Genomic DNA, 57,671 nt, shown 5'->3' with positions numbered 1-57,671 from the left:
CAGATAAAGTACAATTAGGTCCCTTATCTTATTCTTCAAAATTCTTTATACCATTAGTTAACCAATCATAGTATTCATCGGCATCTGGAGTATAACCAACTGGTTTTATCAGATTTTCTTCATTATGATTCATCAGCACATAAAAGGGTTGCGTATTCGTTTTATATTTAATGGTTTGTAATTCGCTCCATTTTTGGCCAATATATTTGAGTTTCTTACCAGGACGTAATTTAGAATCGGTAACCTCGCCTTCAGGCAACTTTCGTTTATCGTCCACATACAACGAAATCAGTACAACATCATTTTTAAGCGTAGACAATACATTAGGTTTCACCCAAACATTCTGTTCCATTTTTCGACAATTTACACAGGCCCAACCTGTAAAATCAATCATTATAGGTTTTCCAACTTCCTTTGCATATGCCAAGCCTTTATCATAATCATTAAACGCCAAAATATCATGAGGAGCTAATAGATGCCCTCCGTCGGGTAAATCTGAATGATCAGCAGAAGTCGTTCCTGTTCCTCCTTTCGAATTTCCTACACCATAAGGTGATTCGCTATAATCTAGAGGCGGAGGAAACGCACTAATTATATTTAATGGTGCTCCCCAAAGTCCAGGAATCATATAAATGGTGAACGACAACGTCAATAAACCTAATAGTAACCTTCCTACGGAAATGTGCTTTAAAGGTGAATCGTGTGGTAATTGTATTTTACCAAGAAGATATAAAGACAACGTACCAAAAATTGCAATCCAAATCGCAATAAATACTTCTCTCTCTAATAAATGTAACTGTAATACCAAATCGGCTTGTGATAAAAATTTGAATGCTAAGGCCAATTCTAAAAATCCTAACACCACTTTTACAGTATTAAGCCATCCTCCCGATTTCGGAAGTGAATTTAACCAACCTGGAAACGCAGCGAACAGGGTAAATGGTAGTGCAATTGCTAAAGAAAAACCTAACATTCCTATTACAGGAGCAATCCCTCCTTTTGAAGCGGCTTCAACTAATATGGTTCCTACAATCGGACCTGTACATGAAAACGACACTATGGCCAAAGCCAATGCCATAAAGAAAATCCCTACGAGTCCTCCTCTATCGGCTTGCTTATCTGCTTTATTCGCCCAAGAATTAGGCAATACAATTTCAAAAGCACCTAAAAAGGATATGGCAAATACCACCAAGAGTGCAAAGAATATAAGGTTAAACCAAACATTTGTTGCCAAGGCATTTAGTGCATCTGCTCCAAAAATTGCAGTAATAATTGTTCCTAGTAACACATAAATAACAACAATTGACAATCCATAAATAATAGCATTTCTAATGCCTTTGGCTTTAGATTGACTTTGTTTAATGAAGAAACTTACTGTCATTGGTATCATTGGAAATACGCATGGCGTCAATAATGCCACGAACCCCGAAAGAAATGCTACTATAAAAATAGACCATAATCCTCTATTTTCACCTTCATCATCAGAGGTTCCTTTATCTGTACCTTTTACTGCTTTCGCTAAATCATAATCCAAATCTATAAAAGTAGGTGTTAAGCATTGTTTATCATCACAGGCCATAAACCCTACTTCGGCTTTCACTGTTTTGATATCAGCATTGGCTACTTTTATTTTTTGTCTAAACTCGGCTTCATTTTCAAAGTATTTCACTTTTATGCCAAAGACTTTGTCTTCTACTGTTTTCCCTTTGTCTTCAGATGTTTTACCTATTAGCTCAACACCTTCTCCTACTTCATATTCAAATGTTGTTGGTATTGGACCAGCTTCTTTCGGAGGTACCTGAGAGTAAAGGTGCCAGTTCTGATTAATAGTAGCTTTTGATACTAAAACATATTCGTTGTCTGAAAGTTTTTCTACAGAAGACGACCATTTTACAGGTTCAAGAATTTGCGATGTGTCATCGGTAACTCCAAATGGAGATAAGCTTACCCCTTCTTTAGAAGCATCATTTTTTTTTATAGTGAAATTTAAATCAACATAATCTGGTGGTAAACATTTTTCGTCATCACAAACCATGAATTCTACCTCGCCTTCAACGATAGACAGTTCTTCATTTAACACTTTAATTCGTTGTCTAAACTCGGCCTTATCCTCGAAAAATTTAATCATCATTTGAAATACAGGATCGTCAATGGTGTGTCCTTCTTCTTCAATGGTTTTACCAATTAATTCGAAATTAGCGTTAGTTTTATACTTAAATGTTGTTGGTATTGGGCCATCTTCAGGAACACTTTGAGAATACAAATGCCAACCAGAATCAATAGTTGCAGTGGCAATTAAATCGTATTCATCATCTGAAATTTTCTCAATAGACGTTTCCCATGATACGGGTTCGAATATCTGCGCATGGCTTGTCATTGAAAAGATGATTGCAGCACAAAGCGTAATAATTAAATTCTTCATTAGAAATAATTAGGTTTTTGAAAGACGCTAATTTATAAAAAACCAAGGGATTAATTGCTAGGATTAAGATATTATTAAACGGCAGTCTTGAACATAAAAAAACCGAACATTAAGTTCGGTTTAAATTATTTACTGATAGGTTTCAATGGGGTTGCCACCAAATTTCCATTTTTCGAAGCCACCTTCCAAATCATATATTTTTACAAAACCTTTCTCTTTTAATTCTTTCGAACATTTAGAACTTCGAGTTCCAGATTTACAATATACAATAACTGGTTTTGTTTTATCTAACTTAGCAATGTCTTCGTCAAACGTTGACGATCTAAAATCTATATTTTGTGATTGTTCTATAAAACCTTCTTTATGTTCTTCGGGAGTTCTTACATCTACTAATTGAATGTCCTCCAGTTCTAGGCGCGATTGCATTTCTTCCGCAGAAATCATTTTAACTTCACTCTGTGGCTCTTCTGTGCAACTAAATGCTAAAGTAAAAACTGCAAAAAAGTAAATAAGTACCTTGTTTTTCATCTTGATTGATTTTTAAATTGAAGCAACTTCACCTGTCCATTCGCTGAAGCCTCCAATGAGATTATATGTGTTTTTAAATCCTAACTGATTCATGACACTACAAGCTTGAGCACTACGACCGCCTGCTTTACAATACACATAATAGTTTTTAGATTTATCAAGTTCTTCAACTTCGTAAATAAATCCTTGACCTTTATAAATATCAATAGCAATAGCATTAGGTATAATTCCTTGTGCTACTTCTTCTGGTGTCCTAACATCTAATACTACGGCATTATCATCTGCATGTAGTTTAGAAGTCCATTCTTGTTGTGTTAAATCAGCCATATTTTTATACATCAATAATCGTGCAAATTTAACGTTTCCTTATGATAAAGACGAAAAAAAATCCGAAGTGTTACACTTCGGATTCTAAAATCTTAAAATAAAATTGAATTTATACCTTAATGGAGCAGCCAATAGCTCTTGTTTTTGCCTCTGGTACTTCTTTTCCTGCTAACAGCGCATCAACAGCATCTTCAACATAAGTTTTTGTTACTGCACTTGCATCTTTATAGTTATCATCTATGGCTCCAATGTATTTTACTTGAGGCCCCTTTTTTGTTTTCTCCAATATATAAACATGTGGTGTCTTTGTTGCTCCATACTGCGGATAAATTTTCTGACCTTTATCCATTAAATATGGAAATGTAAACCCTTTTGCCTTAGCTCTTGCCTTCATAGCAGACATGTTATCTCCTGGTTTTACATCTGTATTATTAGGCATAATAGCAATAACAGGATAACCTTTATCTGCATATTTTTTGTTTAGTGCTTCTACGCGATCTTCATAAGCCACGGCATACGGACACGTATTACAAGTGAATACAACAATAAATCCCTTAGCATCTTTAAAATCTGCCATTGAGACCATGTTACCATCTATGTTTTCTAGTTTAAAATCTGTAGCGATATCTCCTATATCATACCCAGACCCAACTGGTGTAAACGCCGATGTTGCAATTAATACAACTAAGGCTAAAAGTGTTTTAAGTGTGTTTTTCATGGTTATTCTATTTAATAAATTGTTTTAATTCGTTTTCTAATTCTTGGTAATTAAAAGAGCGTTCGTAAAATGCTTTTTTATTTTTATTATATATAAGTGTCGCAGGAATCGCCCCTGACCAATCTTTATTCACTTTTGGAATCCATGTATTGGCATCTACATCATCTAAGACTACCACTTCGCTTTTAAGGGCCTTCTTTTTAAGAAATGGTTTTAATTTGGTCTCTATTTGCCTCGGAAAATCTAAACTAACTAAAATGACTTCAACATTTTTATTAGAATAATTGGTATTCAATGTTTCAAAATAAGGAAGTTCTTTCACACAAGGTGCACACCAAGTGGCCCAAAAATTAATGACGTAGGTTTTATTGGCATCCTTAGCACTTAAATACGTTTGAAGTTCATTAAAATCAAAAACCTTCAAACTATCATCACTTTTTCTTATCGTCTCTTTATCGGACGAATGAGCCTCGTAGCGTCCATTTCCGTAAGACATCAAAAGCAAAGTTATAATTAGCGCAACCTGTTTCATTCTATAAATTTATGAATCAAATAACGGACATTGATAAATTTAACAAAATATTAAAAGCACTGTTCAATTTTTGTATTACATTTGTACACACAACAATTGTATATACAAATGTCAATAGAAAGTGAAATAAAAAGTACGATTAAGCTAGATATAAAAAGTAAAACCGTTATTAATTTAATATATACTACAAACTGGCTTAAAGAAAAAACACAGGCATTTTTTAAAGATTATGATTTATCGTCTGAACAATATAATGTGCTTAGAATTTTAAGAGGTCAAAAAGGACATCCTGCAAATCTAAGTACCATTCAAGAACGTATGCTTAACAAAATGAGTAATACGACCCGTTTAATTGATAAACTATTAAAAAAAGAATTAGTAACCCGACAAACATGTCCGTCTAACAGACGAAAAATAGAAATACTAATCACACAAAAGGGCTTAGACTTATTAACCGAATTAGACGTTATAGTGACTTCGAGTAATTTAGAAATCACAAAAAGTTTAAACCACAAAGAACTAACAACACTCAACGAATTGTTAGATAAATTAAGAACTCATTAAATAACAACAATAACCCAAACACAAATTTTAATAACAAAAACAATGAAAAACAACACTTTAAAATTAGCAGCAATACTAGTATTAGCTTTATCGTTTGCATCCTTTACCAGCATTATTAAAAAAGAAATAAAAGTTAAAGAATCAACAATTACTTGGAAAGGTCATAAAGTTACTGGGTCTCATGCTGGTAGCATAACTTTGAGTGATGGCACACTTATGTTTGAAGGAAAAAAACTAACTGGTGGACATTTCACGATAGACATGTCTAGTATTTCGGTAACAGATTTAGAAGCAGGAAAAGGAAAAGAGAAACTTGAAGGTCACTTAAAATCTGATGACTTTTTTGGAACTAGTACTTTTCCAAAGGCAACATTTACCATTACCAAAGTAAAAGGAAAAGATGGTAATTATAAAGTTACAGGTGATTTAACGATTAAATCAAAAACAAACACGATAACATTCGACATGAATGTTAATAAAAACACGGCAACGGCCAACTTAAAAGTTGATAGGTCTAAATTTGATGTACGATATGGTTCACCTAGCTTTTTTAATAATTTAAAGGACAAAGCTATCTATGATGAATTTGATCTAAATGTCACATTGAAGTTTTAAATAAATTTTGATTAATAGCAACATTTAGTGATTAAGGTTCCCATTAACGTGGGAATCTTTTCTTTTTTATAGAATTAAATTTGAAAACTAAATTTTGATTTCTATATTTGAACTTTAATACAACAATGAACACAAATTTAAATCATACTTGGTGGTGGATGTCTCGAAACGAAAAAGTCGTGAACTAAACCTGTAGGTATATTTAAAATAACATATACAAAAGGCTTGTCAATCACGACAAGCCTTTTTTAATATCAAAAAATGAAAACATTTAGTTTATATACACATTACAAGAAGATTTTAGCAGATACCATAACTCCTGTTAGTATCTATTTGAAGATTAGAGACAAATTTCCTAATAGTATTCTATTAGAGAGTAGTGACTATCATGCAAACGATAACAGTTTTTCCTACATCTGCTTTAACCCTATTGCCTCGATTACAGTAGATGAATATGTGATTAAGCAACAATATCCAGATGGAAGCACCAAAACAAATAAGGCGAAAAACATTTCGGTAACAGAAGAAATTCACAAGTTTACCAAACGCTTTAAAGTAAACTCTGATGAAAACTTTAAGTTTATAAACAACGGAATTTTTGGCTATACGGCTTATGATGCAGTCAAGTATTTTGAAGATGTCGACATTAGTAAAAAACCAAATTCATTAGATATTCCAGATATTTACTATGCTGTATATCAAAATATCATTGCCATAAATCACTTCAAAAATGAAGCCTATATTTTTGCACATTGCTTTGAAGCCGAAAACAATATAGACGAAGTTTTACAACTTATTAACTCTAAAAATTTTGCTACCTATAATTTTAAAAGAGACTCTGAAATCTCTTCAAATCTAACCGACGAAGACTATAAAAGTCATGTGGAACTTGCCAAAAAGCATTGTGCCAGAGGAGATGTATTTCAATTAGTACTTTCTAAAAAATTCGAACAGGCTTTTAAGGGTGACGAATTCAATGTATATCGCGCTCTTAGAAGTATCAATCCATCTCCATATTTATTCTATTTTGACTACGGAAATTTTAAAATCTTTGGGAGTTCGCCCGAAGCTCAATTGGTTATTCATAATGGTCAAGCCGAAATTCATCCCATTGCTGGAACTTTTAAAAGAACAGGAAATGATGAAGAAGATCAAAAATTGGCAAAACAACTCGCTGTTGACGATAAGGAAAATGCAGAGCATGTTATGTTAGTTGACCTCGCAAGAAACGACTTAAGTAGACATGGAAGTAGTGTTAAAGTAGAAACCTATAGAGAAGCGCAATTTTTCTCTCATGTAATCCACCTCGTAAGCAAAGTCACAGGGAAAATACACAAAAACACAACAACCATGGAAGTGGTTGCCGACACTTTTCCTGCTGGAACATTAAGTGGAGCGCCTAAACATCGTGCAATGCAACTTATTGAGCAATATGAAAAAACGAGCAGAACATTTTATGGTGGCGCTATAGGTTTTATGGATTTTAACGGCAACTATAATCACGCCATAATGATAAGAACTTTTATGAGTCAAAATCATAAATTACATTGGCAAGCTGGAGCAGGATTAGTATCAAAATCTAATCCAGAACACGAATTACAAGAAGTATATAACAAACTTGGCGCTTTAACAAAAGCTATAGAATTAGCAGAAGATATATGAAAGTATTAGTAATAGATAACTACGATAGTTTTACGTATAATTTAGTTCATTATTTGGAAGATTTAAATTGTGACGTTACAGTAAAACGAAATGACAAACTCACCATTGAGGAAGTAGATGCTTTTCAAAAAATAGTGCTCTCGCCTGGACCAGGAATTCCTGATGAAGCCGGACTACTAAAGGCCATTATAAAAACGTATGCACCAACTAAAAGCATCTTAGGTGTATGTTTAGGGCAACAAGCTATTGGCGAAGTTTTTGGTGGTTCACTCATAAATTTGGATACTGTACATCATGGTGTCTCAACGCAAATTAATATTAGCGTAACCGATGAATCTCTTTTCAAGAATTTAAATAATTCTATCCAAGTTGGCCGCTACCACTCTTGGGTTGTTAATCCCGATTTGCCTGAAGTATTAGAAGCAACATCTTTTGATGATAACGGACAAGTAATGTCTTTAAGACATAGAATTTATGATGTTAAAGGTGTACAATACCATCCAGAATCGGTTCTAACGCCAGATGGAAAACAAATTTTAGAAAATTGGATTAATAGTTAACATGAAACATATATTAAATAGATTAATTAACCAAGAGAGTATCTCTAGTGAGGAAGCAAAAAATGTTCTAGTGAATATTTCCGAAGGCAAATACAACCAAAGTCAAATTGCCTCCTTTCTAACCATATACATGATGCGCAGTATTACCATAGAAGAACTGCAAGGCTTTCGAGATGCTTTATTAGAACTATGCATCCCTGTGGACTTATCAGATTTTAATGCCATTGATTTATGTGGAACTGGCGGTGATGGTAAGGACACTTTCAATATTTCCACATTAGCATCATTTATTACAGCTGGAGCTGGTGTGAAAGTTGCAAAACACGGTAATTATGGTGTATCGTCTGCATCTGGATCCTCAAATGTAATGGAAGCACTTGGTGTTAAATTCACCAACGATGTCAATCAATTAAAACGCAATATTGATCAGGCAGGAATTTGTGTTATGCATGCACCTTTGTTTCATCCTGCCATGAAAAATGTAGCTCCAATTAGAAAAGAACTTGGCGTAAAGACGTTTTTTAATATGCTCGGCCCAATGGTAAATCCGGCATTTCCTAAAAACCAAATGGTAGGCGTTTTTAATTTAGAATTACAACGCATTTATGGTTATTTATACCAAGCCACAGACAAAAACTACAGCATTGTACATGCTTTAGATGGTTATGATGAAATTTCTTTAACCGGTAATGCTAAAATCATTTCTAATACGTCTGAAGTAATGCTAAGTCCATCAGACTTAGGCTTAAAACAAATAGAGGCTTCTGAAATTTTCGGAGGAACCAACGTTAAACAAGCAGCTAAAATTTTCAAGACCATTATAAATGGAAAAGGAACAGAGGCTCAAAACAATGTGGTTTGCGCTAATGCCGGATTAGCAATTGCCACCGTGAACCAAATATCACATGTAGAAGGGTTTCAACATGCCAAGGACAGTCTAGAAAGTGGACGAGCGAAAGCAAGTTTAGAAAAACTCGTTGAATTAAGTAACTAATGGATATTTTAACTAAAATAATAACAGACAAACGTATTGAAGTTAATCTTCGAAAACAGTTAATTCCTATTAAACAACTAGAGCAATCTGTACTGTTTGAGCGCGAGACCATTTCGTTGGCCAAAACACTTCAAAAAAGTAATACAGGCATTATTGCAGAACATAAGCGTCGCTCACCTTCCAAACAGACTATTAATAATAGTTTAAATGTATTTGACGTTGCCAAAGGTTATGAAAATGCTGGTGTTTGCGGAATGTCTGTCTTGACAGATGGTAAATACTTTGGTGGTAGTTTAGACGATTTATTAACCGCACGTTCTTGTAGTAATTTACCATTACTCCGTAAAGAGTTTATAATTGATACGTACCAAATTATAGAAGCTAAAGCTCATGGTGCCGATGTTATTTTATTGATTGCATCTATTCTATCTAAAGCAGAAATCAAACTGCTTTCAGAACTCGCCAAACAACTACATCTAGACGTACTTCTCGAAGTTCATAATGAAGAAGAATTACAGAAATCAATCATGCCTAGCCTTGATATGTTAGGCGTAAATAATAGAAATCTTAAAACTTTTGAAGTCAGTTTAGATACAAGTATGGAGTTAAGTGAATTAATTCCTAATGATTTTGTAAAAGTATCTGAAAGTGGAATTAGCAACATCGAAGCTATTAGAACTTTACGCCCTTGTGGATATAAAGGTTTTCTCATTGGCGAAAATTTTATGAAAACGAAAAATGCTGGTGAAAGTGCTGCTCAATTTATAAAAGACCTCCAACAATGAAACTGAAAGTCTGCGGCATGAACTATAAAAATAATATTCAGGAGGTTGCTCTATTGCGGCCCGATTATTTAGGGTTTATATTCTACGAAAAGTCTAGTCGGTTTTTTAATGGGGAAATTCCCACATTGCCAGATTCAATAAAAAAAGTTGGTGTTTTTGTAAACTCTTCTTTAGAAAGTATTGCAGAAAAAGTCATGACCCACAATTTACAAGCCGTCCAATTACATGGTAAGGAATCGCCAGAATTCATTAAAGAACTCATACGAATGTTTGCAGACTCTAACTTTAGTTTGGTTGAAATCATAAAAGTTTTTAGTATTAAAGATGATTTCGATTTTTCGGTATTACAACCCTATGAGTCGCTTTGCAATTATTTTTTATTCGATACCAAAGGAAAATTACCAGGCGGAAATGGGTACGCATTTAATTGGGATATCTTAAGCAAATACCCTTCAAGCAAGCCTTACTTTTTAAGTGGTGGTATTGGTAATAGCGAAATAGAAAACCTAAAACAATTTAAAGCCACTCAGGCTTCTAAATATTGTTATGCCATTGATGTAAACAGTAAATTTGAAATCAAACCTGGACTAAAAAACATATTTGAATTAGAACAATTCAGAACAAACGTTGCTTCAATTAATTTTCGAGGAACAAAAAAATAAAACATGAGTTATAACATTAACGATAAAGGATATTACGGTAAATTTGGAGGTGCATATATTCCAGAAATGCTCTATCCTAATGTAGAAGAGTTGCGGCAAAATTATCTTAAAATCATGTCAGAGCCTTCATTTAAAAGTGAATTTAATCAATTACTCAAGGATTATGTTGGTAGACCATCTCCTCTTTATTTTGCAAAGCGATTAAGCGAAAAATACAACACAAAAATCTATCTTAAACGTGAAGACTTAAATCATACAGGAGCGCATAAAGTCAATAATACGATTGGGCAAATTCTAATGGCACAACGTTTAGGTAAATCAAGAATTATTGCCGAAACTGGAGCTGGTCAGCATGGTGTGGCGACGGCAACTGTTTGTGCTTTAATGGGATTGACCTGCATTGTATATATGGGAGAAGTTGATATTGCTCGTCAAGCGCCAAATGTAGCAAGAATGAAAATGTTAGGTGCCGAAGTGAGACCTGCATTGTCAGGAAGCCGGACGCTTAAAGATGCTACAAACGAGGCAATTAGAGACTGGATTAACAACCCCATAGACACGCATTATATTATTGGTAGCGTGGTTGGCCCTCATCCCTATCCAGATATGGTGGCTCGTTTTCAAGCTGTAGTTTCAGAAGAAATTCAATGGCAACTTCAAGAAAAAGAAGGAACAACCAAACCAAACTATGTATTAGCTTGCGTTGGTGGCGGCAGTAATGCTGCTGGTGCTTTTTATCATTATTTAGACGATATTGACGTTAAACTTATTGCTGTAGAAGCAGCTGGCAAAGGCATTCACTCTGGTGAAAGCGCTGCTACCTCAGCCTTAGGTCGTGAAGGTATTATTCATGGAAGTAAAACCTTATTAATGCAAACCCATGATGGGCAAATTACAGAGCCTTATTCTATTTCTGCCGGATTGGATTATCCAGGTGTTGGACCAATGCATGCACACCTCTATACTTCTGGTCGTGCCGAGTTCATATCCATTACAGATGACCAAGCCATGACTGCTGGATTAGAGTTAAGTCAGTTGGAAGGTATTATTCCTGCCATAGAAAGTTCGCATGCATTTGCTGTTCTTGAACAAAAAACATTTGAACCAGATGACATTGTAATTATCAACCTTTCTGGACGCGGTGATAAAGATTTACAGAATTATATTGATTATTTTAGTTATTAATGAAATATTATATATACATCATTTTATGCGCTTGCATTTGTTCCTGTAATGAAAAACAGCAGATAGAACCATTACAGGTTTCTGTTATTGATGACATCGTGAAGCCAAAGCATTATATTGTTTCAAAATCTATAAATCCAATAACTATAGATGGAAATGCTAATGAAGAAAGTTGGAAACAATCTAGTTTTACCGATAAATTCATTGATATCGAAGGGATTAAAACGCCTAAATTTGATACAAAAGTTAAAATGCTTTGGGACAATACTTTTCTCTATGTTTACGCCCAATTAAATGAACCACATATTTGGGGAACCTTAAAACAACGCGATACCATCATATATTACAATAATGATTTTGAAGTGTTTCTAGATCCAACAGGTGATGGTATAGGATATGGTGAAATTGAAATGAATGCTTTAAATACGGTTTGGGATTTGTATTTAAACAAGCCCTATAGAATTGGTGGCAAAGCGAATTTTCAATGGAATCTCGATAATTTAAAAACAGCCGTCAAAATTCATGGGACATTAAATAACCCTAGTGATAAGGACTCTATTTGGACGGTTGAAATGGCCATTCCCTTAAAGCCTTTTATTGGTTTAAAAAACAGACCACAAACCTTACCAACCGAAGGAGAGCAATGGCGAATTAATTTTTCAAGAGTACAATGGGATCATGATATAATTGATGATCAATATCATCGTAAGAAGGAGAAGGATAAATTTCTAAGAGAATACAATTGGGTATGGAGTAATCAAAAGGTCATTAACATGCATGAACCCGAAAAATGGGGTTACCTACAGTTTACAGAAGCCTCCTCATCTCGCGACATTGTATTTATCCAAGACGAAGATCTAGATATTAAACAAACAGCTTATGCCTTGTTTCGAAAAACAAGATATGGAGCACTTAAGTTTTTATTAGAAGACATAAACAGCAACTCGAAACCACTATTAGTAACTTATGACGAAAACAAAAGCCTAAACGCTGTATTTTATAAAACACTTTTTGGTTTTGAATACAAAATTAAAAGCCCTAATTCTGATAAAGTCTATATTATTAATCAAGAGGGAACACTAAAATCGATATGAAATATCTAACACTAATTCTCACTGTATTTTTCGTCATGTCTTGCAAAGAAAAGCAAGAAGTTCCAAAACCTACTGAAATGGTTAAGGACAAATTTATTTTTGCAACTTGGACCAACCCAGGAGGCGTGTTTAATAAAGAAAAGTGGGAAACTAAATTAGCTTCTTATGATACTTTAGGAATCTCTGAAGTCCTCGTTGGCGGTAGTCCTGATTTCTATAGACAACTCATTCCGATCGCTGAAAAAAGAAACATCAAAATCCATGCATGGATGTGGACTTTAAATAGACCAAATGATACAACAGCAAATAAACATCCCGAATGGTACGCCGTTAATCGAAAAGGTAAAAACTCATTAGAATATAGGGCTTACGTAGATTACTATCAATGGCTTAGCCCTTTTCATCCTGAAGCCAGAGACTATATCAAAAATAATGTAAAAGAACTTGCGAAAATTAAAGGGCTTGCCTCGATTCATTTAGATTATGTGCGTTATGTCGATGTTATTTTAGGTGCAGATTTACAACCAAAGTATGGGCTAGTTCAAAATACCGAAATGCCAGAATATGACTATGGCTATCATCCCATTGCACGCGAAGGATTTAAAGCAATTTTCGGAAAAGACCCTCTAGATTTAGCACATCCAGAACTCAGTACAGAATGGCGTCAGTATCGCTTAAATGCGATTACATCTTTAGTTAATGAACTTGTAGATATTGCGCATAAGCATGAGCAAAAAATGAGTGCAGCAGTTTTTCCTTTTCCTGAAATGTCGCGTCAAATGGTAAGACAAGCATGGAACGATTGGAACTTAGATTCAGCCTTCCCAATGGTTTATAATAATTTTTATAGAGAAAATGTGAATTGGATTGGTTTTGCTATTGAACAAGGGGTCAAGGATGTGGAGTTTCCAATTTATGCTGGCCTCTATAGTCCTGCCCTAACTAATCCTAAAGATTTAGAGAAAGCTATTCGGCTCGTTAAAGAAAAAGGAGCAAAAGGGTTTTCATTTTTTACAGCCGATAATTTAAGTGACGAACAAAAGTCCGTATTTATAAAGTTAAAAGAAGAGTTTAAAAATGAATAGAATACAGAAAAAACTTCAAGAGAATCACAAACTCTTATCTATATATTTCACTGCTGGTTATCCTAGTCTGGAAGATACCGCGTCTATTATCCAAAGTCTCGAAAAAAATGGTGCAGATATGATTGAGATCGGATTGCCATTTAGCGATCCATTAGCCGATGGACCAACAATACAAGCGAGTTCAACTCAAGCCTTAGAAAATGGAATGACCACAAATGTACTCTTTAACCAATTAAAAGACATTCGCAAAACGGTTTCTATCCCGTTAATTCTTATGGGATATTTTAACCCTATGTTGCAATATGGCGTTGAGGCTTTTTGTGCTAAATGTCAAGAGATTGGTATTGATGGTCTTATCATTCCTGATTTGCCTGTTGATGTATTCAATGAACACTATAAAGCTATTTTTGATAGACATGGCTTAATTAATGTCTTCTTAATTACACCGCAAACCTCAATAGATCGTATCAAATTTATAGATTCTATATCGAAAGGATTTATATATATGGTAAGTACAGCGAGTGTCACAGGAAGTAATTCTGGGTTTGGAACTGAGCAAACAACATACTTTAAACGCATCGCAGACATGAAACTAAAAAATCCACAAATTGTAGGTTTTGGCATCTCAAATAACGAAACATTTACCCAAGCAACGCAATACGCAAAAGGCGCTATTATTGGTAGTGCATTTATAAAGCACTTAAAACATGCTGGCACTAATAAAATAGGAGAATTTACAGCGTCTATTCTGAATAAATAAAAGAACATATAAACAACATTACATTATGCCATTAAATATTGTTCTTATAGAACCCGAAATTCCAAACAATACAGGTAACATAGGAAGGTTGGCCCTAGCCTCTGGCTCTAAGTTACATCTGGTAAAACCCTTTGGTTTCGAATTGAGTGACAGCCGACTTAAAAGAGCTGGATTGGATTATTGGCAACATTTAGATGTACATATATACGAATCTATTGAGGGTTTTTTCAATGTACATAAAAATGCAAAATTTGTGTTTCTATCAAGTCATGGTTCTTCACCACACTGGGATATACCGTTTCAAAATGATTTGTTTATGGTCTTTGGAAAAGAATCTGTTGGCCTACCTAAACCTTTAATTGAACAACAGCAACAACAGTTATATAAAATACCCATAAACAATGAACATGTTAGAAGTTTAAATCTAGCCAATGCCGTGAGTATTGTGGTCTTTGAGGGTTTGAGACAATTAGGTAATATTTATGATTATTAGATTATATATTCGTTATATTTGAATATGCAACCGTTGAAAAAATTAAGCCTTTTATGTTTTGGGCTAACACTGCTAGTCGGTTTAGGCTCTTTTTCTGGCGTAGAATTACAACCGCAAATTGAGGGGGTAAAAACGACTTTAGTTGTTGGTCAATCTAGTAATAATTCGCGCTTTTCCATATCATTTCAGAAAGCCTCAGAGTCCCTTATAAGCTGTTTAAATAATCAGGTAAACTTTTCTTTTTATGCGATTAGACTTTTCCATAGTCATAATCAAGTTACCGCTTTTAAATCTTATACAAATAAAGCATTTAATATAAAGTTTAAGAAACTTCACTCCGAAGTGTACGCCTTGTATCACAACAAAACTTTTTACCACAACCACATAGTATAATAGAGTTCACTAACTCCATTGGAGTTTACTTTTTGCTAATAGCGTCAAACAACCGTTTGACTGCTCTTTCATTCAATATACTATGAAGATAAAAAAAACCTTAAGGCTAATGGCCTTGATTTTTATGATTTTTTTAGCTTGTATTGTCCCATTCCCAATACAATTTAATCAAAAAGACAATTTACCAAAACATCTAATAGAACAAGTAGAAAAACGAGAAGACGAAGAAGATGAAGACACTCTTAAAGAGGTCTTTTAGATGGGTTTTTCTGTAACATATCCAAATACAAACGTTCAACTTTGGCTCTAGCCCAAGGCGTACGTCTTAAGAACTTTAAGCTAGATTTTACGGATGGATCGTGAGTAAAACATCTAATATTAATTTGATGTCCCATATACTCCCATCCGTAATGCGCTTCTAGTTCGGTTACAATTTGTTCTAAATTCACACCATGTAATGGGTTGTTTTTTTGAGTTGCCATTAGCTCTTTAATACAAGATTTTTGATTTTTATTGCTTTTTCGAAATGGTCTAATTGATGTGTTTCAATCCACCATGTTGCAGCTTCCATCAAAAGTTCTGGAGTGTCATTCTTATTCTTGAAAAAAGCATAAAATGAGACACCTACGCTAGTTCCTTTTTTAGCGATTTTTTCATCACAAATCTTAATTATTTTCGCTTTTAAAACAGGTGTCATTTTAATTACGTTTATCGTTATGCCTCCTTGAATTCGTGTTTTTATTTCGTCTATTTCTATTTTGATTTCTTCCAGAATTATGAGACTTAGATTTTCTAGAATTATTACTCCCTTGTCTATTTTGTCCAGGTTTAATAGGCTCGGTAGATGCATTTGGATCGGGTTCAAAGCCTTCAATAATTTCTACTTCAATACGTTCTCCTATTAGTTTTTCAATATTTTTAAGGTATAACGTCTCATCGGCACTCACTAAAGATAATGCCTGACCATTGGCCCCAGCTCTACCCGTTCTTCCTATTCTATGCACATAATCTTCAGAAATATTAGGTAATTCAAAGTTTACAACATGAGGTAACAATGGAATATCTAATCCGCGAGCTGCAATATCTGTTGCTACCAATACTCTAACCGTTCCTTTTTTAAAACCAGCCAAAGCCTTGGTTCGTGCACCTTGACTTTTATTGCCATGAATCGCAGCAGCACTAATACCTGCAGAGATCATCTTTTTTGTTAATCGATTAGCGCCATGCTTGGTTCGTGTAAAAACTAATGCTTGTTTCCAATTGCCATCGGAAATTAGTTTAATAATAAGGTCTGTTTTTTTGTTTTTAGCCACGCGATATACTTTTTGCGAAATCGCTTCTACTGTAGAATTTTCTGGCGTCGCTTCAACTTGCACTGGCTGATTAAGAATACTGTTTGCTAATTTCCTAATATCTTTTGAAAAGGTTGCCGAGAACATTAAGTTTTGACGCTTATTTGGCATTAAGTTCATAACACGTTCAATATCTCGTAAAAAACCCATGTCTAACATTCTATCGGCTTCATCTAATACAAAGACTTCAACACGCTTAATAGATAATAGATTCTGATTCTGTAAATCCAGCAAACGTCCTGGTGTCGCCACTAACACATCAACACCTCTGCGAAGTGTTGCAACCTGAGGTTTCTGATTGACACCTCCGAAGATAACTGCGCTTTTAATATTTAAAAACTCGCTATAATCTTTAACGCTTTCATAAACTTGAGCCGCCAGCTCTCTTGTTGGCGTTAAAATTAGAGCACGAATTGGTCTAAACTTATCTTTAGGGTTTTCTGATAAATAATGTAATAGTGGCAATGTAAAGCCTGCAGTTTTACCAGTTCCTGTTTGAGCCGAAGCTAACACGTCTCGACCTTCCAAAATTGGAGGAATTGCTTTTTCTTGTATTGGACTAGGTGTCGTGTATCCTTTTTTGCTAATTGCTTTTAACAAGGCGTCAGATAAGCCTAAAGATTGAAATGACATAAAAATTAATTGGGCCTATTATTGGCATTTAAGATGACTCTTAATTATAACATCATCTCTCTTATTTTAAACAAAGGTACTGCTTATTTGCTTGTTAACTCTACATATTTCATTTAGTTAAAAAAATAATCTGTTTTAATTTTTGTCTGCATGTCTATTGGTTAACTTTGTAATACAGGATTGCTGTAAGTTTCGATATGAGATTAATTACATTAGACGATTTTAAAGACACCTTATTAAAAGGTAAGCAAAGAGGTTGGGATTTTATTCTTTCCAAATTTACCTTTCAAAATAATGCGCGTACAAAAAGTGCTTTTAATAGTTCTGCTGTAATTAGTGCCAATTGGTGGGAAATTCCATATGTAAAAAAGCGTTGGAATAAAATGATGACCAATGATGAACATCAAAACTATAAGCAATATCTCATGGAGACTGTCCTAAAAGATCATTCAAATTTAAAGCTCTTATCCCTAGGAAGTGGTACTTGCAGTCATGAACTTGAGTTGGCACAATATAAGCAATTTGAAGCCATTACTTGTGTTGACTTATCTGAATATAGAATTTCACAAGCCGAGAAAAAGGCCGCACAAAACAATCTACAAAACATCTCATTTGTATGTTCTAATATTGACAATTTCAGTTTTAAAGAGGATCACTATGATGTTGTACTTTTTAATGCTTCACTTCATCATTTTAGACACGTGGATACCTTATTGTCAGAAAAAATAGTTCCCTGCTTAACGAGTTCTGGTTTACTTGTTATTAACGAGTACGTTGGACCAAATCGTTTGCAATTTCCAAAGGCACAAATACAGAAGATTAACAAGGGTATTCAATTGCTTCCTAAAAAATTCAGAAGACGGTATAAATCCTCACTATACAAAAACAGCTTTTCGGGATCAGGACTACTAAGAATGATTATTGCAGATCCTTCAGAATGTGTCGATTCATCTAGCATCATGCCTTCAATCAATAAGCACTTTAAGGTGATTATAGAAAAGCCCTATGGTGGGAATATTTTAATGAATGCTCTTAAAGATATTTCTCATCATTTTATCGATCTAGATGACGAAAAGACAAAAGCTCTTGATGCTATTTTTGAATTTGAAGATGAGTATTTAAAACACAACCCTTCAGATTTTGTTTTTGGTGTTTATAGAAAACCTGAGCACTAAATTACTTTAAAAAAACTCGCGATATTGAAGTACTCTAAAATCGAAGGTATTAAACTTAGGGTTCTTAGCTTTAAGTTGTTTGTACAGCGGAAGTCTACTTATTGAGATATTTGCCGCACCAGAGCCAGAGGTTAATGATACCGTTTTTATAGTTCTTCCATCTAGGTTAAATTTATGGATTCTGGGAACCTCATTAGATATTAATTCTAGTTTCTTATTATAGTTTTTGAGATGTCTCCTAAAGAAATATTCTGGTCCGTTTTTACTGTTGCCACCTGTAAACAGCAGTGTGTCAATTTTAGGGTATTGCTTTAAGTAGTTTACGACATCACGTAATTTGATATTTTTCATACCCAAATCTGAGGCATCAATTTTCTCACGTTCTGCACTTTCAACGATATCACAAACGCCAATATTATGCTGAATTAAAAACGCTTTGCGTTCTTGGATTGCTTCTTGAGAATTATCATATCTCAAACCCAATTTATGAATTTCGTCTATAAATAACCAGAGTGAATTGTAGTAACTTCCGTAGCAAAAATCAACATCTTTTTCAAGCAATTCTCCAGTACTAAACCTTGGAGGTGGTAACGTGCCTACAATGAGTTTGGTGGTTTCTTTTTTAATAAATGGCGTATAAGGATGCTTATGAAAAAACATTATCTTGTAAATACAAGTTCGGTTGCACTAGATAATTCATCTGAGAATCGATAATTTTCATAATTAAACCCTTTTACATCATCTATACTTTTTGCATTAGAATCAATAATATAGCGTGTCATATAGCCTCGTGCTAGTTTGGCAAAGGTCATTATTGTTTTATACTCTCCGTTCTTAAAATCTTTAAAATTTGCAGTAATTACTGGCACTTTTAAGGCTTTCGTATCTATGGCCTTAAAGTATTCGTTGCTAGCAAGGTTTAAAAATAATTCATCTTCTTCAAGTTCTTCATTTAAGGCTTGAGTTACTTTCTTTCGCCAAAACTCGTAGAGGTTTTTATTCTTTCCAACGGGAAATTTTGTTCCCATTTCCAATCGATAAGGCTGAATTAAATCTAAAGGTTTTAAAACACCATACAATCCTGAAATGACCCTTACTGTATCTTGGAGTTTGTCTATTTTTTTTGAATCAATAGTATAAGCATCTAGTCCTCTATAAACATCTCCGCTAAATGCATAAATGGCCTGTCTTGCGTTGTCTTGTGTAAAAGGTAAGCTCCAATCCTGATTACGTTGGTAATTTTGTTGACCCAAATTATCAGATATTTTCATCAATTTAGACAAACTTTTTGCAGATTTCTTCTTTAATAACTTGTTTAGACGTACGGCTTCATTTAAAAAACAGCCTTCAGTTGTTTTTGTAGTAGGTAACTTGCTTTCGAAGTCTAATGATTTTGCTGGAGAGAGTACGAGTTTCATAAACGATATTTTTCGTTAACTAAATTACAATATTTCTTTGTTTTTTTCAGGTTAAAGATACAACCATAAACTCATACATTTGAACAGTTACAAATGCAATATTAAATACTATAATAATAAAAATTAATGATGATTACTTCTGTACTTCTTCTGAAACCACTTCCCATTCAAAATTAAGATATAACTCACTTCTAGCATCTAATGGATTTTTGGATGTTGCAATAATTTCTAATTTATCTGCAATGAGTTTTTCGTTAATCTCAGCATCTCTTATTAAACTATTATGTTGAGTTGCTTCGGAATCTTTATGTTCTTTATGAACTATATTAGAATAACTATACAAATAAAACTTTGTTCCAATTGCTTTTTGTTGATGATAAAAGAATATATCTTCATAACCATAATTACCACAGAATTCTTCGTCGACGCCATTAGTTTTCATATAAATAGATTTCGTCATAAAAAACACATTCACGTGAGGTCTTACCGTTTGCAAGTTGGAAATAGTATTAAATTTAAATATCGAATTATTAGGCAATTTATAATCTGTTAATCTACCCAATAAGTTTTCTGGAAACAGAATATCTAAATCTGTAACAATGATATTTTCAGATTTTGCGTATTTCACGCCAAGATTTCTGGCGCCTCCTTGATTCCATTTTATGTCTGTTTTAACTCTTAGCAACGTATAATTTAAAACGATATCCTCTGGGATATGAATTGGAACGTTAGAATGGTCATCAACAAACACGAAATGAATTTTTTTTAAAATATCTCGGCTATAGCTACTGTAGACTCTTATTAGTTCTTCTAAGGGGTTTGATTTATTATCTTCAAGATAAAACTGTACGACGTAACTCAATTTTAGATCATTAGCATCAGGCCCTTGGTTTTGAATTTTATCAATAAATAATTGCTGCGCCTTAGTATTAATAAACTTGTTACTATCCCAAAGTGAAATATCTGCATTATGAAATCCAAACTGTCCATTCCATGCATTATTTTCTACGCTAAATTTATGAGCTATTTCTTCTGGTGCAAATTGAATGCCTTTAGATTCTAAAGAAGATCTATATGTTTTACATATTCTTAAATCTTCAGGGTGGAATTCTTCAATATCATTAGTTTCGCTAAGAATACTGAGTAATTTTTTAGACCTAAGGCTAAATCCGCCATTTCCCATACCCCAAAAAGCTGGAGCTCCGATATAGTCATATTCTAAAAAGGTTTCAGACCAACGATTAGGGTTAAGTACAAATCCGTCATATTGAAAAATTAGTACAAACTCAGTATCTACATACTTTTCGAGTTCTTTAATCATAAACTTACTATACCCTTCAATAGAATCGATTTGTGGGATTCTAACAATTCTTTTGTCGCTAGACTCTAGATGTGTAAGTAACTTTACCGATTTGAAACTTACAAATTTTTGTGATATATCTGCAGCTTGTATCAATCTATTAATATCAATACAATCAACACCAAGTAAGGTCACATTATCTAAGTTAAGCATTGGCCGAAGTGTTATGATTAATATTAGGATAAGGATAAAACACATCTAATTGCTCTAAAGCCTTAAAAGTTTCGAGAAACTGTGTTGGCATATATTCAATATCAATGTCTTTATCAGAAAGATTATTGGCTAAAAACTTTCGGCTTTCAAAATCTTTAATTTCAAGTAAGAACTCTTTGTCATTACTTTTAAATATATAACTATCATCCTCTATTATAATCCTAAAATCTTGATTTAAAATATACAATTGGGAGGTAGATTTATAAATCTTATTGAGTAGCTTTAATAACTGAAAGAGCATTTTTTTAGGTAAAACTTTGTTTAAACAAACCTTATCTTCACAATTAATAATAACTTCATAATTGCATCTCAAATTACAATTCCCACGTTTTCCCCATATAAGCTCGACTTTCTCAGAGAATGCTCCCCATGATCCAGGACCTGTAGGTCCGTAGATGGTGAGTATAGGGATATTAAATGCACCTGCCAAATGTGTTATTCCAGCATCATTTCCTATGTGAAACTGAGCGCCAGAAACGACATGCCCAACTTCATCTATATCTCCAGTAACTAATTCGTAGTTAAGTGCTTTACTTTTAAAATAAGGTTCTGGATTTGGGTCGTTAGGACCAATAATTATCTTCGCTTTTAATTGAGGATAGTGCTCATAAATTAACTCAATTAAACTAGCATAATAGTCAATTGGCCAAGCTTTTAAAATAAAACCTGCTCCTGGGTGCACTGTATAATAGATCTCGGAGGCTTTTCTTTTTTTAAAATATGGATACGCTGTTTTTGTCTTAACAATATCTGGAAATTCTGAAACTATACCATCCTTATAATGCTCAATGGAATGCTGTTTTACTTTTTTATGCGTATGATAAACTATTTGAGGTTTCTTCTCTAGGTCATTATTAAATCGAGGATAATTGCCTAATTCTATAATAGTATCATAATGAGATTCATCTACAGTAGTTTCGTCTATAACCAGAATCCCTTCCAAATGGGTTTTAAAAAGATTAACTAGTCTTGGTTGCGTTGCATAAGTTACCTCATTAAACTTTTGCTTTAGCATGTATAATGATGGAACCGTAAAAAAGATATCTCCTATACCTCCATAACTTTTATAGACTAAAATAGATTCTTTTGCAGCACTTTTGAGAGCTCCCATTCTTAAAGTTTTTGATTTGTTAAAAGCGAAGTAATATTAATAAATATGTTTATTAACTAAAAGTGTTTTCCAAATTATACCAAATTGTATAACTCAAAAAACACCATATCTAGAATCTAAATTCTATTTTTTATAAGATCATTTGAATGGATTAATACCCCCCATCGTAATAACCGTCATCATAGTAACCATCGTCATAATATCCATCATCGTAATAACCGTCATCATAGTAACCATCGTCATAATAGCCATCATCATAATAGCCATCATCAAACATTCCATTATCGTCATCAGAATCGGACGAACATGAAACCGCCGAAAGCCCAACAATACTGGCTACTGAAGTTATTACTAATGTTTGTCCCGATTTCTTTATAAAGTCTCTTCTTTTCATCTGTTTGAACTAAATTTCTTACACAAAAATAGTATTTTTTTTGAATTATAAAACTAAATTTTCAATTTGTATCTTGATGTCTTGCATAATGTCTCCATTTATCAATGCACTGCTGCATATCATCAGGAATTGGAGAATCAAAACTCATATGTTCACCCGTTCTGGGATGTTCAAAACCTAAAGTTTTAGCATGCAATGCTTGTCTTGGTAACACTTTAAAACAATTATCTACAAATTGTTTGTATTTAGAAAAAGTTGTCCCTTTTAAGATACGCTCGCCTCCATAACGTTCATCATTGAAAAGGGTATGTCCAATGTGTTTCATGTGTACGCGAATTTGATGCGTGCGTCCCGTTTCTAATTTACAAGACACTAATGTCACATAACCTAAACGTTCGATAACTTTATAATGCGTAACTGCGGGTTTTCCTTTATCTATATCGTCTCCTTCGAAAACTGTATTCTGCAATCTGTTTTTAGGATGACGACCAATATGCCCTTCTATAGAGCCTTCATCTTCTGACATATTTCCCCATACTATAGCTACATATTCGCGTTCGCTTGTTTTATCAAAAAACTGCTTAGATAAATGGGTCATTGCTTGCTCGGTCTTTGCCACAACAAGTAAGCCACTGGTATCTTTATCTATACGATGTACTAAACCTGGTCGCTCACTAGAGTTATTAGGTAAGTTTTCGAAATGATAAACCAAGGCATTAATTAAAGTTCCTGAATAGTTACCATGGCCTGGGTGCACAACCATTCCTGCAGGTTTATTAAGAACAAGTAGTTCATCATCTTCATAAACTATATCTAAAGGTATATTCTCTGGTGTTAGTAAATACTCATAAGGAGGATGCTCAAAAAGTACTCTAATCTTATCAAATGGCTTAACCTTATAATTTTGTTTTACAGGCATATCATTTACATAAATACTTCCATCTTTAGCCGCAGCTTGTATTTTATTTCGAGTAGCATTCTCTATACGATTCATCAAATATTTATCAATGCGCAGCGGAGTTTGGCCCTTATCTACTATAAAAGCGTGATGCTCGAATAACTCATCGTCATTCTGTTCAATGGATGTATTTTCTGTGGTCATTATTAGTTAGATCCGCCGCGTTTTCCGTTTCCTAAAACGACGTCAATTTTAGAAGTTAGCGGAAGTAATTTTCCCGCTTCAATTGTTTCTCCTTTGTACTTTATTGAAATCACTTCATCTTTACCTATATCATCAACATAGGTCACTTGTCCAACATTAAAACCTAGGGTTTCCAATGTAGGTTTTGCTTGACGAAATGTACGACGTACAATATTAGGAACAGGAACTTTACGATATCCCGATGGATTTAAAGTAAGATATATTTTTCTATCTTCTTTTACTTGAGCTCCAGCTTTAGGGTATTGTTCTATAACCGAATATTTTGGGTATTTAGGATTATAGTTCGCTGAATCTTGAATTTCCATCACCAAATCATTATCATTTAATTCTATTTCCACTGTTTGGAGTGTCTTACCTTTTAAATCAGGAACTTTAATAAATTCACCATGATTTGTAGTGCTTTTTAGCCATTGCATAGTCAAAAACAAAATAATCACTAACGCAACAATTGCTAATCCTAATTGTTTAAAAAATGTTTTACTCTTAAGAAACTTTATAAGACTCATGTAAAAAATTTACTGTGCGACAAATATATAAAAACGAAAGCGTTTTTTTTATGGGTTTAATATGCTATTTTAGCTTAACTCGATTTGAAGCGTATTATTGTTAAATAAGATATACGATTGAACATAAATAAAAAGACTATCTCTTGAGTACAATTGGTTTATGAAAAAGAATATAGCCATCATAATGGGTGGGTTTTCAAGTGAATATGAAATCTCTCTCAAAAGCGGACAAGTAGTTTACGACACCTTAGACAAATCTAAATATAATGCGTATCGCATTCATATTTTTAAAGACAAATGGGTTTTTGTAAATGATCTAAACGAAGAATTCCCGATCGATAAAAATGACTTTTCGGTTGTGGTAAATGAAGTCAAAATCAATTTCGACTGTGTTTTTAATGCCATTCATGGTTCTCCTGGAGAAGATGGATTCATGCAAGGTTATTTTGAGTTACTCGGTATGCCTCATACAAGTTGTGGCATGTACCAAGCGGCTCTAACTTTTAACAAAAGAGATTGTTTAAGTGCTTTGAAGCCATATGGTATTAAAACAGCAAACTCTTATTACGTCAATTTTGGGGATACCATTGACGAAGATACTATAGTTAAGACCGTTGGACTTCCTTGTTTTGTAAAAGCAAATAGAGCCGGAAGTAGTTTTGGAATTACTAAAGTCTATAAGAAAGAAGATATTCAGCAGGCTTTGGAAGTTGCCTTTAAAGAAGATGATGAAGTTATTATAGAATCCTTTTTGGATGGTACAGAAGTTTCTGTTGGTGTTATTAACTATAAAGGTGAAATAAAAGTTTTACCAATTACTGAAATCGTCTCTAATAATGACTTTTTTGATTATAAGGCAAAATACTTAGGTGAGTCTCAAGAAATCACTCCTGCCCGAATAGATGATGTTTCAGCAAAGAAAGTAAGACAAATTGCAAAAAAAGTATACGAAGTACTTAAATTAAAAGGGTTCAGCCGCAGTGAATATATTTTTAAAGATGGTGACCCACACCTTTTAGAAGTCAATACAATTCCTGGTTTGACAGCTGCAAGCATTTTACCTCAACAAGCGGCCGAAGCAGGAATTAGTTTAAGTGCATTATTTGAAAATGCCATTGAATCTGAACTAAATTCCTAACATAGCTATTATGATACTTTGGGGGATTGAGAAAAACAAACTTGATGAAGGAGAACTAAGACATGTCACTTGTCCAAAATGTCAAAGTAAAACCTCCATGTCATATGAAGTCTTTGGTAAATACTTATACCTCTTTTGGGTTCCTATGTTTCCAATAGGTAAAAAAAAACACTTAGAATGTGATACCTGTGCCGAGCAATTTCAATTAAAAACCCTTCCTAAGGATATACAACAGCATTTTAAAAATAGAATACGCACAAAATATCCGCTTTGGTATTTTAGTGGTATTGCCATATCGACTATTCTAATTTATCTACTTTCTGTACTTTTTGCAGACCGTGAGATTAAAGATCAAAATCTTATAGATCATCCAAAGATTGGTGACATATATACTATTAAGGTAGATAAAACTAAGGAACATATTAATGATTATTCGTCTCATTATACACTTATGAAAGTAATTGATGTCTCTAATGATAGTATAACGGTTATGTACAACACCAAGACCGTAAAAAAGGTCTACAAAAGTAGACTTATTGATAAGGCCAAGTTTTATGACTCAACATTTACTAATCGCTTTTCGCTTCAAAAACTAAAAGAATACTACGAGACAAAATATATTAAAGTCGTAAACAGAAGCTAGTTTAAGCGTCTTAAATAAAAACAGAATTGTATCTTTAACCTATGAAACGAGCAATCTTTCCTGGATCTTTTGATCCGATTACACTTGGTCACTACGACATTATAAAACGTAGTGTTAGGCTTTTTGATGAAGTTATTGTTGCGATTGGCATTAATGCCGACAAAAAGTATATGTTCTCACTTGACGAACGTCAACAATTTATTGAAGAAGCCTTTAAAGATGAACCTAAAGTAAAAGTGGTGACTTATAAAGGGCTTACCGTAGACTTTTGTAAAGAAAATAATGTAGAATTTATTTTAAGAGGCTTGCGTAATCCCGCAGATTTTGAATTTGAAAAAGCTATAGCCCACACCAATCGAGACTTGGCTCCTATTGAAACGGTATTCTTGTTAACTGCTGCAAGTACGTCTTATATTTCATCATCAATAGTTAGAGATGTTATAAGAAACAATGGCGATTACACCAAGTTGGTTCCTAAAAGTGTTAGAGTCAAATAAGGTTGTTTCGTTTGGCTTTCTAGTATAGTTATAATTTAATATAACCTTTGAAATTGTTGTAAAACATTTTTCAATGCACTTAGATATTTCTTTAAATACATTAACTGCTATTTCATAATATTATAATTTCAGAAGAGTAACTTCAAATGGAAAGAAAAACAAGTGCTATAATACTCAATAGAATGCATAAAAAAAGCATCAGATTTGAAAGGCCTTTTGGGACAACAAAATTAACTGACGCTTTTTATAAAAATTGATTAATAGCATGACGAATATATAACTTAGTTCGAGGTTCTGTATGATTTTTTCGACAAGAAGCAATTAAAAAAGATTAAGCGTAATCTTACAAAAATCACACCTAAACATAATTTCTGTAACACTATCTTAATTATTAAGACAATTTAGATATACCGCTTTATCCTAGTCTCGACAGCATAAATAGTTTCTATTTTATAAGAAGATGTCCTTATTTAGAAAAATAAAAAAACAGGATTAGAATTCGATATGAGGAAACTTCGAATTGATAATTGATTGTTGATGGGTAAGCTGATGAAGAAATGTTTGATGCGCTTCAGATTTCGGATTAAATGGTCGATGCGCCAACCCCTTTTGAATTGAATCTATAGCGTTCATCGTTTTTTGTGTCTCTTCGGAAATCCATGTGTCATGAAAACGATTCCAAATATATTGAACTGCAGTCGCATTTGGGTGAATCATGTCATCGCTATAGAATCTGTAATCTCGGAGCTCATCCATCATAATTTCATACGATGGGAAGTAATAATTATGATGTCTAGGATCGGCAACCTGATGAATAGCAGCTATACAGTGCGCTTTACTTAAAGTATTCTGAGTAAAACCATCTTTTGTATGTCTTACTGGTGATACCGTAAAAATAACGGACGCTTTAGCATTTATACTTCTTATCAAGCTAACAATAGCCTCCAATGACTGAACGATTTGATCTACTTCCAAAAGTTCTTTTAAGAATTTCTTCTGTGGTATCTTATGGCAATTTGCAACAAATTTATCTGTTTCAATAAATCGATATGCCCATGCCGTTCCCAATGTAATGATTACATGGGTTGTTTCACTCAAAAACTGGCGCGTTGCTTCGAGATGGGTATTCAAATTTTGAAGCAATTCTATTTCGGAAGGACTGCTTAATTTAGAATGCGCATCAAAACAATGCCATTGCTCATTATGAAAAACAATATCATCCTTAGTATATATTTTTTCATTAATAGCATTAGTAATTAAACGTTCTATTGCCAAAGGATGAAATAAAATACCAAATGGGTTTTGAAATTTCTGAAATTTGAAATAACTAAACTTATCACCTATATTTTCCGAAAAACATGATCCCAATAACAGCACTTTAGAATGATAATCAATTTGATTAAACTGTTGCGGTTGTATGGGTATGTTCGTTTGAAAATTCAAATTAACTTAGTTTAAATAGTCTTTGACTGCCTTTAAAGCCTCATCGATGCCCTCTGGGTTTTTACCTCCAGCTGTTGCAAAAAACGGTTGACCACCACCTCCACCTTGGATGTATTTACCTAATTCTCGCACAATAGTTCCTGCATTTAAATCTTTGCTCGCTACTAATTCTTTAGAGATATAACATGATAAAATAGCTTTGCCGTTGTTATCTGCACCAAATAATAAAAACAAATTATCAAACTGACTTCCCAATTCGAAACATACGTCTTTTATTCCGGCTGCATCTAAATCCAATTTTTTAGCTAAAAATTGAACACCATTTACATCGGTTAGTTCATTTTTCAGATCGCCTTTAATAGATTTTGCTTTTTCTTTTAATAAGGTATCAATTTGTTTTTTCAAACTCACATTTTCATCTTGAAGACTTTGTAAAGCCTTTACTGGTTCCTTAGCATTATTAAGTAAATCTTTCATTTCAAAATATGCTCTATTATTATCGAAATAGAAATCTTTAACAGCATCACTCGTTATAGCTTCAATACGACGAATACCTGCCGCTACAGCACCTTCAGATACAATTTTAAAATGCCAGATATCACCAGTGTTTTTTACATGTGTTCCTCCACAAAGTTCTATAGATTGCCCGAAACGAACAGCACGAACTGTGTCACCATATTTTTCGCCAAAAAGTGCCATTGCACCTTCGTCAATCGCTTGTTGCATTGGAATATTACGTTGTTCTTGCAAAGGTAACTTCCCTTCGATACGTCTATTTACAAAGTTTTCTACTTCGCGTAATTCATCTACAGTAAGTTTAGAAAAATGTGAGAAGTCAAAACGCAAATATTTAGAATGGACAGCCGATCCTTTTTGTTCCACATGAGGCCCCAAGACTTCGCGCAATGCTTGATGCAATAAGTGCGTTGCTGTATGATTACATTCGGTTCTATAGCGCTGCTTCCCATCAACGACAGCTTTAAATGTTTCATTAAGATGCTTAGGTAAGCTCTTAGCAAAATGAATGGAAACGTTATTCTCCTTCTTAGTATCAATAATATATACCACATCACCATGCATATCTTCTAGATATCCCTTATCTCCTACTTGACCTCCTCCTTCAGCATAGAAAGGCGTCATATTAAACACCAATTGATAGAGTTCGCCATCTTTCTTAGATGATACTTTTCGGTATTTAGTGATTTTCACTTGGGCATCTAAAGTATCATAACCAATAAACTCTTGATCTTCGTCTTCTACAAGTATGGTCCAGTCATCCGATTTTAACTCAGATGCTTGTTTTCCGCGTTCTTGTTGTTCCTTGAGTTTCTTTTTAAAATCTTCAACATGGTATGTAAATCCTTTTTCACGAAGTATAAGGTTCGTTAAATCTTCAGGAAACCCGTAAGTGTCTTTAAGTTCAAACACTTTAGCTCCAGAAATTTCTTTAGTTTTTGCATTCTCAATAATGCGATCTAGGAGAATTAAACCTTGCTCTAGCGTTCTTAAAAAAGAGGTTTCTTCTTCCTTAATGACATTCTCTACAAGTTGTCTTTGTTCTTTTAATTCTGGAAAAGCCTTGCCCATTTTTTTAACAAGAACATCAACTAATCGATATATAAAAGGTTCTTTTTTATCGAGAAATGTAAATCCGTAACGTACGGCACGACGTAAAATTCTACGAATCACGTAACCTGCTCCCGTATTACTAGGTAGTTGGCCATCAGCAATAGAAAAAGCAACAGCACGAACATGATCTGAAATCACACGTATAGCGATGTCGGTCTTTTCATCTTTTCCATAATCTTTATCTGTAATGGTTTCGATTTCTCGAATGATGGGCGTAAACACATCTGTGTCATAATTGGATTGAACACCTTGCAACACCATACATAAACGTTCAAACCCCATCCCTGTATCGATATGTTTATCTGGAAGAATCTCCAAAGAGCTATCGGCTTTACGATTGTATTGCATGAATACGAGGTTCCATATTTCAACCACTTGAGGGTGATCCATATTTACCAAAGATTTCCCATCAACTTTTGATTTCTCTTCTTCAGAACGTATGTCGACATGAATTTCACTACAAGGTCCACAAGGTCCTTGATCTCCCATTTCCCAAAAGTTATCTTTCTTATTTCCCATGAGGATACGATCTTCAGGAATTATCTTCTTCCATAGATCATAGGCCTCTTGATCCATTTTTAAATTATCAGCATCATCGCTCCCTTCAAAAACGGTTACATACAGGCTATTTTTATCTATTTTATAGACTTCAGTCAATAATTCCCAGGCCCAAGCGATCGCCTCTTTTTTGAAATAGTCCCCGAAACTCCAGTTTCCGAGCATTTCAAAAAGCGTATGATGATAAGTATCATGTCCAACTTCTTCCAAATCGTTTTGTTTACCTGAAACACGTAGACATTTTTGCGAATCGGTTAGACGATTGTTTTTAGGTTGTGCATTTCCGAGGAAAAATTCTTTAAAAGGTGCCATCCCAGAATTGACAAACATTAAGGTTGGATCATCTTTTAAAATCATTGGCGCAGATGGCACAATGCTATGTTTTTTTTCTTCAAAAAAATTCAGAAAAGTATGTCGGACGTCTTGAGACTTCATAATCAGTTGTTAAGTACCTTGTTCTTATTTAATTCCTTTAAATAAGAAACAATTTATATATTTGTGTTACGTTCTATTATTCTTGCAAAAATAGAATTTTTTAAGATATGTCTAAAGTAAAATATTATTACGATTCTGAAACCCTGTCTTACCGCAAAATTGAGCGTAAGAAAGGTAAGACCATTAAGTTTGGAATGCTGTTTTTATTGGCTTCTGCTCTTTTTGCGTTTTTAATTCTCTTTATTGCAAGTCAATATATCGAATCTCCAAGAGAACGTGCTTTAAAACATGAGCTTGCTAATTTACAGCTACAGTACGACGTATTAAACAAAAATATAGACAATGCCTTTGCCGCTTTGGAGAGTGTTGAAGAGCGCGATAATAATATTTACAGATTATATTTTGAAGCTAATCCTATTCCGATGGAGCAGCGTAGAGCTGGTTTTGGTGGTATTTATCGTTATAAAAAATATGAAGGGTTTGATAATTCTAAGTTGATTATTGAAAGTAATAAACGTTTAGAGCTTTTACAAAAGGCCATAGATGTTCAATCGCGTTCTTTAGATGAGATTAAAATTCTTGCTGAAGACAAAGAGAAATTTTTGTCGGCTATTCCTGCAATCCAACCTGTAAGGAATGAGGATTTAAAACATATGGCATCGGGTTATGGTTATAGAACTGATCCATTTACCAAGGTGCGTAAATTTCACTATGGTATGGATTTTACGGCACCAAGAGGTACACCAGTGTACGCCACAGGCGATGGTGTAGTGAAACGTGCAGATGCTAACTCATCTGGTTACGGTAAACATATTAGAATTGATCATGGTTACGGCTATGTATCCCTATATGCTCATTTATACCGTTATAACGTTAAAGCGAATCAAAAAGTGAAGCGTGGAGACTTAATAGGTTATGTAGGAAGTACAGGGCGTTCTGAGGCACCACATTTACATTACGAAGTTTTTAAAGATGGTGATCGTATTAACCCAATAAATTTCTATTACGGCAATTTAACTGCCGAAGAATACGCACGACTATTAGAAAAAGCATCATTAGAAAACCAATCTTTAGACTAGGACTATGCACATTGATCTTCCGGAAAAACGTTACTATGGCATTGGCGAAGTCGCTAAAGCATTTAATGTTAACACATCATTGATTCGTTTTTGGGAAAAGGAATTTGATGTTCTAAAACCTAAGAAAAACGCTAAAGGCAATCGTAAGTTTACACCCGAAGACATTAAAAATTTAAAATTCATTTACCATTTGGTAAAGGAACGTGGATTTACGCTTGAAGGTGCTAAAACACATCTTAAAGAAGGCAAAAAACAGTCTCTAAGTACTTTTGAGATTATAGAAAAACTAGAAAGTGTTAAGGCACAACTTTTAAAAATAAAATCACAACTTTAAAACACTATCATTATGAAAAAATGGTTACCATGGATTATTATAGCGATAATTGCAATTGGATTATATTCTACGGGTAAGGGCTTCTATAATAAAGTAATTGTGCAAGAAGAAAATATTGGGGAACAGTGGTCTAAAGTTGAAAGTGCTTATCAATTGAGAAGCGATTTAATTCCCAATTTAATGAAGATTGCTGAACGTTATGCTGAATACGAGCAAGAGACATTTAAAAGTGTAACAGATGCAAGATCTAAAGCGACTAGTATCCAAATTGATCCTTCAAATATTACTCCAGAGCAACTGGAACAATTTAAGAAAGTTCAGGGTTCTATGACGTCGGCGCTATCAAGACTTTTAGCAGTATTTGAACGTTATCCAGATTTAAAAGCCCACGAGAATTACAAGGAAGTAATGAATTCTTATGATAGGGTCGAAAAACGTATTAAAGTAGAGCGTGATCGTTTCAATGAAGCGATTACACCTTATAACAGTTTAGTCAGAAAATTTCCTAATAACCTATATGCATCTGTATTTGGTTTTGAAAAAAAATCACGATTTGATGGTGATGATGGTATCGAAGTTGCACCTGATGTTAATGATAGTATTAGAGAATAATAACCATGTCTAACATCGAAGATTTCTTAACGGCGTTTGAAGAAGAAGAAATTATTAGTGCAATACGAAAAGCCGAAAGCTCTACATCTGGAGAGATTCGTATTCATATAGAACATAGCACAAAACTTGATCCTACCGAGCGGGCAATGGAAGTTTTTCACTTCTTAAAAATGGACAACACCAAACTTCAAAATGGCGTGTTAATCTATGTTGCCGTAGATACAAGAGTTTTTGTAATTTATGGCGATAAAGGTATCAACGATGTCGTATCCCAAAGTTTTTGGGATAGCACAAAAGATGTGATGCAATCCCATTTTAAAGCCAATCGATTTAAACAGGGCCTTATTGAAGGCGTGCTAAAAGCAGGCCAGCAGTTAGAAGAACATTTCCCATGGATTCATGGTGATACTAATGAATTGCCTAACGAAATCTCTAAAGGATAATGCTGAAACTAAAACATACTGGCTTTCTTATTTTAATTTGTATTATAGGCAGCTTTTCTCATACAGCATTTGCCCAATATAAAATACCTCCCGTTCCTAAAGAACAAACCAGTGTTTATGATAACATACATCTTTTAACGTCCTCACAAAAAAATAACCTTGAGCAAAAACTAATTCGGTATTCTGATACGACATCAACTCAAATTGTGGTAGCTATAATAAGTACACTTAACGGTGACGATATCACTTTAGTTGGAGCTGAATGGGGTCAAAAATGGGGAATCGGACAAGCCGACGAAGATAACGGAATACTCATTTTGCTAGTCAAAGATGATCGAGAAATTGATATTAATACAGGTTATGGAATTGAATACCGACTGAGTGATATTGATGCGGAGCGTATTATAAATAGGGTAATTATCCCAGAGTTTAAGAAAGGAGATTTTTATAGCGGTCTAGATAAAGGTACAGATGTCATATTCCAAATATTATATGGTGAATTTGAGGGTGTCCGCGAAAATAATGCTTCTCGATTTCCATTCGAGATTCTCATTTTCTTACTAGTCATTTTCATCATATTTATTATTGCCATTTCCAAGAACAGAAGAAATGGAGGAAATGGTGGAGGTCAACGCACTAATGGCACCAGTATTTTAGATGCCATTATACTAAGCAATATGGGGCGCGGTAGCTATGGTGGACGTGGTAGTTCTAGTGGGGGCATTTTTGGTGGTGGCTTTGGAAGCGGCTCTTCTGGAGGAAGTTTTGGGGGCAGTGGCTTTGGAGGTGGCTTCGGTGGTGGCGGCTTTGGTGGAGGTGGCGCTTCAGGTAGTTGGTAATAAACGATGAAAAAAGTTGTTCTTTTACTTCTCTTTGTAATTGGTATCTCTTGTAGAACCAAATCTGTTAAGACATTATTGATAAGGTCATGATCGCCAAATTTAAAGAAGGCAACTATTACCTAGGCATCTCTCTCTTCTGGATTAGATTCGATTATGAGTGCCTGGCGTTAGTCTAAAATGAAAAAACTGTTTTTACTCACCTCTCCTTTTGAACCTAAACTATTAAATTTCCAACTAAAACTAAGCATAAAGTACTGTTGTAATACTGTACTCTGTCTATCTTCAATATAATTTTGAGTGGCACGTCGTCTAGCATTTGTGTTTTGATTGAGTAAATCGTAAACCTTTAAGGTCATTACTGCCTTGTCTTTCATGAAAGAATAGGCTAAAGTGGAGTTCCAAAACCAAGCGCTTTTTTGAAATCCTGGAGCCACATTAGGATTATAGGCAAAATCCACAGTATTGGTCCATTCAAACTGTTTTGGCAAATAGGTTGTGAAATTTAAATCAACATCATGTCTAAGAAAATCTACGTCCTCAAAGGTTTCAATATCGTAAGTGTTTTTGGTGAAAGACATGCGATATCTTGGTCTAAATTCTAGGACTTCTTTCCAATTAAAGCGCAATCCAATGCTTGGTGTTAACGAGCTAACGTTACTTTCATATTGTACCTCATTATTGAAATTAATATTTCGGTTAAAACTAGCTGATAGTCCAATATCATATTTGATCGTTTTTAAAGAATCAGCCTTGAAAGTTTTACTGTAATTAACATTTCCGAAGACATTATAATTACCATTAACATTGGCATAAGTTGTTGTTCGTTTTAGGGTTTCTGGATCAACAATAGTTCTTGATACGACTTGATTTCTACTAAAATTCACACTAGCATAGCTATATACTCCTGTTTTCTTCTGAAAATCGAAAGCATTATATCCCATATACAAACGGTGTCTATTTGTAGGCTCTAAGTTTGGGTTTCCTGTAATTGTATTTAAGGGATTAGACACATTCTGAAATGGTTGCAGTTGAGACAAACTTGGCGGTGAATTATTAAGTGAATACCCTGTATACATTGACGACTTAGGGCTAAACCTATAATTAAAATTTCCTCGTAATTCTACAGCTTGAAAGTTTCGTTTAAGACTTAATTCAGGTCTTAGAAAATCTCTATTCTCTAAAGTTCTAAACACATAACTGGAAGTGATACTTGTAGACCATTTTTCTTTTCTAAGCGTTAACTTCACCGATGGCGTATTTTCTTGATTAAAATATTCGAAATCTGAACTCAAATCTAGATTAAAATCGTCGTACAAATTAGTCGTCATATCGCGATCAAAGGTACTTCTTAAGTTTGTTCGTTTCTCGTCTCTAAAGGTATATTTGAAATCTAAAAACAACTCCTTGGCTTTTATGGGTAACCTATAGGTAGACGACAATCGTAATGTTCTATTTTCCGTTTCAGAATCGGTAAACTGATCTCTTATAATATCATCATCTGTGGTATTAAAAAAATTAGTCTCAGAAGTTAGAAAATCATCAGATTCATTTTTATTAATATCATTATCAAACTCAAATTTCAAAAAGGCTCCATCATTTCCAAAACGTTTGGTAAGGTCAAATTCGGCACCAAAACTTTGGGCATTGCCATCTACAAAAGAACCCGTTGTGGATTGGTTTGTTAAGTCGTTATTTTCGTCACGGGTTTCTTCATCTTGAGAAAAAGAGGTCTTAGATGTAGACCATCGGAAAGATGGATTAACCGTAATTAAAAACGTGGAATCTACTTCGATATCAAACCCTAAATTAGCGCTATGATTCTGACCATCGTTAATAGATCTCGACCGTGAATCTGAGAAGAATCTCGAATCTGGCAGAATGTTTTCGCGTTGCGTTAACGTTTCGTTTTCAGAATCACTTCCTGAATAAAAATAATCGGCTGTAACTTCTACTTTTTCACTTAATACATCGGCATAATTTGCACCAACATTTTGTGAAGTCGTTATCCCTTGTCCGCCACCAAAAGAACGTCCATTTATAGCAAAAGATCCATTACTACTAATGCTCATACTATTAGCATTACCAAACATTTTTTGAATTTCGCCAAAACTAAATCCAGGAGAATTGGTGTTGTTTCCGCCCGCCAATATACTTACGCGTCGATCATTATCAAATAGATTAACCATTCCTGCCAATTCATAACGTTCATCCGTTCCTGCTCCAGCGGCTAGTCGTCCAAAAACACCTTTATTATTCTCTTCTTTTATTGTAAGGTTTATGGTTTTATTTTCTTTATCTCCCTCTTCACCTGAAAAGGCCTCAGACTTTGTTTTGGTATCGGTAATTTGAACTTTTTCTATAATATCTTTAGTTAAATTACGCGTGGTAATGGTTGGGTCATCTCCAAAAAACGGCTTTCCATTAACCAAAATTTTACTGACATCTTTTCCATTTACTGTAATCTTTCCATTTTCGTCAACCTCAACACCAGGTAGTTTTTTAAGTAGATCTTCAACATTAGCATCCTTTTTGGTTTTGAACGATTTAACATTAAACTCGAGCGTATCTTTTTTTATGGTAATTGGTGCTCTAGATTTGATAACCACTTCATCCAAAGCATTGCTAATTTTTAATGCAATCGTTTTTAAATCGATCTCTTCTTTATCTATGGAAATTTGCTTAAAATAAGTTTGATAACCTACATAGTCTATAAAGAGATTGAGCTTATCATCATAAGTTTCATTTTCTAAGACAAAGTTTCCGCTCTTATCTGAAATTGTATAGGTTACCAGACTGCTATCCTTGACGCGTTCGAGATAAATTGTGGCTGATTCTAAAGGCGATTTATTGTCGTTAGCAACAATGTTTCCAGAAATCTTAAAAGATTTTGATTGTGAAAACGCTAATGAAACAGTTAAAAGCGCTATGAAAAAAAGGAATTTCTTCATGTGGTTGATTGATTGATGGTTTATACGTTACAAGTATAACTATAAAAACAGTTATAAAACTAAAAAAATAGTTAAATGATTTTTTTTATCAATTTCAAAACGAAAATAATATTGTTTTCGTATGAATTTTCTTAATATTATTATAAAATTTAGTTTATTCTCCTTCCTCTAGAAAGAACAATTCTTCTACGGGTAGTTTGAATAGTTTGGCTATTTTAATTGCCAATAAAGCTGAAGGCACATATTTCCCTTTTTCAATAGCATTAATTGATTGTCTACTCACGCCTATTTTTTCGGCCAAGTCTCCTTGAGTCATATCATGTCGAGCCCGTTCTATTTTTATATTGTTCTTCATGATCTATGCTTTAAAAAATTAAATCTAATTATAAAAAACAACAAAGGTGTAAACATATTATAGACCAGTATATTGAAAAATGAAAAATTGTAAACAAAAATGATAGCAAAAATTAATACAATATAGTTTAGAATAATTGCCCATACCAAAGAGTCTTTTCTTAGTTTATAAATAAATTCATCTTCTACTTTTTCCTTTGAGAAGCCAACAAATAAGCCACCAATAATGATCATTAATGCAACAATTTCATCAAAAACACTGTTTTCAATAATTCTAAAGTAATCACCAACAGCACCAGTATTAGAACTACTAAAAAGACCATTTCCTCCGCCTAAAATTGCTAAAACTTTTGTTTCTAGAATATCAGATTCCATTCCTGATACTATTAAATATACGCCCAAAACTAGTCCTGAAACTAATAATCCCCATCCCGGAATTTTATATTTATTTGAAAGTAAATAATTAGATTTCATAATAATTTAATTTAAATATTAGATTTCAAAAGTAAACAAAAATTTACAAAATGTAAACTTTACTTTACTTTTTATCAAAAATAATTGCTATTTAAATTGTAACATGTTAAAAATCAGTATTTTACACAAAGTTAAAATTATCGCTTTAACGTGAAGTGGTTTTTAAACGTTCTGCCATCTTCTAAGGTTGCAGAAAACCAGTAGTCGCTAGCAGGTAGTGGATTCCCCTTAAAAGTACCATCCCATGCATCTATTGGTGAATTTAATGTGTAAAGCAATTTTCCGAAGCGATCAAAAATAAAAACCTTACTATTAGGCTGAAACTGTTCTGAAATTCCCTTGAGTTTCCAGGTATCGTTGTAACCATCATTATTTGGTGTAAAAAATTTAGCATAACCAATTACAGAAACATTCTCTGTTGCAACACCACAATTGTTTTTTATATCTCTAACATAAACCGTATAAATACCTGGAACCACATCTGTAAACGTATTTGAACTTTGATATGGACCGTTAACGCTCGTAATAGAATAGTCGTACTCTCCTTCACCAGAGACCAATATGGTTATCGAATTATTTGCAGATACGTCTTCAACCTCAACGTTATCAATAGTTGCCACGTTAGACGCTATGACATTTATGGTTCTTTCATTTGCACAACCATCAGGCTCAGTCACTACTACCGAGTATGAGCCAATTTCGTTGATTTCAATAGCCATTGTTGTTTCTCCTGTAGACCAATTATAGTAATAGTTATTTGGAATGCCATCTATAATACCACCACTTAATGTTATCGTTTCTGGAAAGTCGTTTAAGCAGTAATACACTTCTTCAATCGTATTAACATTAGGAAGTGGTTTCACTCTTAATAGTACTTCTGAAATCCCATAACACGCTCCTTCATTATTGATTCTGGCATATATTGTTTGCTCATTTTGAATGGTATTGAAATATGCGTTAGGTAAGCCATTAAGTTCTAAAGATGCATCATCATAAGTTTCATAATAACTAACCGTTGCGTTTTGTGGCGCACCAGATAATACTTGATTATTTGCTTCAGACAAATCAAAAAACACAAAACCATCTTCTACCAAATCATCACAAGTTTCTATAAGTGCAGAACTACCATTTGACGACACAATCACTTCTAGAGTTACCTCTGCGATATTGGCACAGCCATTTAGAATATCTATAACTTGCGCATATATAATTTGTGGATTGGAACTATTTGTATAATCACTGCCGTTAATCGCGTTATTCAAGTTAACATCTTCAAAATAATTTATAATCCTGTTGTTAATGATCCCGCCAGTAATTAACTCAAAAGCATTGTCAATATTAAACGATGTAATACCATCTTGAGTACTATCATCACACTGCGTAATTGAAATATTATTTGCATCTGGCACATCTGGTACTGTAACCGTAATTGGCGTTCTTGGCCCTCCTACACAACCATCAAATACAGGTAGTACCCAATACGTTGTAGTAGTTGTTATGAATTCACTAAAAGTAAACCCATCATTTAATAACGTTGTTGAGGATGGTGTTTCATACCAAAGAACAGTATCTGTATTGGCATTAATATTCACGCTAACCTCTCCTTCATTGCATACTACAATGGTATCATCAAAAGTCATTTTTGGTGTTATAATAATAGAACTGGCCGATAAATTCACGACAGGATCTCCTGGCATTCCTCCAAACTCAACAAAAAAACCTCTAGGATAATAGGGATTCCCAGGTCCCGCTGGATCTCCAGCATTAGGTAAGTCATTCCATGATCCTATATTCCCAATACTTGGATCTGTTATATGCGCATAATCTTCATTTCCAAAATTATTTGGCTCACCATTATTCCAAAATGAGTATTCTCCATTAACAGGTTGGCCATTTGCTGTGCCCATCCAAAAAACGGTACCAGCTTCGGGACCAGTTTCCCATCTCCATGTACTTTCAACTCCAACGTCACTAGCACCAATCCACCCTGTTCCTGGACTTTGCTCTCCTGCAAACGTCGATTCTTCTTCAGATGTCAAGGTCGCTAAATATCCTTGTAATCCAAAATAGTCTAAATTCTCGGCGGCATCACGAGCTGCTGTCCATGTTATACCATCGCTAGATACATACAAATAATAATGTCCTGTAGACGGTAAATAATTAGCATCTCCTAAGTTAATCGAAAACGATTTATCTTGAGTGAAATTAGTTTGTGTTGTTTGAAATGTGACATTACTTATCGCATCGATAAATTCGGTAAAACTTGCAGGTCCTTCTAAGGTTAGTTTACCTTCTTGAACTAACCAACTTGATGTAATATTTGGATAGATGCCATTTAAAACTAGAAGATCTTGATTTATGGTATAACCTTCGGAAATTTGAATAAATACATTTTCTAAAGTAGTATCACCAGCATCAGCATCTGTTATACTTACGCTCGTCACAATGTTCATTGGAGCGTTTCCGCAAAACTCTTGGTTTCCTTCTACTGTAATTACTGGAGGGGCATTTTGTGCAAAACCATATTCAGAATAACCGAATATAAGTATCAACACAAAAAACACCTTGGTTCTCATCCTTTTAACAAATTACTTCTTTCTCATATACACACTAACAGGTACACCTTTAAAATCGAAATGTTCTCGTAAATTATTCTCTAGAAAACGCTTATATGGATCTCTAACATATTGCGGTAGGTTACAGAAAAAAGCGAACTGAGGTTGTGGTGTAGGCAATTGCATTATATATTTTATTTTCACAAACTTACCTTTATATGCTGGAGGTGGATAGTTTTCTATAATTGGTAATAAAACCTCATTAAGTTTACTCGTCTTAATTTTCTTAGTTCTATTTTCATACACCTCAACAGCAGTCTCGATAGCCTTAAAGATACGTTGTTTATTCAATACCGAAATAAAAACGATGGGCACATCTGTAAATGGTTCGATTTCCTTTCTAATCACACGTTCAAAATCTCTTGTAGATTGTGTGTTCTTTTCGATAAGGTCCCATTTATTAACTAGTATTACAATACCTTTACGGTTACGTTCTGCTAACCAAAATATATTTTGAACCTGACCATCAAAGCCTCTTGTAGCATCTAAGACTAGTAAACATACATCACAATGTTCAATAGCTCTAACACTTCTCATTACTGAATAAAACTCTAAATCTTCTTTGACTTTTGATTTACGTCTAATCCCAGCGGTATCTACCAAATTAAATTCAAATCCGAAACGGTTGTATTTAGTATCTATAGAATCTCTAGTTGTACCAGCAATATCTGTTACAATGTAACGATCTTCACCTATTAAGGCATTTATAAATGATGATTTTCCTGCGTTAGGTCTTCCTACAACAGCAAACCTAGGTAGTTGATCTTCTTCCTTTTCATCTTCGTCATTTTCGGGCAACGCTTCTACCAGAGCATCAAGTAAGTCACCTGTTCCGCTACCATTTATACTTGCTATGGTATAATATTCACCTAATCCAAGCGCATAAAACTCGACGGCATCTTCCGAACGTTTGTTATTATCTACCTTATTGACAGCTAAAAAAACAGGTTTGTCAACTTTTCTGAGCAATCTCGCCACATCTTCATCCATTCCTGTCACTCCCGTTTCGACATCTACCATAAAAATTATAGCATCGGCTTCTTCAATTGCTAGCTCTACTTGCTTATCAATTTCAGCTTCGAAAACATCATCACTTCCCTTAACATAGCCTCCTGTATCAATTAAAGAAAACTCCTTTCCATTCCAATCACTTTTTCCGTAGTGACGATCTCTGGTTACACCACTAACGGCATCTACGATGGCTTCTCGTCGCTGTATCAAGCGATTAAAAAAAGTAGACTTCCCTACATTTGGTCTTCCTACAATAGCAACTATATTACTCATAACTTTTATATTTTATCTGCATTACATATCCTGTAAGCGGCTGCAAAGATACTAAATAACTACTGAGGTCGTACGAATTTTACGTTAAACCTTAATTATAAGGTCTGTTTGAATAAAAAATAGTAATTTGAAATACTATTTCAATGCAACATGTCTACTACTAACGAAATTGTATTACGACCGCGTTTTAAGTTCCCCCTTAAGGAGGATCATGAAATGCTCTTGAAACTCTTTGAAGATACTAAAACGTCTCAATCGGACTTTATCGTATCTCGAATAGATGACCATGTATTTATTAAAATCCCAAAAGTAAAACAACACTTTTGGTCGCCTCAGTTACATTTAGAAATTAACAAGAATGAAGCTGCTAGTGGCAGTATTATTTATGGTCTCTTTGGACCAAACCCTACTGTTTGGACCATGTTTATGTTCTTTCATTTTGTAGTAGCAGGGTTATTTATTGGATTTGGAATTTGGTCTTATGTAAACTGGTCTCTAGGTAACGACTACGCCATACAACTGTTTGTCACCTTACTTATGATTGTTATATGGTTTGTTTTATATTTTGGTGGCCGATTGGGTAAAAAAACAGGTATGAATCAAATGCACGAATTACATCATTTTATGCGCGATACCCTCAGAAATAAAAATATCCATGCCGAAGTTTAACTTATTTTTGATTGTAACCAAAACGTTTAAGTTGACGTTGATCACTTCTCCAATTTTTGTTCACTTTAACATATAATTCAAGATGAACCTGTTTGCCGAAAAATTGTTCTAAATCCTTTCTAGCTTCAATACCTACACGCTTAAGGGCACTTCCTTTATGACCAATAATTATCCCCTTTTGTGTGTTACGTTCTACCATAATTACAGATCGCATTCTAATGATTTTATCTTCCTCAAAAAACTCTTCTGTATCAATTTCAACAGCATAAGGAATCTCCTTTTTATAGTGCATCAAAATTTTCTCTCTAATGGTTTCATTAACAAAAAAGCGTTCTGGCTTATCTGTTAGCTGATCTTTTGGATAAAAGGCTGGTGAAGCAGGCAATAGCTCAATAATTCTATTAAAAACTTCAGTAACATTAAAACCTTCTAAGGCTGAAATTGGAAAAATTTCGGCATTGGGCACTTTTTCAGACCAGATTTGAACTTGTGCCTCTAACTGCTGTTGATCTGATTTATCTATCTTATTTAAAAGTAGTAATACTGGAATTTTAGAATTGGTAATCTTCTTAAAAAAGGCTTCATCCTTAAGCTCTTTTTCTCCTATTTCAACCATATAAATAAGCACATCTGCATCTTCAAAAGCCGATTTCACAAAATCCATCATTGACTCCTGCAACTCATAAGCTGGTTTTATAATTCCTGGAGTATCACTTAAAATGACTTGAAAATTATCGCCATTTACGATCCCTAAAATACGATGCCTTGTGGTTTGTGCCTTAGATGTAATAATGGATAATTTCTCACCGATAAAAGCATTCATTAAAGTGGACTTTCCAACATTTGGATTACCTATTATGTTTACAAAACCTGCTTTGTGACTCATTCTTTTTAATTTAAATAGGCTACAAAGTTACGACCTTTAATACTTTTTCTATTATATGAGCTTAATTAAGCCTTAAAAAGCAACAAATTAATGCAAGATTTGTCATACAGCCTCCTCCAACATTTCCTTACTTTTGATTTATGGATGCACGAATAGGCAAAGTATTAGACCATATAGAAAGTCATTTATCTTCAAAGCTAGCGCTAAATGACTTAGCTCAGATATCATGCATGTCTCCTAGTTATTTTCATCGTGTTTTCAAAAAAGAAACAGGAAGAACACCCTTTGAATTTATAGAAGAGATTAAAATGCGTAAAGCCTATACCTTACTCCTTTCTGGTACTCATAAAGTTCATGAGTTGACCGAAATTTTTGGTTATAGTGACTATGAAACCTTTACAAGAGCCTTTAAAAAACATTATTTCATTGCTCCAGATGATTTGAAAGCTATTGCCCAAAAAATTAAAACATTACTAAATATTGGACCAGAGGGCTTTATCATTAAAACATTTGAGGTTGATACAATAGAGGACATTAAAGAACATATTGAGGGCTTGGTACATAATCTTAAAGAAGATCTAAAACATAAAGGCTACTCTGATGAAGACATTAAAAAAGCAAAGGTACTATCTATTATGCCTAAGATTAATAGTGTTCCGCAGGATGAGAACACTATAAAAAACAAATTTATAATTGCAGAAGATCAAAAAATTTGGAGAACACTTTTAAATTCTATGTAATATGTCAAGTCTATACTTATATACAATAGCTGCACTAATTGTTGGCATTATATTTCCTGCTTACGCTATTTGGAATGGAAAAAAAGCAAGACAATTACTTATAGAGCAACCCAGCTCAAAAATTCTAGTATTTAGACAAACCGGACTCATTTTAATCTGTCTAACGATTATCGTAATTATACCATTTATCTTAAACGGAAAACGTCTAGATCATATTTGGTTACACTTTTTAAATAAACCTTTATGGATTCTTGGACTCTTCGCTATTTCATTCTTAGCACTGTATATTTTTAAATCTTTACGTCTAACCGAAAAGGCAGCTAAAAAATTTCAAAAAGCCAATAAGGATGTCTCGTTCTTAATGCCTAGCACGAAACCTGAATTAAAAATTACGATTATCATATCGTTTATAGCTGGTATTTGCGAAGAAATTGTATATCGCGGATTTTTATTTTGGTACCTCACTCAATATGTTCCTATTTTGGTCGCAATGTTACTGGCTAATCTTCCTTTTGCATTTGGTCACCTCACAACTACAGGAAAGAAAAATACGTTTGGCGCTTTTATATTAGCTTTTATTTTTTCTGGAGCTTGGTTTTTAACGAAATCACTGTGGTTACCTATTTTGCTCCACATTATTGTAGATCTATATTCAATGATTCTTGCCTATAAATCCAATCAATTATTGAACAACAATTCACAACAGCCTAAATAATTATGAACGCGGTTTGCTAATACCTCTATCGTACATTACGATGCTTCCCGCAACAGAAACATTTAGACTCAATTGGGATTTAAACTTTACCAAAAAATGACTTTTTTCAATAGCTTTGTGAGATAATCCATGATCTTCGGCTCCCAATAGGTAAACACAACGTCGCGGATGATGAAATGTTTCTAAATCTTCTGCTTCTTCAGTTAGTTCAACACCCACAATACGCGCTCCTTTAGGAAGGTTTTTGTAAAACTCGTCAAAATTTTCATAATGAAAATACGGCATAGACTTCACGGCATTATGTGTATCGCTAGATTGCTTGGCATAACGATTTCCGATAGTAAAAATAAAGCTGGCTCCTAAATTTTGTGCAGAACGCCAAAGCACACCTAAATTCTCAGGTGTTTTACCGTTTTGAATCCCTATTCCGAAGAACTCGTTTTCGAAGTTATCTATCATAGCTTCAAAAATAAAAAAACCTTTTTTACTTCTTAAAAAAAGACAAACAGCTTTTTAGGAAAGTGATGTATTCATAACATTGGTTTTGTAGTTTCTTACTAAAAATTTCCGCGGTAATACTCTAAAACTATTGTACGCAATATATACTCATATTTCGTATTTGTAAGATTGAGTTTTGCGTTATCTAAATTGTTTTTACTTGTCACATAGTTTAAGAAATTTGAAACTCCATTTCTAAATCTAATTTCATTAATTCTATACGATTCTTGGAAAGCCTCTACTTGTTTTTGTAAACTTTCATATCGCATATAGCTAGCATTCATATCGAAATGCACTTGTGCAATGGTACTTTTAATATCTAAGTACAACCGATCTAACTCTAAAAGAGATTCTTCTACTCTTATCTTTTCTAAGGCTACGTTATTTTTAGCTCTAAACCCATTAAACAGTGGTATGTTCACTGAAACTCCTATCACTGTACTTAAGTTATTATCATACTGATCTCTAAAGCCTATACGCTGTGCATCAAAGGATGTCTGTTCTGTAAGTACTGGTATGTTTTGATTATTTATTGTTACAAAGTCTCCGGTCTCGACTATCGATGTTCCAGCTTCAGTGAATGTTTGAGCAGCACTTGAATAATTAGTATTTAACCCTCCAAAAACTGATATTTCGGGAGTAAATTGAGATTTTGCAACACTTACACCCTTTCTTGAAGCGTCAATTCTGAGCTGTCTAGCTTTAAATGTCGCTAAATTTTCCAAAGCGTCTGCATATACGTCTTCTACCGACAACCCATAGGGATTAATATCCAAAACCAAATCTTTAGTTTCTACATTAAAAGTATCACCTACATTAAGTAATCTCAATAGGTTCAGCTTGGCATTATTTAAGGCACTTTCTGAAACGATAATACTAGTTTCATCTATCGTTTTTTGGGCTACAATATCTGTATAATCTGCAGGGTTCCCAGATTCGTTTTCATAAAACTCTTGTTGAATTTTCAATTGTTTTTCGGTGGTTTCTAAACGTTGCTTAGCAAGTAAAAGATTATCTTGAGCGTTTAATACTTGAAGATATGCGAGGGTTACTCGTAAGATTATATCTTGTTGAGCTGCCTCGTTTTCCATATCGGCAGCAAGTCTATTTAGCTTATTTTGTTTTGCAGTATTTAGCAAACGAAAGCCATTAAAAATGGTCGCATTTAAATTTAATCCTGCATTAGAGAATGTAAATTCTTGATTTATAAAATCGTTAGTAAATGGATCTATACTCCTTCCATCATTAACACCTAAATTAAAATTTCCATTAACACTTGGTAACAGATTTGCTTTGGATTGCTGGTGATTAAGCTTTTCTGAATTTGCGCGTAAATGGGTTGCTTTCAAATCGAGATTATTATTTAAAGCCAATGCTATACATTCATCTAAAGAATAACTATTTAACGATAGATCTTGCGCATATAATCCCCAGCCCATCAAAAAAAATAGGGCACATATTAGTTGTTTTAGTATCATAATTATTTAGTTATTCTGTGACTATTTTTCCATCGAGAAGATTAACAATTCGAGAACCATAAGAGGCGTTATTTTCAGAATGTGTTGCCTGGATTATGGTTACTCCCTCCTTATTTAATTGAGAAAACAATTCCATGATTTCTTCACTTTGTTTAGAATTTAGATTTCCTGTTGGTTCATCTGCCAAGATCAATTTTGGTTTACTAATTAAGGCGCGTGCAATGCCAACTAATTGTTGTTGCCCACCACTTAATTGAATTGGAAACAAATCTTTTTTACCTACAATATTAAATCGGTCTAACATATCAGCTACTAGTGCTTTTCGTTCAGAAGATTTCACATTTTTATATAATAATGGCGTTTCAATATTTTCAAATACGGTCAATTCATCAATAAGATGGTACGCCTGAAATACAAATCCGATATATTCTTTATAAAGTTTGGATCTATTTTTCTCTTTCATACGGTGTACAGGTTCTCCTAAAAACGTATAACCACCTCCTGTGAAACTATCTAGCATTCCGATACAATTAAGCAAGGTAGATTTTCCTGAACCTGAAGGTCCCATAAGAGAGATAAACTCCCCTTCGGTAACCGTAAGATCTATATGCTCTAAAAGTTTAACGGCCTTACTTCCTGAATTAACCTCGCGAGTTGCCCTGCTTAACTTTAATAATGTATTTGTCATAATTGCTATATCTTATTAGTCTATTTGAGAAATTTCAAAATCTCCAAAACTTATTCCTTTACTTATTGATGCATCTCCTTTGTATTGCAGTTTTGCTTCACCATAAGCCGTAAATTTTATATGCCCAGAGGACTGAATCATAAATTCTGCTTCGCCAAAAGCTTTTAACTTAGAGATCTTATTTTCCACCTGAACTAAGTCTATTTCTCCTTCGCCATATACTGTTATTTTTTGTCTATCGATAACCCCTTTTTTTATAAACAATTTACTTTCACCATACATATCTACATCAAAGTCTGAAAGTTGAACATCATTAAAAACAACCTGCGATTCTCCATAAATATTAAGTTTAAACTTATTGGTATCAATCGTACTTTCGCAAAGTGTCATCTGTTCTCCACGCACTGACAATGATTTTAAACTTTTATAAGTTACTTTAATAGTTAACACTTTGCCTTTGTATATAGGCACTTTTATTTTAACACCGTTTCTTACTACTTTTTCATGCTTAGTCACTTCTTTGGCATCATCTAGATATACTCTTAGTGTCTCGCCTTTTACTTCAATAGTAATTTTATCTTCAGGTTCTGTACTATCTAAAATAGTAACCGATTCGTCATTTCCTTCAACCAAAATGGTTTCAATATGCGGACTAATAATTACTTTATTAAAAGCACTAACATTCTTTTTTGTTTGTCCAAACATAGTCTGACTCATACAGGCCATCATTAGGATTGCGACGTATTTTAAATTTTTCATAATCTTTTAAGTATTTTATTCTGTTTTTAAACTATCGGCTGGGTTAGCTATAGCCGCTTTAATGGCCTGAAAACTCACGGTTAACATTGCTATCAAAACAGCAATAATACCAGCAGCGGCAAAGACCTTCCAATTGATTTCTATACGATATGCATAATCCTGAAGCCAATCTCTCATAAAATACCATGCTATTGGTATTGCGATTACAATTGAAATTACCACAAGTTTCAGAAAGTCCTTTGATAATAATTTTACAATCCCAGACACACTAGCTCCTAATACTTTACGAACACCTATTTCCTTTCTGCGTTGCTCGGCCGTATAAGCCGCTAATCCGAAAAGTCCAAGGCAAGAAATTAGAATAGCCAATATTGCAAATATTTGAGATAACTCACCCACTAACTGTTCATTCTTAAACTTAGCGTCAAAGGACTCATCTACAAACGTATACTCAAAAGGATAAGCTGGATTATGCTTCTTTAATACTGTTTCAATAGTTGATAATGCTTCGGCAATAGGCACGCCATCTTTTGTTTTTATATACATGTAACGTGCATAGTTGTGGTAATTAAAAAATAAAACAGGATCACTAGAACCAAACATATCGCCATATAAATAATCTTTAACCACGCCTATCACTTCCAAAACATCTTCATCTCTGCTTATTGTTTTTCCAATAGCGCTTTCATTTTCGTTACTCATCATCTTCGCTAAAGATTCAGATACTAGAGTATATGTGCTGTCTGCATCTATATTTCTACTAAATCCGCGACCTTCAATAATTTCCATTCCAGTTGTATCAAAAAAGCCTTCAGAAATATTTCTAAACGAAATCAACACATCTTCGGTATCTGTTCCTCCTTTCCACTGAAAACCAGAACCATTGTTACCGCCAGAAAGTAATTGAGAATTACATAAGGCAATGTTATAAACAGAACCTGAACTAATTAAATCTTGCTGAATAACGTCAAATTTATCAATGATATCTCTATTCACTCGCATAGATAATAACTGGTCTTTATCATAACCTAATTCTCTGTTTTTCACATGCTGAATTTGCTGATACACTAGTATGGTTACAATAATAAATACGATTGAAATTGTGAACTGCCCAACAACCAATCCTTTTCGTATTAAAGTTGCAGAACCTTCGGTAACCTTTAACCCTTTTAAGACTTCTACTGGTTTAAAAGATGACAAGTAAAATGCTGGATACAAACCTGCCAGAAGACCACATGCCAGCGCAATACCAAAGAGTCCAAAAACATGCATTGGATTGGACAATCCGAGTTCTAAACTCTTATCGATAATAAGATTAAACTGAGGTAATAAAACAGCTAGTAAAATAACACTAAGAATTGTAGCGATAAATGATAGAATTAAAGCTTCAGAAATAAATTGTGTTATCAATCGGCCTCTACCCGAACCCATTGCCTTTCGTACACCTACTTCGTTAGCACGTTTTTCGCTACGAGCAGTGCTTAGATTCATAAAATTAATACAAGCAATAAGTAAAATTATAAAGGCAATGACTGTAAACAGCCTCACATAAGTAATGCGGCCTCCAACTTTTTTTCCATTTTCAAATTTTGATCTTAAATGCCAATCTTTTATTGTGTGTAAAAACGCATAATCATCGGTACGTTCTTCCTTCGTTTTAATGAGCCCTCTTAGTTGTTTATCGACAGTTTCAAAATCTGCTTCGGGCGTTAATTCTACGAATGTATCAGAAAAATTATTTCCATATTGCGTCATCCACTCTGCACCATCTCTATAGCGCTCAAAAGGAGCGACCCAATCAAAAGGAAATGACACATTTTTTGGTAAATTTTCTACGACGCCAGTTACAAGATAATTATCTCTATTACTAACCCTCACAACTTTACCCAATGCTTTTTCTCCAATACCAAATAGCTGTTCTGCCGTTTCTTGAGTAAGAACTATAGCTTCTGGATTAGTAAAAGCATTTTTTCTACGACCTTCAATAAACTTTAAGCTAAAAATATCTAGGAAATCAGCGTCGGCATAACGTCCTGTTCTATTAATCGAATTATCTCCTACTGCAAACAAGCGAGTTTCTTGGCTAGACCTTGTCGCCTTTAAAACCCCAGGAATATCATTCTTCATATCTTGGGCTAATGGTCCTGGAGAAGAATAAAACGTACGCCACTCTCCTTCATAATTCTGATTTGTAGGTACAATATAAATTTCATCTTGCCTTGCGAAGTCTTCATTAAAATTAAGTTCATCTTCGACCCATAAAAAAATTAAAGACGCACATGTTATTCCAATGGCTAATCCAAAGATATTTAAGAAGCTGTAGCCTTTATTTTTTAATAAAGTTCTAAATGCTATTTTTATATAATTTAAAATCATAATTATTCGTTTTGATACTGATTGATGATTGATTTATTCTGATCTTAGTGAGTTTACTGGATTTGTGTTTGCTGCATGTAAGGTTTTTGCACTAATTACAATAAGTGCAAATAATATCATGGCACTTCCACTAATTAAAAACACCCAAAAACTTATGCCAGTTTTATAAGTAAAATCTTGAAGCCAGCTACTAATGCCATACCAAGCTATTGGAACAGCAACTACAAAAGCGATAGCAACTAAGATTAAAAATTCTTTACACAGTAGTGTGTTAATTTGTAAGAGTGAAGCACCTAAAACCTTTCTTACTCCAATTTCTTTTACACGTCTATTTGTAGTGTAAATTACGAGTCCGAGTAACCCTAGAGAACTAATCAAAATTGATAATCCTGTTGCCCAGTTTAGTAATTTAGACACTTTTTCTTCACGACTATAAAATTGCTGAATGGTTTCATCCATAAAGATTAATTGATAATCATCTACTTCAGTATATACAGTTTTATAGGCATTTTCAATTTTAGTCAATGTACGTTTCAATCCTTCTGAAGATTCATTTTTAAATGAAATATGAAGGGCTTGAAACTGACTAAACCTTGGGCGATACCAATCTCCTATTAAAGCCATTGGCTCTATTCCTGTTTTTAAAGAGCGTTGATGAAAATCGGACATAACTCCAACTACAGGTATATTTTCTCCACTTAAAACGACATTTTTACCAATAGCTTCTTCTGGGCTCTGAAAACCAAGTATTCTGCCAAATGTCTCGTTAATAACTAACTCTCTTACAGTATCATTTCTATGCACACGTCCTGCGAGTAAATTCAATTCAAAAACATCTAAATAATTAGTATCTCCATGTATAAATTGCAACTCAGATGTGACCTCTTTATCACCATCAACATATGACGCATTTGTTGTACTAGTTGAAAATGATGCTGGAGGATTACCGCCTATACTAATGCCCTTTATTTCTGGTATACCTCTTAACTTCTCGGCATAAATTTTTTTCTTAGAGACTTCTCGTTCTCCTCTAGGGCTATATACCGAAACAATGGCGTTGGTCTTGAAACCCATATCTTTGCTAAGTAGAAAATTAATTTGTTTACCTACCAATAATGTTGCGATTATAAACACTTGAGCAATGGTAAACTGAAACACAGTTAAGTACTTTCTTAGTTTCACTTTATTTTCTCCTACTGATAAACGGTTTTGTAAAACAGAGACAGCATTAAACTTCGACAAAACAAGTGCAGGATAAAATCCTGATAAAATTGTAACGATTAGGAGTAAAATAATAATCCCTAGAATAATTATTGGAGATTTAAAAAGTTCAAACTCTAGACCTTCTGGAATAAAATCTGAAAACACACTAATTAACCACTTTGATAGTAAAAGTGATAATATGGCCGATAGAAAAACCAACAAAAATGTTTCTCCCATAAATTGCCCTATAAGTTGTTTTCTAGAGCTTCCTAAAGTTTTTCTAATACCTATTTCTTTTGCGCGTTGGGATGCTTGCGCAGTGTTAAGGTTAATAAAATTAATACAACCCAACACCAATAAAAACAAAGCTACTAAGGCCAAATTAGTTAATAATGATTTACTAGCCTGCCCTTTACTCCAATCGTAGATTCCATAATTTTCGTTAAAATGAATATCACTTAATGGCTGTAACTCAAAGGTTCTTGTGTTGTTATATTTTTTTGCATCTTCACTTCTATGCTCTAAAGTTAGTTCATCAAAACGCTTTTGAATGGTTTCGAAATTAGCAGATTCAGAAACCTTAACGAAAAGCTGAGAGGCCGAATTTGTATTGTTCCAATTTTTATTTAAAACATCTTGCCTTAATCTTGTTTGTAATAGCGTTGGTCGAGATATAAATTCTTCGAAAACGACATCTGTTCGTTGTTTAAAATTTTCAACAATTCCTGTAACTGTTATCTGTAATGAATCATTATAAACTAAAGTTTTTCCAATGACTTCTGCCGGTTTCAATTCGGGAAAATAATCCGCCGCTCGCTTCTCAGTTAAAATTACTGTGTTTGGCTTCGACAAGACCTCTACTTCATCTCCTGCCAAAAAATTGTAATCGAAAATTTCAAAATAATTTTTATCAGTATAAACAACGAAGTTAGGCCATTTGAACTCAGAATTATTGTCTTTGTTTTCAACTATTGCTGGTCTTTCTATATAGAATCCGCTTATGATTTCAAAGTTTAGATCTTCTTTAATAGCATCTTCTAAAGCAAGTGTCACTCCAGAATTATAATCATCTCCATCTGGGCTACCAAAATTTGTTACTACTCTATAAATTCGATCTCCATCGTTATGAAAGTTATCAAAAGTGGTATCATAAAAAATCATCAAACCAATTACAAAAGACGCACTTAAGCCTATGGTAAGACCAATAACATTAATTAGAGAAAACACTTTCTGCTTCATGATGTTTCTCCATGCTATTTTGATATAATTTTTAATCATAACTGCTCTATTTTTTGATTGATGATTATTCTGTACGTAATGATTTCACTGGATTCGCTGTTGCCGCTTTTATAGCTTGAAAACTCACAGTAATTAATGTGATTACTAAGGCACCTATACAGGCGACAGCAAACACATCCCAACCTACAGATGTGCGATAACTAAACTTCTGCAACCATTGTCCCATCACATAATAAGCCAGAGGAGAAGCCACTAAAAGTGATATCACAACTAGTGTTATAAAATCTTTTGAAAGTAATAACCACAATTGACTAATTGATGCCCCTAATACTTTTCTAACTCCTATTTCTTTGGTGCGCTGTTCTGCAACAAAAGATGCTAATCCAAATAGTCCCAAGCAGCTTATAAAAATTGCCAATATGGTAAAGACTTTCGCTAAACTTGCAATGCGCTCTTCTGATCTGAATTTCTTACCATATTCTTGATCTACAAATTGATAGTCAAAAGGTGTATTTGGGAAATTCTTTTTAAAAACGCCTTTAATAATTTCTAAATTTTCACCTGTACTTTTCTCTGGATTTAGCCTAAGGTTGTAAAAGGCTATGTTACCGTATTTTTCAAAAGGATACATGGCTTGTTTTACTGGACTATATGGAGATTGTACTATCATATCTTCAACAACTCCGATAATCTTCAAAGGTGGTTCAGGGTTAGGATCACCAACATCAGAGTCTCTAATTAATGTTCCTATCGGATTAGTTAGGCCCATATAACTTGCAGCTGTTTTATTAATAATCACAGCATTTGAATCGGTTGCAAATTCTCGTGAAAACCCTCTGCCTTCTATAAGTTTTAATCCCAAAGTTTCCACAAAATCATAATTAACAGACGTATGGGCGAGATCTTCTTGAAAGCCTTCAGGTTTCCCTTCCCATGTATAACCACTTCGATTAGACCATACACTTGTTGTTGGACTGCTCAGGGTGGTCATACTAACAGCACCTCCAGAAGCAATAAACTGTGTTCGCATTGTTTCGTGCTTTCCAACAAATTCTGAACTCATTACAGGAATTTGAAGCAAACCCTCTTTATCATATCCTACAGGCCGATCTTTACTAAATTGAATTTGATTCATGACAACGAGCGTTCCAATAATCAATGCTATAGATACCGTAAATTGTGTAACAACAAGTACTTTTCTTGGTAAGGATGAATAGCGTCCAGCTTTAAAAGTTCCTTTTAAGACTGCCACTGGGTTAAAAGAAGATAAGTACAATGCAGGATAACTTCCCGATAAAAAGGCTGTAAGTATTATAAAACCTAAAGAGACCATCCAGAACATAGGGTTAGCCCAAGGAAAAACAATGGCTTTACTCGCTAAATTATTAAACCCATTTAAAAATAAGATAACGATGCCTACGGCAAATACAAATGATAACAATACAATTAGAAATGACTCTGTTAAAAATTGAAATATTAATTGCCCTCGCTGAGATCCTATCGATTTTCTAATACCAACTTCAGTAGCTCTTTTTTCTGAGCGCGCAGTGCTTAAATTGATAAAATTAATACATGCCAGAATTAGAATAAACAAACCTATGACACCAAATAACCACACATTTTCAATACGCCCTCCAGATTGCACTCCATTTTCAAAATCTGCTCTTAAATACCAATCTTTCATAGGAAACAGAAACATTTCCGGATTAAATTCTGCTTCACCAGGATCACCAATCTTTTTCACATCTCTGATCTTATCAGAAACTGCGTCCATCGCTGTATTATTATTAATCTGTACGAAACATTGAAACGAGCTATTTCCCCAAGAGTTTTTCGCTCGTTCTAACCAAGGCTGCGTAGTGATATAATGTTTCCATGGCATGATATACTCCATATCGCTAAACGAATTGTTTTTAGGAATATCTTTATAAACACTCGTAACAACTAAATCGTGTTCATTATTGACCTTCACAATTTTTCCAATGGCAACATCAGATCCAAACAGCGCTTTTGCTGTAGATTCCGAAATCATAAGAGCGTTTTTTTCTTTCAAGCCATCCCTAACACCTTCAATAATTTCCAGGTTTAGCATTTCTGGCGCAGCTTCTTGCATCGCATTTCCAGTGGTATAAATATTAACCTCACCATGCTTAAGATATCTTGATTGCTCCCAAGAGGACATAATGATGTGTTCAAAATTATCATTATGATTTTCACGCAAAGCAAACTCTAGAGGTCTCGGGATTGCTGGCGACGTATCGGTTTCATTATTGTTGGTTTCGTGTTGAAAAACTTGTGCTATAGTTGCCTTATCTTTAAAATAATCATCATAACTAAGCTCATCATAAACCCATAGCCCTATAAGCATTGTTGCCGCCATACCAATAGCTAATCCAGAAATATTAATAAATGAATACACCTTGTTTTTAAGAAGGTTTCTAAACGCTATTTTGAAATAATTTTTTAGCATGATTTCTAAAGATTACTGTTCGTTTTTAATTTGATGAGCTTTAACACTTCAGTATAAATAGTTGATTGATTAAGTCTATACTGAAGTGACAAAAGCCTAATGATTATTTGATTGATGATTGTTTTTAGTTCAAAATGTTCTCTGTTACTTTTTGTCCATCTAACATTCTAATAATCCTATGACTATACTTTGCGTCATGTTCACTATGTGTTACCATTATAATTGTTGTACCGGCTTCATTGAGGTCAATTAATAAATCCATAACCTCATTACCATTTGTACTATCTAAATTTCCTGTAGGCTCATCGGCAAGAATTAATTTTGGTTTATTCACTACAGCCCTTGCCACTGCTACACGTTGCTGTTGACCTCCAGATAATTGTTGAGGAAAGTGATTTCTACGATGCATGATTTGCATTTTTTCTAAAACAGCTTCAACTTGTTTTTTACGATCTGCAGGTTTTACTCCGGTATAAATTAAAGGCAGCTCAACGTTTTCAAAAACGGTAAGTTCATCGATTAGATTAAAACTCTGAAACACAAAACCAATATTATGTTTTCTCAATTCTGAACGCTTTCGTTCATTATAACCTGCAACCTCTTCGCCGTTAAACTTGAAACTTCCGCTATCAGGATCATCTAATAATCCTAAAATGTTTAACAGTGTTGATTTACCACAACCTGAAGGCCCCATTATAGCAACAAACTCACCTTGCTTTACGCCAAATGACAATTTGTTTAAGGCAATGGTTTGAACTTCTTCTGTTCTGTAAAATTTCTCTAAGTCCGTAATTTGTATCATTGTATTTATGTGTTTATTGACTGATTTTATTTTAATATAAGTTCTTCGGTATCACCAAATGAATCGTAGCTAGAGGTAACCACTTTATCTCCTGGGTTTAAACCTTCTACAACTTCATAGTATTCTGTATTTTGACTTCCTAATCGAATGTTTACTTTGTAAGCACTGTTTCCATCTTCGCTCACTTTAAAAATCCAGTTTCCCCCTGTTTTCTGAAAAAAACCACCCTTAGCAACTAACAAGGCTTCTTTCTCTGCACTTAACGCCACTCTAATCTGCAAGTTCTGACCGCGTCTAATGCCTTCAGGAACATCCTTTTCAAATTGCATATCCACTTGAAAACGACCATTAGTGACTTGTGTAAATACTTTTTTAATAATTAAAGTATAAGTCTTACCGTTAAGCACAGCTGTTCCTGTTTGCCCAGTATAAATTCTTGAAATATAATGTTCGTCTATATCTACTCTTACCTTATAACCGCTAAGTACGTCAACCTGTCCTAATCGTGTTCCTTTATTAATCGATTGTCCAATTTCCGCATCTAATGAAGTTAACTGTCCATCAATTGGAGCTTTTACAACTAGATCCCCTACTTTTTTTCTCATCAGTTCTAGAGCACTTTGCGTTCTTGAATATGAACTTCTTGCCTGGCTAACCTCTAATTTTGTAGATATAGAGTCTTCTGACAAAACTTGTTTTGCCAATTTCATACGTTCTTTTTGGTAGTCGAAATTATTCTTTGACGATTCATAATCCATGCGCCCAATAGCCCCTTTATCATATAGACGTTTGTTGAGATCATAAACACGTTTTGCTTCAATTAAGTTATTTTCAACGTCGGTAAATTGATTTTGTCTATTAATTGTATTTTGACGCGCAGCATTTTGAGAAATCTGCATTTGCGTCAACAAATTATATACTGAAGTCTCTTGATTGATGAGGCTCAATTCTAAATCTGTATTAGACAATCTTAGAATAGGTTCTCCCTTCTTTAAAATAGCGCCATCTTCCACAAATTTTTCCTCTACTCTCCCGCCTTCCAAAGCATCCAAATATATTGTTGTGATGGGTAGAACAATTCCGTTAACTGGAATGTTTTCTTGAAACACATCGTTAC

The 57,671-nt window shown here is 34.0% G+C and carries 58 protein-coding genes (2 of these 58 running past the window's edge); 26 read left to right on the top strand and 32 right to left on the bottom strand.

Annotation, left to right across the window (positions count from 1 at the left end; genetic code table 11):
* Nucleotides 1–18: the 3' portion of a hypothetical protein gene (locus Q0787_RS10420; protein ID WP_298902542.1), read on the top strand. 252 nt of this gene lie to the left of the window's left edge; only the last 18 of its 270 coding nucleotides appear in the window; its start codon lies beyond the left edge, outside the window; its stop codon occupies nucleotides 16–18.
* A gap of 10 nt (nucleotides 19–28) precedes the next feature.
* Here the strand turns inward: Q0787_RS10420 and Q0787_RS10415 are convergent, their stop codons facing one another.
* The 5 genes from Q0787_RS10415 to Q0787_RS10395 form a co-directional block, all read right to left on the bottom strand.
* Nucleotides 29–2,422: a protein-disulfide reductase DsbD domain-containing protein gene (locus Q0787_RS10415; protein ID WP_298902541.1), complete on the bottom strand. Its 2,394-nt coding sequence runs from the start codon at nucleotides 2,420–2,422 to the stop codon at nucleotides 29–31.
* A gap of 129 nt (nucleotides 2,423–2,551) precedes the next feature.
* Nucleotides 2,552–2,950, bottom strand: coding sequence for a rhodanese-like domain-containing protein (locus Q0787_RS10410; protein ID WP_298902540.1), 399 nt, complete (start codon nucleotides 2,948–2,950; stop codon nucleotides 2,552–2,554).
* 12 nt (nucleotides 2,951–2,962) lie between these two features.
* The gene (locus tag Q0787_RS10405) at nucleotides 2,963–3,277 is read right to left on the bottom strand and encodes a rhodanese-like domain-containing protein (protein WP_298902539.1); all 315 of its coding nucleotides are present in this window, start codon (nucleotides 3,275–3,277) and stop codon (nucleotides 2,963–2,965) included.
* Nucleotides 3,278–3,386: 109 nt separating this feature from the next.
* The gene (locus tag Q0787_RS10400; protein ID WP_298902538.1) at nucleotides 3,387–3,995 is read right to left on the bottom strand and encodes a thioredoxin family protein; all 609 of its coding nucleotides are present in this window, start codon (nucleotides 3,993–3,995) and stop codon (nucleotides 3,387–3,389) included.
* A gap of 7 nt (nucleotides 3,996–4,002) precedes the next feature.
* The gene (locus Q0787_RS10395; RefSeq protein ID WP_298902537.1) at nucleotides 4,003–4,527 is read right to left on the bottom strand and encodes a TlpA disulfide reductase family protein; all 525 of its coding nucleotides are present in this window, start codon (nucleotides 4,525–4,527) and stop codon (nucleotides 4,003–4,005) included.
* Between the two features lie 108 nt (nucleotides 4,528–4,635).
* Between Q0787_RS10395 and Q0787_RS10390 the strand changes: the two genes are divergently transcribed.
* The 13 genes from Q0787_RS10390 to Q0787_RS10330 all read left to right on the top strand — a co-directional run bounded on the left by Q0787_RS10390 (nucleotide 4,636) and on the right by Q0787_RS10330 (nucleotide 15,638).
* Entirely contained in the window at nucleotides 4,636–5,091 is a 456-nt protein-coding gene (locus Q0787_RS10390) for a MarR family transcriptional regulator (RefSeq protein WP_298902536.1), read from the top strand.
* A 42-nt stretch (nucleotides 5,092–5,133) separates the two neighbouring features.
* A complete protein-coding gene (locus Q0787_RS10385; RefSeq protein WP_298902535.1) occupies nucleotides 5,134–5,706 on the top strand; it encodes a YceI family protein in 573 nt (190 codons plus the stop codon).
* Between the two features lie 261 nt (nucleotides 5,707–5,967).
* Nucleotides 5,968–7,368: an anthranilate synthase component I family protein gene (locus tag Q0787_RS10380; RefSeq protein ID WP_298902534.1), complete on the top strand. Its 1,401-nt coding sequence runs from the start codon at nucleotides 5,968–5,970 to the stop codon at nucleotides 7,366–7,368.
* Nucleotides 7,365–7,928 carry an aminodeoxychorismate/anthranilate synthase component II gene (locus tag Q0787_RS10375; RefSeq protein WP_298902531.1) on the top strand — a complete coding sequence of 188 codons (564 nt, stop codon included), beginning with the start codon at nucleotides 7,365–7,367 and terminating at the stop codon, nucleotides 7,926–7,928. Before Q0787_RS10380 ends, Q0787_RS10375 begins: the two co-directional genes overlap by 4 nt.
* A 1-nt stretch (nucleotide 7,929) precedes the next feature.
* Entirely contained in the window at nucleotides 7,930–8,922 is a 993-nt protein-coding gene (trpD, locus tag Q0787_RS10370) for an anthranilate phosphoribosyltransferase (protein ID WP_298902529.1), read from the top strand.
* Nucleotides 8,922–9,707: an indole-3-glycerol phosphate synthase TrpC gene (trpC, locus tag Q0787_RS10365; RefSeq protein WP_298902528.1), complete on the top strand. Its 786-nt coding sequence runs from the start codon at nucleotides 8,922–8,924 to the stop codon at nucleotides 9,705–9,707. Before trpD ends, trpC begins: the two co-directional genes overlap by 1 nt.
* Nucleotides 9,704–10,369 (top strand): phosphoribosylanthranilate isomerase, encoded by a 666-nt coding sequence (locus Q0787_RS10360; RefSeq protein WP_298902527.1) that lies wholly within the window; start codon nucleotides 9,704–9,706, stop codon nucleotides 10,367–10,369. The genes trpC and Q0787_RS10360 overlap by 4 nt, the downstream gene beginning before the upstream one ends.
* A gap of 3 nt (nucleotides 10,370–10,372) precedes the next feature.
* Nucleotides 10,373–11,554: a tryptophan synthase subunit beta gene (gene trpB, locus Q0787_RS10355; protein WP_298902525.1), complete on the top strand. Its 1,182-nt coding sequence runs from the start codon at nucleotides 10,373–10,375 to the stop codon at nucleotides 11,552–11,554.
* Nucleotides 11,554–12,648, top strand: coding sequence for a carbohydrate-binding family 9-like protein (locus Q0787_RS10350; protein WP_298902524.1), 1,095 nt, complete (start codon nucleotides 11,554–11,556; stop codon nucleotides 12,646–12,648). Before trpB ends, Q0787_RS10350 begins: the two co-directional genes overlap by 1 nt.
* Nucleotides 12,645–13,733, top strand: a complete 1,089-nt coding sequence (locus tag Q0787_RS10345) for a family 10 glycosylhydrolase (protein ID WP_298902522.1) — start codon at nucleotides 12,645–12,647, stop codon at nucleotides 13,731–13,733. The genes Q0787_RS10350 and Q0787_RS10345 overlap by 4 nt, the downstream gene beginning before the upstream one ends.
* A complete protein-coding gene (gene trpA / locus Q0787_RS10340) occupies nucleotides 13,726–14,493 on the top strand; it encodes a tryptophan synthase subunit alpha (protein WP_298902521.1) in 768 nt (255 codons plus the stop codon). The genes Q0787_RS10345 and trpA overlap by 8 nt, the downstream gene beginning before the upstream one ends.
* A 25-nt stretch (nucleotides 14,494–14,518) precedes the next feature.
* Entirely contained in the window at nucleotides 14,519–14,986 is a 468-nt protein-coding gene (locus Q0787_RS10335; protein ID WP_298902520.1) for a tRNA (cytidine(34)-2'-O)-methyltransferase, read from the top strand.
* 475 nt (nucleotides 14,987–15,461) lie between these two features.
* Nucleotides 15,462–15,638, top strand: coding sequence for a hypothetical protein (locus Q0787_RS10330; protein WP_298902518.1), 177 nt, complete (start codon nucleotides 15,462–15,464; stop codon nucleotides 15,636–15,638).
* On the opposite strand, the gene Q0787_RS10325 is transcribed toward Q0787_RS10330, so the two are convergent.
* The 3 genes from Q0787_RS10325 to Q0787_RS10315 are packed head-to-tail and all read right to left on the bottom strand — an operon-like array spanning nucleotide 15,622 to nucleotide 17,364.
* Entirely contained in the window at nucleotides 15,622–15,861 is a 240-nt protein-coding gene (locus tag Q0787_RS10325; RefSeq protein WP_298902517.1) for a VF530 family protein, read from the bottom strand. The two genes, Q0787_RS10330 and Q0787_RS10325, sit on opposite strands and share 17 nt — an antisense overlap.
* Nucleotides 15,861–16,076, bottom strand: a complete 216-nt coding sequence (locus tag Q0787_RS10320; protein ID WP_298902516.1) for a DUF6500 family protein — start codon at nucleotides 16,074–16,076, stop codon at nucleotides 15,861–15,863. Before Q0787_RS10320 ends, Q0787_RS10325 begins: the two co-directional genes overlap by 1 nt.
* 1 nt (nucleotide 16,077) lies before the next feature.
* Nucleotides 16,078–17,364 carry a DEAD/DEAH box helicase gene (locus tag Q0787_RS10315; RefSeq protein WP_298902514.1) on the bottom strand — a complete coding sequence of 429 codons (1,287 nt, stop codon included), beginning with the start codon at nucleotides 17,362–17,364 and terminating at the stop codon, nucleotides 16,078–16,080.
* 197 nt (nucleotides 17,365–17,561) lie between these two features.
* On the opposite strand from Q0787_RS10315, the gene Q0787_RS10310 reads away from it, so the two are divergent.
* Complete coding sequence (locus Q0787_RS10310) at nucleotides 17,562–18,539, top strand: class I SAM-dependent methyltransferase (protein WP_298902513.1); 978 nt, start codon at nucleotides 17,562–17,564, stop codon at nucleotides 18,537–18,539.
* A gap of 6 nt (nucleotides 18,540–18,545) precedes the next feature.
* Here the strand turns inward: Q0787_RS10310 and Q0787_RS10305 are convergent, their stop codons facing one another.
* The 7 genes from Q0787_RS10305 to Q0787_RS10275 all read right to left on the bottom strand — a co-directional run bounded on the left by Q0787_RS10305 (nucleotide 18,546) and on the right by Q0787_RS10275 (nucleotide 24,703).
* Entirely contained in the window at nucleotides 18,546–19,199 is a 654-nt protein-coding gene (locus Q0787_RS10305) for a uracil-DNA glycosylase family protein (RefSeq protein ID WP_298902512.1), read from the bottom strand.
* On the bottom strand, nucleotides 19,199–19,957 hold the full coding sequence (yaaA, locus tag Q0787_RS10300) for a peroxide stress protein YaaA (RefSeq protein ID WP_298902510.1): 759 nt from the start codon (nucleotides 19,955–19,957) through the stop codon (nucleotides 19,199–19,201). Before yaaA ends, Q0787_RS10305 begins: the two co-directional genes overlap by 1 nt.
* Nucleotides 19,958–20,090: 133 nt before the next feature.
* On the bottom strand, nucleotides 20,091–21,470 hold the full coding sequence (locus Q0787_RS10295; protein WP_298902508.1) for a DUF5672 family protein: 1,380 nt from the start codon (nucleotides 21,468–21,470) through the stop codon (nucleotides 20,091–20,093).
* Entirely contained in the window at nucleotides 21,463–22,641 is a 1,179-nt protein-coding gene (locus tag Q0787_RS10290) for a glycosyltransferase family 9 protein (RefSeq protein ID WP_298902507.1), read from the bottom strand. The genes Q0787_RS10295 and Q0787_RS10290 overlap by 8 nt, the downstream gene beginning before the upstream one ends.
* Before the next feature lie 151 nt (nucleotides 22,642–22,792).
* Nucleotides 22,793–23,035, bottom strand: coding sequence for a hypothetical protein (locus Q0787_RS10285; RefSeq protein WP_298902505.1), 243 nt, complete (start codon nucleotides 23,033–23,035; stop codon nucleotides 22,793–22,795).
* Between the two features lie 61 nt (nucleotides 23,036–23,096).
* The gene (locus Q0787_RS10280) at nucleotides 23,097–24,137 is read right to left on the bottom strand and encodes an RluA family pseudouridine synthase (RefSeq protein WP_298902504.1); all 1,041 of its coding nucleotides are present in this window, start codon (nucleotides 24,135–24,137) and stop codon (nucleotides 23,097–23,099) included.
* 2 nt (nucleotides 24,138–24,139) lie between these two features.
* The gene (locus tag Q0787_RS10275) at nucleotides 24,140–24,703 is read right to left on the bottom strand and encodes a PASTA domain-containing protein (protein WP_298902503.1); all 564 of its coding nucleotides are present in this window, start codon (nucleotides 24,701–24,703) and stop codon (nucleotides 24,140–24,142) included.
* A 160-nt stretch (nucleotides 24,704–24,863) separates the two neighbouring features.
* On the opposite strand from Q0787_RS10275, the gene Q0787_RS10270 reads away from it, so the two are divergent.
* The 3 genes from Q0787_RS10270 to coaD are packed head-to-tail and all read left to right on the top strand — an operon-like array spanning nucleotide 24,864 to nucleotide 26,981.
* Nucleotides 24,864–25,841, top strand: coding sequence for a D-alanine--D-alanine ligase (locus tag Q0787_RS10270; RefSeq protein ID WP_298902502.1), 978 nt, complete (start codon nucleotides 24,864–24,866; stop codon nucleotides 25,839–25,841).
* Nucleotides 25,842–25,851: 10 nt separating this feature from the next.
* On the top strand, nucleotides 25,852–26,484 hold the full coding sequence (locus Q0787_RS10265) for a zinc-ribbon domain-containing protein (protein WP_298902500.1): 633 nt from the start codon (nucleotides 25,852–25,854) through the stop codon (nucleotides 26,482–26,484).
* 41 nt (nucleotides 26,485–26,525) lie between these two features.
* On the top strand, nucleotides 26,526–26,981 hold the full coding sequence (coaD, locus tag Q0787_RS10260; RefSeq protein ID WP_298902499.1) for a pantetheine-phosphate adenylyltransferase: 456 nt from the start codon (nucleotides 26,526–26,528) through the stop codon (nucleotides 26,979–26,981).
* 492 nt (nucleotides 26,982–27,473) lie between these two features.
* Here coaD and Q0787_RS10255 read toward each other — a convergent pair whose 3' ends face one another.
* Both Q0787_RS10255 and alaS read right to left on the bottom strand, forming a co-directional pair.
* Nucleotides 27,474–28,424, bottom strand: coding sequence for a GSCFA domain-containing protein (locus tag Q0787_RS10255; protein WP_298902497.1), 951 nt, complete (start codon nucleotides 28,422–28,424; stop codon nucleotides 27,474–27,476).
* A gap of 6 nt (nucleotides 28,425–28,430) precedes the next feature.
* The gene (gene alaS / locus Q0787_RS10250) at nucleotides 28,431–31,046 is read right to left on the bottom strand and encodes an alanine--tRNA ligase (protein WP_298902496.1); all 2,616 of its coding nucleotides are present in this window, start codon (nucleotides 31,044–31,046) and stop codon (nucleotides 28,431–28,433) included.
* A gap of 107 nt (nucleotides 31,047–31,153) precedes the next feature.
* Here alaS and Q0787_RS10245 point away from each other — a divergent pair, with 107 nt between their 5' ends.
* The 5 genes from Q0787_RS10245 to Q0787_RS10225 are packed head-to-tail and all read left to right on the top strand — an operon-like array spanning nucleotide 31,154 to nucleotide 34,353.
* The gene (locus Q0787_RS10245; RefSeq protein WP_298902495.1) at nucleotides 31,154–32,125 is read left to right on the top strand and encodes a M23 family metallopeptidase; all 972 of its coding nucleotides are present in this window, start codon (nucleotides 31,154–31,156) and stop codon (nucleotides 32,123–32,125) included.
* Nucleotides 32,126–32,129: 4 nt separating this feature from the next.
* Complete coding sequence (locus Q0787_RS10240; protein ID WP_298902494.1) at nucleotides 32,130–32,459, top strand: MerR family transcriptional regulator; 330 nt, start codon at nucleotides 32,130–32,132, stop codon at nucleotides 32,457–32,459.
* Nucleotides 32,460–32,471: 12 nt separating this feature from the next.
* Complete coding sequence (locus Q0787_RS10235) at nucleotides 32,472–33,071, top strand: LemA family protein (protein ID WP_298902492.1); 600 nt, start codon at nucleotides 32,472–32,474, stop codon at nucleotides 33,069–33,071.
* Between the two features lie 5 nt (nucleotides 33,072–33,076).
* Entirely contained in the window at nucleotides 33,077–33,514 is a 438-nt protein-coding gene (locus Q0787_RS10230; RefSeq protein ID WP_298902491.1) for a TPM domain-containing protein, read from the top strand.
* Nucleotides 33,514–34,353 (top strand): YgcG family protein, encoded by an 840-nt coding sequence (locus tag Q0787_RS10225; protein WP_298902490.1) that lies wholly within the window; start codon nucleotides 33,514–33,516, stop codon nucleotides 34,351–34,353. Before Q0787_RS10230 ends, Q0787_RS10225 begins: the two co-directional genes overlap by 1 nt.
* Before the next feature lie 170 nt (nucleotides 34,354–34,523).
* On the opposite strand, the gene Q0787_RS10220 is transcribed toward Q0787_RS10225, so the two are convergent.
* From Q0787_RS10220 to der, 5 genes are all read right to left on the bottom strand, one after another.
* Nucleotides 34,524–37,304, bottom strand: a complete 2,781-nt coding sequence (locus tag Q0787_RS10220) for an outer membrane beta-barrel protein (protein ID WP_298902489.1) — start codon at nucleotides 37,302–37,304, stop codon at nucleotides 34,524–34,526.
* A gap of 154 nt (nucleotides 37,305–37,458) precedes the next feature.
* Nucleotides 37,459–37,662 (bottom strand): helix-turn-helix transcriptional regulator, encoded by a 204-nt coding sequence (locus Q0787_RS10215; protein WP_366915888.1) that lies wholly within the window; start codon nucleotides 37,660–37,662, stop codon nucleotides 37,459–37,461.
* Nucleotides 37,656–38,132 carry a hypothetical protein gene (locus Q0787_RS10210; RefSeq protein ID WP_298902486.1) on the bottom strand — a complete coding sequence of 159 codons (477 nt, stop codon included), beginning with the start codon at nucleotides 38,130–38,132 and terminating at the stop codon, nucleotides 37,656–37,658. Before Q0787_RS10210 ends, Q0787_RS10215 begins: the two co-directional genes overlap by 7 nt.
* A gap of 137 nt (nucleotides 38,133–38,269) precedes the next feature.
* A complete protein-coding gene (locus Q0787_RS10205) occupies nucleotides 38,270–40,708 on the bottom strand; it encodes a T9SS type B sorting domain-containing protein (RefSeq protein WP_298902484.1) in 2,439 nt (812 codons plus the stop codon).
* Between the two features lie 12 nt (nucleotides 40,709–40,720).
* Entirely contained in the window at nucleotides 40,721–42,031 is a 1,311-nt protein-coding gene (gene der / locus Q0787_RS10200) for a ribosome biogenesis GTPase Der (protein WP_298902483.1), read from the bottom strand.
* A gap of 150 nt (nucleotides 42,032–42,181) precedes the next feature.
* On the opposite strand from der, the gene Q0787_RS10195 reads away from it, so the two are divergent.
* Nucleotides 42,182–42,700: a GTP-binding protein gene (locus tag Q0787_RS10195; RefSeq protein WP_298902482.1), complete on the top strand. Its 519-nt coding sequence runs from the start codon at nucleotides 42,182–42,184 to the stop codon at nucleotides 42,698–42,700.
* 1 nt (nucleotide 42,701) lies between these two features.
* On the opposite strand, the gene era is transcribed toward Q0787_RS10195, so the two are convergent.
* Nucleotides 42,702–43,586 (bottom strand): GTPase Era, encoded by an 885-nt coding sequence (era, locus tag Q0787_RS10190; RefSeq protein WP_298902481.1) that lies wholly within the window; start codon nucleotides 43,584–43,586, stop codon nucleotides 42,702–42,704.
* Between the two features lie 140 nt (nucleotides 43,587–43,726).
* Here era and Q0787_RS10185 point away from each other — a divergent pair, with 140 nt between their 5' ends.
* Both Q0787_RS10185 and Q0787_RS10180 read left to right on the top strand, forming a co-directional pair.
* On the top strand, nucleotides 43,727–44,326 hold the full coding sequence (locus Q0787_RS10185; RefSeq protein WP_298902480.1) for a helix-turn-helix transcriptional regulator: 600 nt from the start codon (nucleotides 43,727–43,729) through the stop codon (nucleotides 44,324–44,326).
* A gap of 1 nt (nucleotide 44,327) precedes the next feature.
* Entirely contained in the window at nucleotides 44,328–45,041 is a 714-nt protein-coding gene (locus Q0787_RS10180) for a type II CAAX endopeptidase family protein (RefSeq protein ID WP_298902478.1), read from the top strand.
* Here the strand turns inward: Q0787_RS10180 and Q0787_RS10175 are convergent, their stop codons facing one another.
* The 9 genes from Q0787_RS10175 to Q0787_RS10135 form a co-directional block, all read right to left on the bottom strand.
* Nucleotides 45,042–45,500: an RNA methyltransferase gene (locus Q0787_RS10175; RefSeq protein WP_298902477.1), complete on the bottom strand. Its 459-nt coding sequence runs from the start codon at nucleotides 45,498–45,500 to the stop codon at nucleotides 45,042–45,044.
* Nucleotides 45,501–45,598: 98 nt separating this feature from the next.
* Nucleotides 45,599–47,017, bottom strand: coding sequence for a TolC family protein (locus tag Q0787_RS10170; RefSeq protein ID WP_298902476.1), 1,419 nt, complete (start codon nucleotides 47,015–47,017; stop codon nucleotides 45,599–45,601).
* Between the two features lie 10 nt (nucleotides 47,018–47,027).
* Nucleotides 47,028–47,705, bottom strand: coding sequence for an ABC transporter ATP-binding protein (locus tag Q0787_RS10165; protein WP_298902475.1), 678 nt, complete (start codon nucleotides 47,703–47,705; stop codon nucleotides 47,028–47,030).
* A 15-nt stretch (nucleotides 47,706–47,720) separates the two neighbouring features.
* On the bottom strand, nucleotides 47,721–48,464 hold the full coding sequence (locus Q0787_RS10160; protein ID WP_298902474.1) for a DUF2807 domain-containing protein: 744 nt from the start codon (nucleotides 48,462–48,464) through the stop codon (nucleotides 47,721–47,723).
* 15 nt (nucleotides 48,465–48,479) lie between these two features.
* The gene (locus Q0787_RS10155; RefSeq protein ID WP_298902472.1) at nucleotides 48,480–50,840 is read right to left on the bottom strand and encodes an ABC transporter permease; all 2,361 of its coding nucleotides are present in this window, start codon (nucleotides 50,838–50,840) and stop codon (nucleotides 48,480–48,482) included.
* A 33-nt stretch (nucleotides 50,841–50,873) separates the two neighbouring features.
* Nucleotides 50,874–53,321, bottom strand: coding sequence for an ABC transporter permease (locus tag Q0787_RS10150; RefSeq protein ID WP_298902471.1), 2,448 nt, complete (start codon nucleotides 53,319–53,321; stop codon nucleotides 50,874–50,876).
* A 25-nt stretch (nucleotides 53,322–53,346) separates the two neighbouring features.
* Nucleotides 53,347–55,752 carry an ABC transporter permease gene (locus tag Q0787_RS10145; RefSeq protein WP_298902470.1) on the bottom strand — a complete coding sequence of 802 codons (2,406 nt, stop codon included), beginning with the start codon at nucleotides 55,750–55,752 and terminating at the stop codon, nucleotides 53,347–53,349.
* 124 nt (nucleotides 55,753–55,876) lie between these two features.
* Nucleotides 55,877–56,554 carry an ABC transporter ATP-binding protein gene (locus tag Q0787_RS10140; RefSeq protein WP_298902468.1) on the bottom strand — a complete coding sequence of 226 codons (678 nt, stop codon included), beginning with the start codon at nucleotides 56,552–56,554 and terminating at the stop codon, nucleotides 55,877–55,879.
* Between the two features lie 26 nt (nucleotides 56,555–56,580).
* Nucleotides 56,581–57,671, bottom strand: partial view of an efflux RND transporter periplasmic adaptor subunit gene (locus Q0787_RS10135; RefSeq protein WP_298902465.1) — the 3' portion only. 160 nt of this gene lie beyond the right edge of the window; 1,091 of the gene's 1,251 nt are visible here — the last part of the coding sequence; the start codon falls outside the window, past its right edge; its stop codon occupies nucleotides 56,581–56,583.

Origin of the sequence: uncultured Psychroserpens sp., assembly GCF_947492715.1 — a bacterium.
Classification (GTDB): domain Bacteria; phylum Bacteroidota; class Bacteroidia; order Flavobacteriales; family Flavobacteriaceae; genus Psychroserpens.
This window is presented reverse-complemented; position numbering and strand designations above follow the sequence as displayed.

What these genes read in the sequence shown, in the direction of transcription:
- Q0787_RS10265 (WP_298902500.1), top strand. Translation starts at nt 25,852, where the DNA reads ATGATACTTTGGGGGATTGAGAAAAACAAACTTGATGAAGGAGAACTA.
- Q0787_RS10325 (WP_298902517.1), bottom strand. Translation starts at nt 15,861, where the DNA reads ATGGCAACTCAAAAAAACAACCCATTACATGGTGTGAATTTAGAACAA.
- der (WP_298902483.1), bottom strand. Translation starts at nt 42,031, where the DNA reads ATGAGTAATATAGTTGCTATTGTAGGAAGACCAAATGTAGGGAAGTCT.
- Q0787_RS10205 (WP_298902484.1), bottom strand. Translation starts at nt 40,708, where the DNA reads ATGAGAACCAAGGTGTTTTTTGTGTTGATACTTATATTCGGTTATTCT.
- Q0787_RS10360 (WP_298902527.1), top strand. Translation starts at nt 9,704, where the DNA reads ATGAAACTGAAAGTCTGCGGCATGAACTATAAAAATAATATTCAGGAG.
- trpB (WP_298902525.1), top strand. Translation starts at nt 10,373, where the DNA reads ATGAGTTATAACATTAACGATAAAGGATATTACGGTAAATTTGGAGGT.
- Q0787_RS10275 (WP_298902503.1), bottom strand. Translation starts at nt 24,703, where the DNA reads ATGAGTCTTATAAAGTTTCTTAAGAGTAAAACATTTTTTAAACAATTA.
- Q0787_RS10240 (WP_298902494.1), top strand. Translation starts at nt 32,130, where the DNA reads ATGCACATTGATCTTCCGGAAAAACGTTACTATGGCATTGGCGAAGTC.
- Q0787_RS10185 (WP_298902480.1), top strand. Translation starts at nt 43,727, where the DNA reads ATGGATGCACGAATAGGCAAAGTATTAGACCATATAGAAAGTCATTTA.
- Q0787_RS10385 (WP_298902535.1), top strand. Translation starts at nt 5,134, where the DNA reads ATGAAAAACAACACTTTAAAATTAGCAGCAATACTAGTATTAGCTTTA.
- Q0787_RS10335 (WP_298902520.1), top strand. Translation starts at nt 14,519, where the DNA reads ATGCCATTAAATATTGTTCTTATAGAACCCGAAATTCCAAACAATACA.
- Q0787_RS10400 (WP_298902538.1), bottom strand. Translation starts at nt 3,995, where the DNA reads ATGAAAAACACACTTAAAACACTTTTAGCCTTAGTTGTATTAATTGCA.
- Q0787_RS10415 (WP_298902541.1), bottom strand. Translation starts at nt 2,422, where the DNA reads ATGAAGAATTTAATTATTACGCTTTGTGCTGCAATCATCTTTTCAATG.
- Q0787_RS10160 (WP_298902474.1), bottom strand. Translation starts at nt 48,464, where the DNA reads ATGAAAAATTTAAAATACGTCGCAATCCTAATGATGGCCTGTATGAGT.
- Q0787_RS10290 (WP_298902507.1), bottom strand. Translation starts at nt 22,641, where the DNA reads ATGGGAGCTCTCAAAAGTGCTGCAAAAGAATCTATTTTAGTCTATAAA.
- Q0787_RS10195 (WP_298902482.1), top strand. Translation starts at nt 42,182, where the DNA reads ATGTCTACTACTAACGAAATTGTATTACGACCGCGTTTTAAGTTCCCC.
- Q0787_RS10280 (WP_298902504.1), bottom strand. Translation starts at nt 24,137, where the DNA reads ATGACCACAGAAAATACATCCATTGAACAGAATGACGATGAGTTATTC.
- Q0787_RS10150 (WP_298902471.1), bottom strand. Translation starts at nt 53,321, where the DNA reads ATGATTAAAAATTATATCAAAATAGCATGGAGAAACATCATGAAGCAG.
- Q0787_RS10155 (WP_298902472.1), bottom strand. Translation starts at nt 50,840, where the DNA reads ATGATTTTAAATTATATAAAAATAGCATTTAGAACTTTATTAAAAAAT.
- Q0787_RS10310 (WP_298902513.1), top strand. Translation starts at nt 17,562, where the DNA reads ATGAGATTAATTACATTAGACGATTTTAAAGACACCTTATTAAAAGGT.
- Q0787_RS10380 (WP_298902534.1), top strand. Translation starts at nt 5,968, where the DNA reads ATGAAAACATTTAGTTTATATACACATTACAAGAAGATTTTAGCAGAT.
- Q0787_RS10315 (WP_298902514.1), bottom strand. Translation starts at nt 17,364, where the DNA reads ATGTCATTTCAATCTTTAGGCTTATCTGACGCCTTGTTAAAAGCAATT.
- Q0787_RS10410 (WP_298902540.1), bottom strand. Translation starts at nt 2,950, where the DNA reads ATGAAAAACAAGGTACTTATTTACTTTTTTGCAGTTTTTACTTTAGCA.
- Q0787_RS10350 (WP_298902524.1), top strand. Translation starts at nt 11,554, where the DNA reads ATGAAATATTATATATACATCATTTTATGCGCTTGCATTTGTTCCTGT.
- Q0787_RS10395 (WP_298902537.1), bottom strand. Translation starts at nt 4,527, where the DNA reads ATGAAACAGGTTGCGCTAATTATAACTTTGCTTTTGATGTCTTACGGA.
- Q0787_RS10375 (WP_298902531.1), top strand. Translation starts at nt 7,365, where the DNA reads ATGAAAGTATTAGTAATAGATAACTACGATAGTTTTACGTATAATTTA.
- Q0787_RS10230 (WP_298902491.1), top strand. Translation starts at nt 33,077, where the DNA reads ATGTCTAACATCGAAGATTTCTTAACGGCGTTTGAAGAAGAAGAAATT.
- Q0787_RS10345 (WP_298902522.1), top strand. Translation starts at nt 12,645, where the DNA reads ATGAAATATCTAACACTAATTCTCACTGTATTTTTCGTCATGTCTTGC.
- trpA (WP_298902521.1), top strand. Translation starts at nt 13,726, where the DNA reads ATGAATAGAATACAGAAAAAACTTCAAGAGAATCACAAACTCTTATCT.
- Q0787_RS10170 (WP_298902476.1), bottom strand. Translation starts at nt 47,017, where the DNA reads ATGATACTAAAACAACTAATATGTGCCCTATTTTTTTTGATGGGCTGG.
- trpC (WP_298902528.1), top strand. Translation starts at nt 8,922, where the DNA reads ATGGATATTTTAACTAAAATAATAACAGACAAACGTATTGAAGTTAAT.
- Q0787_RS10140 (WP_298902468.1), bottom strand. Translation starts at nt 56,554, where the DNA reads ATGATACAAATTACGGACTTAGAGAAATTTTACAGAACAGAAGAAGTT.
- Q0787_RS10245 (WP_298902495.1), top strand. Translation starts at nt 31,154, where the DNA reads ATGTCTAAAGTAAAATATTATTACGATTCTGAAACCCTGTCTTACCGC.
- Q0787_RS10165 (WP_298902475.1), bottom strand. Translation starts at nt 47,705, where the DNA reads ATGACAAATACATTATTAAAGTTAAGCAGGGCAACTCGCGAGGTTAAT.
- yaaA (WP_298902510.1), bottom strand. Translation starts at nt 19,957, where the DNA reads ATGAAACTCGTACTCTCTCCAGCAAAATCATTAGACTTCGAAAGCAAG.
- Q0787_RS10225 (WP_298902490.1), top strand. Translation starts at nt 33,514, where the DNA reads ATGCTGAAACTAAAACATACTGGCTTTCTTATTTTAATTTGTATTATA.
- Q0787_RS10220 (WP_298902489.1), bottom strand. Translation starts at nt 37,304, where the DNA reads ATGAAGAAATTCCTTTTTTTCATAGCGCTTTTAACTGTTTCATTAGCG.
- coaD (WP_298902499.1), top strand. Translation starts at nt 26,526, where the DNA reads ATGAAACGAGCAATCTTTCCTGGATCTTTTGATCCGATTACACTTGGT.
- Q0787_RS10145 (WP_298902470.1), bottom strand. Translation starts at nt 55,752, where the DNA reads ATGCTAAAAAATTATTTCAAAATAGCGTTTAGAAACCTTCTTAAAAAC.
- trpD (WP_298902529.1), top strand. Translation starts at nt 7,930, where the DNA reads ATGAAACATATATTAAATAGATTAATTAACCAAGAGAGTATCTCTAGT.
- Q0787_RS10390 (WP_298902536.1), top strand. Translation starts at nt 4,636, where the DNA reads ATGTCAATAGAAAGTGAAATAAAAAGTACGATTAAGCTAGATATAAAA.
- era (WP_298902481.1), bottom strand. Translation starts at nt 43,586, where the DNA reads ATGAGTCACAAAGCAGGTTTTGTAAACATAATAGGTAATCCAAATGTT.
- Q0787_RS10405 (WP_298902539.1), bottom strand. Translation starts at nt 3,277, where the DNA reads ATGGCTGATTTAACACAACAAGAATGGACTTCTAAACTACATGCAGAT.
- Q0787_RS10235 (WP_298902492.1), top strand. Translation starts at nt 32,472, where the DNA reads ATGAAAAAATGGTTACCATGGATTATTATAGCGATAATTGCAATTGGA.
- Q0787_RS10305 (WP_298902512.1), bottom strand. Translation starts at nt 19,199, where the DNA reads ATGTTTTTTCATAAGCATCCTTATACGCCATTTATTAAAAAAGAAACC.
- Q0787_RS10320 (WP_298902516.1), bottom strand. Translation starts at nt 16,076, where the DNA reads ATGACACCTGTTTTAAAAGCGAAAATAATTAAGATTTGTGATGAAAAA.
- Q0787_RS10330 (WP_298902518.1), top strand. Translation starts at nt 15,462, where the DNA reads ATGAAGATAAAAAAAACCTTAAGGCTAATGGCCTTGATTTTTATGATT.
- Q0787_RS10285 (WP_298902505.1), bottom strand. Translation starts at nt 23,035, where the DNA reads ATGAAAAGAAGAGACTTTATAAAGAAATCGGGACAAACATTAGTAATA.
- Q0787_RS10175 (WP_298902477.1), bottom strand. Translation starts at nt 45,500, where the DNA reads ATGATAGATAACTTCGAAAACGAGTTCTTCGGAATAGGGATTCAAAAC.
- Q0787_RS10180 (WP_298902478.1), top strand. Translation starts at nt 44,328, where the DNA reads ATGTCAAGTCTATACTTATATACAATAGCTGCACTAATTGTTGGCATT.
- alaS (WP_298902496.1), bottom strand. Translation starts at nt 31,046, where the DNA reads ATGAAGTCTCAAGACGTCCGACATACTTTTCTGAATTTTTTTGAAGAA.
- Q0787_RS10270 (WP_298902502.1), top strand. Translation starts at nt 24,864, where the DNA reads ATGAAAAAGAATATAGCCATCATAATGGGTGGGTTTTCAAGTGAATAT.
- Q0787_RS10210 (WP_298902486.1), bottom strand. Translation starts at nt 38,132, where the DNA reads ATGAAATCTAATTATTTACTTTCAAATAAATATAAAATTCCGGGATGG.
- Q0787_RS10295 (WP_298902508.1), bottom strand. Translation starts at nt 21,470, where the DNA reads ATGCTTAACTTAGATAATGTGACCTTACTTGGTGTTGATTGTATTGAT.